Origin of the sequence: Halomonas rhizosphaerae (assembly GCF_030012485.1) — a bacterium.
GTDB classification, from domain to species: domain Bacteria; phylum Pseudomonadota; class Gammaproteobacteria; order Pseudomonadales; family Halomonadaceae; genus Halomonas; species Halomonas rhizosphaerae.
In genome coordinates this window covers 113,935-168,466 of sequence record NZ_JASCQQ010000007.1, presented here as the reverse complement: position 1 = coordinate 168,466, position 54,532 = coordinate 113,935, and the positions used below count along the sequence as shown (strand labels likewise).

55 protein-coding genes (2 of these 55 running past the window's edge) are annotated in these 54,532 nt (G+C 69.2%); 30 read left to right on the top strand and 25 right to left on the bottom strand.

The features are described from left to right. The 7 genes in view from hypF to QLQ86_RS03160 are tightly spaced (at most 49 nt apart) and all read left to right on the top strand, a layout consistent with a single transcriptional unit that may run on beyond the window. A protein-coding gene (gene hypF / locus QLQ86_RS03190; RefSeq protein ID WP_282815886.1) for a carbamoyltransferase HypF crosses the window boundary here: on the top strand, positions 1-794 show its final stretch. 2,719 nt of this gene lie to the left of the window's left edge; the window shows 794 of its 3,513 coding nt (coding positions 2,720-3,513); its start codon lies off the left edge, out of view; the stop codon is at positions 792-794. Further along, the gene (gene hypE / locus QLQ86_RS03185) at positions 795-1,823 is read left to right on the top strand and encodes a hydrogenase expression/formation protein HypE (RefSeq protein WP_282815885.1); all 1,029 of its coding nucleotides are present in this window, start codon (positions 795-797) and stop codon (positions 1,821-1,823) included. 49 nt (positions 1,824-1,872) lie between these two features. Beyond that, on the top strand, positions 1,873-3,063 hold the full coding sequence (locus QLQ86_RS03180) for a 4Fe-4S dicluster domain-containing protein (protein WP_282815884.1): 1,191 nt from the start codon (positions 1,873-1,875) through the stop codon (positions 3,061-3,063). Then, positions 3,060-3,893 (top strand): FAD/NAD(P)-binding protein, encoded by an 834-nt coding sequence (locus tag QLQ86_RS03175; RefSeq protein WP_282815883.1) that lies wholly within the window; start codon positions 3,060-3,062, stop codon positions 3,891-3,893. Before QLQ86_RS03180 ends, QLQ86_RS03175 begins: the two co-directional genes overlap by 4 nt. Positions 3,894-3,895: 2 nt before the next feature. Then, a complete protein-coding gene (locus QLQ86_RS03170; protein WP_282815882.1) occupies positions 3,896-4,717 on the top strand; it encodes an NADH-quinone oxidoreductase subunit B family protein in 822 nt (273 codons plus the stop codon). Continuing rightward, a complete protein-coding gene (locus QLQ86_RS03165; protein WP_282815881.1) occupies positions 4,714-6,030 on the top strand; it encodes a Ni/Fe hydrogenase subunit alpha in 1,317 nt (438 codons plus the stop codon). The genes QLQ86_RS03170 and QLQ86_RS03165 overlap by 4 nt, the downstream gene beginning before the upstream one ends. 22 nt (positions 6,031-6,052) lie before the next feature. Beyond that, positions 6,053-6,556 (top strand): hydrogenase maturation protease, encoded by a 504-nt coding sequence (locus QLQ86_RS03160; protein ID WP_282815880.1) that lies wholly within the window; start codon positions 6,053-6,055, stop codon positions 6,554-6,556. Here the strand turns inward: QLQ86_RS03160 and QLQ86_RS03155 are convergent, their stop codons facing one another. Beyond that, positions 6,557-7,072: an Lrp/AsnC family transcriptional regulator gene (locus QLQ86_RS03155; RefSeq protein ID WP_282815879.1), complete on the bottom strand. Its 516-nt coding sequence runs from the start codon at positions 7,070-7,072 to the stop codon at positions 6,557-6,559. Positions 7,073-7,217: 145 nt separating this feature from the next. Between QLQ86_RS03155 and QLQ86_RS03150 the strand changes: the two genes are divergently transcribed. The 5 genes from QLQ86_RS03150 to QLQ86_RS03130 all read left to right on the top strand — a co-directional run bounded on the left by QLQ86_RS03150 (position 7,218) and on the right by QLQ86_RS03130 (position 12,124). Further along, the gene (locus tag QLQ86_RS03150) at positions 7,218-7,835 is read left to right on the top strand and encodes a LysE family translocator (protein ID WP_282815878.1); all 618 of its coding nucleotides are present in this window, start codon (positions 7,218-7,220) and stop codon (positions 7,833-7,835) included. Between the two features lie 117 nt (positions 7,836-7,952). Continuing rightward, positions 7,953-9,419, top strand: coding sequence for a dihydrolipoyl dehydrogenase (locus tag QLQ86_RS03145; RefSeq protein WP_282815877.1), 1,467 nt, complete (start codon positions 7,953-7,955; stop codon positions 9,417-9,419). A gap of 2 nt (positions 9,420-9,421) precedes the next feature. Continuing rightward, the gene (locus QLQ86_RS03140) at positions 9,422-10,363 is read left to right on the top strand and encodes a patatin-like phospholipase family protein (protein ID WP_282815876.1); all 942 of its coding nucleotides are present in this window, start codon (positions 9,422-9,424) and stop codon (positions 10,361-10,363) included. Between the two features lie 138 nt (positions 10,364-10,501). Continuing rightward, positions 10,502-11,437: an aldo/keto reductase gene (locus QLQ86_RS03135; RefSeq protein WP_282815875.1), complete on the top strand. Its 936-nt coding sequence runs from the start codon at positions 10,502-10,504 to the stop codon at positions 11,435-11,437. Between the two features lie 3 nt (positions 11,438-11,440). Next, positions 11,441-12,124: a DUF6064 family protein gene (locus QLQ86_RS03130; protein ID WP_282815874.1), complete on the top strand. Its 684-nt coding sequence runs from the start codon at positions 11,441-11,443 to the stop codon at positions 12,122-12,124. A gap of 20 nt (positions 12,125-12,144) precedes the next feature. Here the strand turns inward: QLQ86_RS03130 and QLQ86_RS03125 are convergent, their stop codons facing one another. Further along, entirely contained in the window at positions 12,145-13,722 is a 1,578-nt protein-coding gene (locus QLQ86_RS03125) for an NAD(P)H-dependent oxidoreductase (RefSeq protein ID WP_282815873.1), read from the bottom strand. 44 nt (positions 13,723-13,766) lie between these two features. Here QLQ86_RS03125 and QLQ86_RS03120 point away from each other — a divergent pair, with 44 nt between their 5' ends. Together QLQ86_RS03120 and mltF are read left to right on the top strand one after the other, a co-directional pair. After that, entirely contained in the window at positions 13,767-14,210 is a 444-nt protein-coding gene (locus QLQ86_RS03120) for an SRPBCC family protein (RefSeq protein WP_282735420.1), read from the top strand. 132 nt (positions 14,211-14,342) lie between these two features. Next, complete coding sequence (gene mltF / locus QLQ86_RS03115) at positions 14,343-15,719, top strand: membrane-bound lytic murein transglycosylase MltF (protein ID WP_282735419.1); 1,377 nt, start codon at positions 14,343-14,345, stop codon at positions 15,717-15,719. Between the two features lie 60 nt (positions 15,720-15,779). Here mltF and QLQ86_RS03110 read toward each other — a convergent pair whose 3' ends face one another. Continuing rightward, entirely contained in the window at positions 15,780-16,394 is a 615-nt protein-coding gene (locus QLQ86_RS03110) for a LysE/ArgO family amino acid transporter (RefSeq protein WP_282735418.1), read from the bottom strand. Positions 16,395-16,530: 136 nt separating this feature from the next. Between QLQ86_RS03110 and QLQ86_RS03105 the strand changes: the two genes are divergently transcribed. Both QLQ86_RS03105 and QLQ86_RS03100 read left to right on the top strand, forming a co-directional pair. Then, positions 16,531-17,400 (top strand): LysR family transcriptional regulator ArgP, encoded by an 870-nt coding sequence (locus QLQ86_RS03105; RefSeq protein ID WP_282815872.1) that lies wholly within the window; start codon positions 16,531-16,533, stop codon positions 17,398-17,400. Positions 17,401-17,876: 476 nt separating this feature from the next. Continuing rightward, complete coding sequence (locus tag QLQ86_RS03100; RefSeq protein ID WP_282735416.1) at positions 17,877-18,188, top strand: hypothetical protein; 312 nt, start codon at positions 17,877-17,879, stop codon at positions 18,186-18,188. 70 nt (positions 18,189-18,258) lie between these two features. Here QLQ86_RS03100 and QLQ86_RS03095 read toward each other — a convergent pair whose 3' ends face one another. Both QLQ86_RS03095 and QLQ86_RS03090 read right to left on the bottom strand, forming a co-directional pair. Beyond that, positions 18,259-18,948: a transglycosylase SLT domain-containing protein gene (locus QLQ86_RS03095; protein ID WP_282735415.1), complete on the bottom strand. Its 690-nt coding sequence runs from the start codon at positions 18,946-18,948 to the stop codon at positions 18,259-18,261. Between the two features lie 80 nt (positions 18,949-19,028). Next, positions 19,029-19,886, bottom strand: a complete 858-nt coding sequence (locus tag QLQ86_RS03090; protein WP_282815871.1) for an alpha/beta hydrolase — start codon at positions 19,884-19,886, stop codon at positions 19,029-19,031. Between the two features lie 181 nt (positions 19,887-20,067). On the opposite strand from QLQ86_RS03090, the gene QLQ86_RS03085 reads away from it, so the two are divergent. Then, entirely contained in the window at positions 20,068-20,355 is a 288-nt protein-coding gene (locus QLQ86_RS03085) for a hypothetical protein (protein ID WP_282815870.1), read from the top strand. 436 nt (positions 20,356-20,791) lie between these two features. Here QLQ86_RS03085 and QLQ86_RS03080 read toward each other — a convergent pair whose 3' ends face one another. Then, the gene (locus tag QLQ86_RS03080) at positions 20,792-21,631 is read right to left on the bottom strand and encodes a CPBP family intramembrane glutamic endopeptidase (protein WP_282815869.1); all 840 of its coding nucleotides are present in this window, start codon (positions 21,629-21,631) and stop codon (positions 20,792-20,794) included. Positions 21,632-21,770: 139 nt separating this feature from the next. Between QLQ86_RS03080 and QLQ86_RS03075 the strand changes: the two genes are divergently transcribed. Together QLQ86_RS03075 and QLQ86_RS03070 are read left to right on the top strand one after the other, a co-directional pair. Continuing rightward, the gene (locus QLQ86_RS03075) at positions 21,771-22,769 is read left to right on the top strand and encodes an NADP-dependent oxidoreductase (RefSeq protein ID WP_282815868.1); all 999 of its coding nucleotides are present in this window, start codon (positions 21,771-21,773) and stop codon (positions 22,767-22,769) included. A 117-nt stretch (positions 22,770-22,886) separates the two neighbouring features. Then, positions 22,887-23,102: a TIGR02450 family Trp-rich protein gene (locus QLQ86_RS03070; RefSeq protein WP_282815867.1), complete on the top strand. Its 216-nt coding sequence runs from the start codon at positions 22,887-22,889 to the stop codon at positions 23,100-23,102. A gap of 4 nt (positions 23,103-23,106) precedes the next feature. Here QLQ86_RS03070 and QLQ86_RS03065 read toward each other — a convergent pair whose 3' ends face one another. The 5 genes from QLQ86_RS03065 to QLQ86_RS03045 all read right to left on the bottom strand — a co-directional run bounded on the left by QLQ86_RS03065 (position 23,107) and on the right by QLQ86_RS03045 (position 27,912). Then, positions 23,107-23,667 (bottom strand): hypothetical protein, encoded by a 561-nt coding sequence (locus QLQ86_RS03065; RefSeq protein WP_282815866.1) that lies wholly within the window; start codon positions 23,665-23,667, stop codon positions 23,107-23,109. Positions 23,668-23,868: 201 nt separating this feature from the next. Beyond that, on the bottom strand, positions 23,869-25,419 hold the full coding sequence (locus QLQ86_RS03060; RefSeq protein ID WP_282815865.1) for a glutamate synthase-related protein: 1,551 nt from the start codon (positions 25,417-25,419) through the stop codon (positions 23,869-23,871). A 172-nt stretch (positions 25,420-25,591) separates the two neighbouring features. After that, positions 25,592-26,425 (bottom strand): PhzF family phenazine biosynthesis protein, encoded by an 834-nt coding sequence (locus tag QLQ86_RS03055; RefSeq protein WP_282815864.1) that lies wholly within the window; start codon positions 26,423-26,425, stop codon positions 25,592-25,594. Positions 26,426-26,559: 134 nt separating this feature from the next. Beyond that, the gene (locus QLQ86_RS03050; RefSeq protein WP_282735406.1) at positions 26,560-27,030 is read right to left on the bottom strand and encodes a phosphate-starvation-inducible PsiE family protein; all 471 of its coding nucleotides are present in this window, start codon (positions 27,028-27,030) and stop codon (positions 26,560-26,562) included. Positions 27,031-27,156: 126 nt separating this feature from the next. Beyond that, positions 27,157-27,912, bottom strand: coding sequence for a TIGR01458 family HAD-type hydrolase (locus tag QLQ86_RS03045; protein ID WP_282735405.1), 756 nt, complete (start codon positions 27,910-27,912; stop codon positions 27,157-27,159). A 249-nt stretch (positions 27,913-28,161) separates the two neighbouring features. Between QLQ86_RS03045 and QLQ86_RS03040 the strand changes: the two genes are divergently transcribed. Next, entirely contained in the window at positions 28,162-29,778 is a 1,617-nt protein-coding gene (locus QLQ86_RS03040) for a sensor domain-containing diguanylate cyclase (RefSeq protein WP_282815863.1), read from the top strand. Positions 29,779-29,842: 64 nt separating this feature from the next. Here QLQ86_RS03040 and QLQ86_RS03035 read toward each other — a convergent pair whose 3' ends face one another. Beyond that, positions 29,843-30,289, bottom strand: coding sequence for a DUF6789 family protein (locus tag QLQ86_RS03035; RefSeq protein WP_282815862.1), 447 nt, complete (start codon positions 30,287-30,289; stop codon positions 29,843-29,845). A gap of 329 nt (positions 30,290-30,618) precedes the next feature. Here QLQ86_RS03035 and QLQ86_RS03030 point away from each other — a divergent pair, with 329 nt between their 5' ends. Further along, the gene (locus QLQ86_RS03030; RefSeq protein WP_282815861.1) at positions 30,619-31,830 is read left to right on the top strand and encodes an NAD(P)/FAD-dependent oxidoreductase; all 1,212 of its coding nucleotides are present in this window, start codon (positions 30,619-30,621) and stop codon (positions 31,828-31,830) included. A gap of 182 nt (positions 31,831-32,012) precedes the next feature. On the opposite strand, the gene QLQ86_RS03025 is transcribed toward QLQ86_RS03030, so the two are convergent. Beyond that, positions 32,013-32,423, bottom strand: a complete 411-nt coding sequence (locus tag QLQ86_RS03025) for a VOC family protein (protein WP_282815860.1) — start codon at positions 32,421-32,423, stop codon at positions 32,013-32,015. Between the two features lie 409 nt (positions 32,424-32,832). Here QLQ86_RS03025 and QLQ86_RS03020 point away from each other — a divergent pair, with 409 nt between their 5' ends. After that, positions 32,833-33,264, top strand: coding sequence for a c-type cytochrome (locus QLQ86_RS03020; RefSeq protein WP_282815859.1), 432 nt, complete (start codon positions 32,833-32,835; stop codon positions 33,262-33,264). 235 nt (positions 33,265-33,499) lie between these two features. Here the strand turns inward: QLQ86_RS03020 and guaA are convergent, their stop codons facing one another. Further along, complete coding sequence (gene guaA / locus QLQ86_RS03015) at positions 33,500-35,077, bottom strand: glutamine-hydrolyzing GMP synthase (RefSeq protein WP_282815858.1); 1,578 nt, start codon at positions 35,075-35,077, stop codon at positions 33,500-33,502. 95 nt (positions 35,078-35,172) lie between these two features. Then, the gene (guaB, locus tag QLQ86_RS03010) at positions 35,173-36,642 is read right to left on the bottom strand and encodes an IMP dehydrogenase (RefSeq protein WP_282815857.1); all 1,470 of its coding nucleotides are present in this window, start codon (positions 36,640-36,642) and stop codon (positions 35,173-35,175) included. Positions 36,643-36,887: 245 nt separating this feature from the next. Here guaB and QLQ86_RS03005 point away from each other — a divergent pair, with 245 nt between their 5' ends. The 3 genes from QLQ86_RS03005 (at position 36,888) to QLQ86_RS02995 (ending at position 39,434) form a co-directional block, all read left to right on the top strand. Further along, on the top strand, positions 36,888-37,085 hold the full coding sequence (locus tag QLQ86_RS03005) for a CsbD family protein (protein ID WP_282734259.1): 198 nt from the start codon (positions 36,888-36,890) through the stop codon (positions 37,083-37,085). A 119-nt stretch (positions 37,086-37,204) separates the two neighbouring features. Further along, a complete protein-coding gene (gene xseA, locus QLQ86_RS03000; protein ID WP_282815856.1) occupies positions 37,205-38,614 on the top strand; it encodes an exodeoxyribonuclease VII large subunit in 1,410 nt (469 codons plus the stop codon). A 166-nt stretch (positions 38,615-38,780) separates the two neighbouring features. Further along, the gene (locus QLQ86_RS02995; protein ID WP_282734257.1) at positions 38,781-39,434 is read left to right on the top strand and encodes a peroxiredoxin; all 654 of its coding nucleotides are present in this window, start codon (positions 38,781-38,783) and stop codon (positions 39,432-39,434) included. Positions 39,435-39,505: 71 nt separating this feature from the next. On the opposite strand, the gene glrR is transcribed toward QLQ86_RS02995, so the two are convergent. From glrR to QLQ86_RS02980, 3 genes are read right to left on the bottom strand one after another with little or no spacing between them, the layout of a single operon-like run. Continuing rightward, a complete protein-coding gene (glrR, locus tag QLQ86_RS02990) occupies positions 39,506-40,900 on the bottom strand; it encodes a two-component system response regulator GlrR (protein ID WP_282815855.1) in 1,395 nt (464 codons plus the stop codon). A gap of 15 nt (positions 40,901-40,915) precedes the next feature. Then, the gene (locus QLQ86_RS02985) at positions 40,916-41,488 is read right to left on the bottom strand and encodes a hypothetical protein (protein WP_282734255.1); all 573 of its coding nucleotides are present in this window, start codon (positions 41,486-41,488) and stop codon (positions 40,916-40,918) included. Beyond that, entirely contained in the window at positions 41,485-42,990 is a 1,506-nt protein-coding gene (locus QLQ86_RS02980; protein ID WP_282815854.1) for an ATP-binding protein, read from the bottom strand. The genes QLQ86_RS02985 and QLQ86_RS02980 overlap by 4 nt, the downstream gene beginning before the upstream one ends. Positions 42,991-43,565: 575 nt before the next feature. Between QLQ86_RS02980 and QLQ86_RS02975 the strand changes: the two genes are divergently transcribed. Further along, positions 43,566-43,763 carry a hypothetical protein gene (locus QLQ86_RS02975; protein WP_282815853.1) on the top strand — a complete coding sequence of 66 codons (198 nt, stop codon included), beginning with the start codon at positions 43,566-43,568 and terminating at the stop codon, positions 43,761-43,763. A gap of 82 nt (positions 43,764-43,845) precedes the next feature. On the opposite strand, the gene argA is transcribed toward QLQ86_RS02975, so the two are convergent. The 3 genes from argA to QLQ86_RS02960 form a co-directional block, all read right to left on the bottom strand. After that, the gene (gene argA / locus QLQ86_RS02970) at positions 43,846-45,159 is read right to left on the bottom strand and encodes an amino-acid N-acetyltransferase (RefSeq protein ID WP_282734253.1); all 1,314 of its coding nucleotides are present in this window, start codon (positions 45,157-45,159) and stop codon (positions 43,846-43,848) included. Between the two features lie 239 nt (positions 45,160-45,398). Continuing rightward, entirely contained in the window at positions 45,399-46,664 is a 1,266-nt protein-coding gene (locus tag QLQ86_RS02965; protein WP_282734252.1) for an inorganic phosphate transporter, read from the bottom strand. A 73-nt stretch (positions 46,665-46,737) separates the two neighbouring features. Further along, the gene (locus tag QLQ86_RS02960; protein ID WP_282815852.1) at positions 46,738-47,418 is read right to left on the bottom strand and encodes a TIGR00153 family protein; all 681 of its coding nucleotides are present in this window, start codon (positions 47,416-47,418) and stop codon (positions 46,738-46,740) included. 104 nt (positions 47,419-47,522) lie between these two features. Here QLQ86_RS02960 and QLQ86_RS02955 point away from each other — a divergent pair, with 104 nt between their 5' ends. Both QLQ86_RS02955 and QLQ86_RS02950 read left to right on the top strand, forming a co-directional pair. After that, the gene (locus QLQ86_RS02955) at positions 47,523-48,407 is read left to right on the top strand and encodes a CYTH domain-containing protein (RefSeq protein WP_282815851.1); all 885 of its coding nucleotides are present in this window, start codon (positions 47,523-47,525) and stop codon (positions 48,405-48,407) included. 30 nt (positions 48,408-48,437) lie between these two features. After that, positions 48,438-49,370: an ion transporter gene (locus QLQ86_RS02950; protein WP_282815850.1), complete on the top strand. Its 933-nt coding sequence runs from the start codon at positions 48,438-48,440 to the stop codon at positions 49,368-49,370. Positions 49,371-49,388: 18 nt separating this feature from the next. Here the strand turns inward: QLQ86_RS02950 and QLQ86_RS02945 are convergent, their stop codons facing one another. Together QLQ86_RS02945 and QLQ86_RS02940 are read right to left on the bottom strand one after the other, a co-directional pair. Then, on the bottom strand, positions 49,389-50,012 hold the full coding sequence (locus tag QLQ86_RS02945; protein WP_282815849.1) for an L-threonylcarbamoyladenylate synthase: 624 nt from the start codon (positions 50,010-50,012) through the stop codon (positions 49,389-49,391). 64 nt (positions 50,013-50,076) lie between these two features. Beyond that, a complete protein-coding gene (locus QLQ86_RS02940; protein WP_282815848.1) occupies positions 50,077-50,979 on the bottom strand; it encodes a PHP domain-containing protein in 903 nt (300 codons plus the stop codon). A gap of 121 nt (positions 50,980-51,100) precedes the next feature. Between QLQ86_RS02940 and QLQ86_RS02935 the strand changes: the two genes are divergently transcribed. Both QLQ86_RS02935 and mnmC read left to right on the top strand, forming a co-directional pair. Then, a complete protein-coding gene (locus QLQ86_RS02935; protein WP_282734246.1) occupies positions 51,101-51,400 on the top strand; it encodes a YciI family protein in 300 nt (99 codons plus the stop codon). A gap of 164 nt (positions 51,401-51,564) precedes the next feature. Next, positions 51,565-53,580, top strand: coding sequence for a bifunctional tRNA (5-methylaminomethyl-2-thiouridine)(34)-methyltransferase MnmD/FAD-dependent 5-carboxymethylaminomethyl-2-thiouridine(34) oxidoreductase MnmC (gene mnmC, locus QLQ86_RS02930; protein ID WP_282815847.1), 2,016 nt, complete (start codon positions 51,565-51,567; stop codon positions 53,578-53,580). Positions 53,581-53,591: 11 nt separating this feature from the next. Here mnmC and QLQ86_RS02925 read toward each other — a convergent pair whose 3' ends face one another. Then, positions 53,592-53,864 (bottom strand): YheU family protein, encoded by a 273-nt coding sequence (locus QLQ86_RS02925; RefSeq protein WP_282734244.1) that lies wholly within the window; start codon positions 53,862-53,864, stop codon positions 53,592-53,594. Next, positions 53,861-54,532: the 3' portion of an NAD-dependent DNA ligase LigA gene (ligA, locus tag QLQ86_RS02920; RefSeq protein WP_282815846.1), read on the bottom strand. It continues 1,374 nt past the right edge of the window; only the last 672 of its 2,046 coding nucleotides appear in the window; the start codon falls outside the window, past its right edge — the gene reads right to left on this strand; it ends in the stop codon at positions 53,861-53,863. The genes QLQ86_RS02925 and ligA overlap by 4 nt, the downstream gene beginning before the upstream one ends.

Below are 54,532 nucleotides of genomic sequence, written 5' to 3'. Positions count from 1 at the left end.
CCCTGTGCGGGGAACACGGCCGCTTCCGGGAGCCGACCCTGGTGTTCACCTGGGACGGTACCGGGCTGGGCCCGGATGGCACCCTGTGGGGCGGCGAGGCCCTGCTCGGCCGACCGGGGCGCTGGCGGCGCCATGCCTCGTTCGCGCCCTTTGCCCTGCCCGGCGGGGAGGCGGCCATCCGGGAGCCCTGGCGCCTGGCCGCCACCCTGGGCTGGCAGAGCGGCCTCGAGGGGCCGGTCGCCGAGGGCACCGATGAGGAGCTAGCCCTGCTGCGAGCGGCCTGGGAGCGGCGCCTCAACGCCCCCGCCTGTTCCGCCGTGGGCCGGCTCTTCGATGCCGCCGCAGCCCTGCTGGTCCCGATGCCCCGGATCAGCCACGAGGCCCAGGCCGCCATGTGGCTCGAGACGCTGGCCGAGGGCGACGGCCAGCCGCTCGAGCTCCCCCACCGACGCGACCCGGCCGGGGTGCTACGCTGTGACTGGCGCCCGCTGATCCGTCACCTCCATGACGCGCGCCTCGCCCCGTCCCGGCGCGCCGCGGACTTCCATGCCACCCTGGTCCGGGTGCTGCGCCGACAGGCCGGGGCGGCCCGGGACACCAGCGGGGTGGAGACCCTCGGCCTGACCGGCGGCGTGTTCCAGAACCGCCGGCTGACCGAGGCGGCCGTGGCAGCCCTGGAGGAGGACGGCTTCACGGTGCTGCTGCACGAGCGACTGCCCTGCAACGACGCCGCCATCAGCGTCGGCCAGGTCATGGAGTGCCTGGCCCGACGGTCACGGCACGAGGAGGAGTGAGTGACCCAGCCCGGCCCCGACACGGCCACCGTCACCCTGGCCCACGGCAACGGCGGGCGCCTCATGCGCCAGCTGATCGATGCGGTGTTCGTCCGCCAGCTGGGCAACCCCTGGCTGTCACCGCTGGCCGATGCCGCCGTCCTGCCCCCCTTCCCGGACGGCGACCATGAGCTGGTCTTCACCAGCGACGGAGTCACCGTGCAGCCGCTGTTCTTCGCCGGGGGCGACATCGGCAGCCTGGCGGTGCACGGCACCGTCAACGACCTCGCCGTCTGCGGGGCGACCCCGCGTTACCTGAGCCTCAACGCCTTCCTGGAGGAGGGGCTGCCGCTCGTGGAACTCGAGCGGATCGTCGCCAGCCTGGCCGAGGCCGCCCGGGCCTGCGACGTCCAGGTGGTGGCCGGCGACACCAAGGTACTGCCACGTGGGCTCTGCGGCGGGCTCTACTTCGGCGTGTCCGGGATCGGCACGCGGCCCGCCGGGCTGGCCCTCGGCACCCGCGGCATTCGTGCGGGGGATGCGGTGCTGGTCAGCGGGCCGCTGGGCGACCACGGCATTGCCGTGATGCTGGCCCGCGAGGAATTCGGCCTGAGCGGCGACCTGGCCTCCGACAGCGCCAGCGTGCTGCCCCTCACCCGCACGCTGCTGACGATGCCCGGCCTGCGTTTCATGCGCGACCCGACCCGCGGCGGCCTGGCGACGGTGCTGCTCGAGGTGATCCAGGCCACGGGGCTCGGCGTGACGCTCGAGGAGCCCCGGCTGCCGATCCGCGGCAGCGTGCGCAGCGTCTGCGACATGCTGGGCTACGACCCCCTCTATCTGGCCTGCGAGGGGCGGGTGGTGGCCATCGTGGCCGAGGACGAGGCCGACGAGGCCCTGCGCCGCTGGCAGGCGCTGCCGCAGGGACGAGGGGCGCGGCGGGTCGGCGCGCTCGACCCGCACCACGACCGGCTGCTGCTGGTCAACGAGTGGGGCGGCGAGCGCCTCCTGCAGGAACTCGAGGACGACCCGCTGCCGCGCATCTGCTGAACCCCGGCGGCACCGGCCACCTGACGATCGTTGAACGGGACACGGCACCATGAAGGTACGGCACTTTCTCGCCCGCGAGCACCTCCAGTCACTCCTCGACCGGCTGGTGGAGGCGGGCTATGAGGTCATCGGGCCCCGGGTGCGCGATCATGCCATCCTCTTCGAGCCCCTCACGACGGTGGCGCAGCTGCCTGTCGGGATCATCGACGACCAGGCCCCCGGCCACTACCGGCTCGAGCGCACCGATTCCGGACGCGTCTTCGACTGGGCCACGGGCCCCCAGGCGATCAAGCCGCTGACCTTCGCCCCTCGCGAGACCCTGTGGCGAAGCGAGCGCCAGCCCGACGGGCGCCTGGTGTTCCGCGAGCAGCCCCCCGAGGCCCAGCCGACGGCGGTCATCGGCGTGCGGGCCTGCGACCTGGCGGCCCTGGCGGTCCATGACCGCCACTTCCTGCATGACGCCCACCCGGACCCGCTCTACCGCGAGCGACGCCAGAACCTCTTCCTGGTCGCCGTCAACTGCATGCGCTCCGCGGCCACCTGCTTCTGTACCGCCACCGGGGACGGTCCGCGGGCACAGCACGGCTTCGACCTGGCGCTCTCGGAACTCGACGACGGCTTCGTGGTGGAGGCTCACACCCAGGAGGGCCAGGCCATCCTCGACACCCTGGAGACGACCCTGGCAAGCCATGACCAGCTCGAGCAGGTGGAGGCCGGGGTCGAGCGTGCCACCCGCCAGCAGACACGCAGGCTGCCCGACGGCTCGCTGCCGGAGATGCTGCAGGCGGCCGTTGCCCACCCCCACTGGCAGAGCCTCAACGACCGCTGCCTGACCTGCGGCAACTGCACCGCGGTCTGCCCCACCTGCTTCTGCCAGACCCACGTCGACGAGCTCTCCCTGGACGGCCAGACGGCCAGCCACGGCCGGCAGTGGGGCAGCTGCTTCGACCCCGACCACAGCTACATCCACGGCACCGTCATCCGGGCCGAACGGCCCCAGCGCTATCGCCAGTGGCTGACCCACAAGTTCGGCACCTGGGTGGAACAGTACGGCCGCAGCGGCTGCGTGGGCTGCGGCCGCTGCATCGCCTGGTGCCCGGTGGGCATCGACGTGACGGAGGAGCTGGCCGCGCTCTCCAGAGCGCCCGATGACGCGCTGTCTATAGCGCCCGACGACGCGCTGTCCAAGGCGCCCGGGGACGCCCCTCCCAAGGCACCCGACGGGGAGGACCCGCCATGACCAGCCCGCTGGTACCCCACGAGGCCGAGGTCGTCGGCCGCAGGGACGAGACCACGGACATGTTCAGCCTGCAGCTGCGCTTCACCGACCCCGAGGTGCAGGCCGCCTACCGCTTCACCATGGGCCAGTTCAACATGCTCTGCCTGCCGGGCATGGGCGAGGTGCCGATCTCCATCGTCTCCGACCCCGACGAGCGGGCGATGATCGACCACACCATCCGCAAGGTCGGCTCGGTCACCCGCAACCTGGGGCGGCTCGAGGTCGGCGACCGGCTCGGCCTGCGCGGCCCCTACGGTCGCGGCTGGCCCACGGAGGAGGCCGAGGGTACCGACCTGGTGATCGTCACCGGCGGCCTGGGCTGCGCCCCGTCGGTCTCGCTGATCGAGTACGTCCTGCACCGGCGCGGACGCTACGGCCGGATGCATATCATCCAGGGAGTGAAGCACTCCAACGACCTGATCTGGCGCGATCGCTACGCCGCCTGGCGCCGTCACCCGGACGTCGAGGTCTACCTGACCGCCGACACCGGCGATACCTTCTGGCCCTGGCAGACCGGCCCGGTGACCCAGTTCTTCGAGCGCATCGACTTCGACTCGGCGCGCTGCTCGGTCTTCATCTGCGGCCCCGAGGGCATGATGCGGGCGGTGATCAAGGCGATGCGCGAGCGCGAGGTGCCGGAAGAGCGGATCTGGCTCAGCATGGAGCGCAACATGCACTGCGCCATCGGCTCCTGCGGCCGCTGCCAGCTGGGGCCCAAGTTCGTGTGCCGTGACGGCCCGGTCTTCACCTGCCGGGAACTGGCGCCCTACCTGTCGCACAGGGGAGTCTGACCATGACCACCGGGACCCGCCGTCCACGCATCGCCGTGCACAAGTTCAGCTCCTGCGACGGCTGCCAGCTGGCCTTCCTCAACCTGGGCGAGCCCCTGCTGGCCCTGGCCGAGGCCGTCGATATCCTGCACTTCGCCGAGGCCGGGCCGGTCGACGAGGAGGCCGAGGTCGACATCGCCTTCGTCGAGGGCAGCGTGGCCACCTCACAGGACGCCGCGCGCCTGCACGGCATCCGCCAGCGCAGTCGCTACCTGGTCACCATCGGCGCCTGCGCCACCGCCGGCGGCATCCAGGCGCTGCGCAATCTCCACGACGCCGACGCCTGGGTGTCCGGGGTCTATGCCCAGCCCGAGCATATCGACCTGCTCGCCGACTCGACGCCCATCGCCGAGAGCGTCAGGGTCGACCTGGAGCTCTGGGGCTGCCCGGTCAGCGGCGAACAGGTGCTCGGCGCCACCAAGGCGCTGCTGGCCGGCCACTTGCCCCGGGTCGACCATAGTGCGGTCTGCATGGAGTGCAAGCGCCAGCAGGCGGTGTGCGTGATGGTCGCCCAGGGCCGGCCCTGCATGGGGCCGGTCACCAGCACCGGCTGCGGCGCGATCTGCCCCCGCTGGCAGCGCGACTGCTACGCCTGCTACGGGCCCGCCGTGCAGGCCAACGTCTCGGCACTGGCCACCCACCTGGCCGATACCGGCATGCCGGCCGACGAGGTTGCCCGGCGCCTGCTGTTCATCAACGGCCATGCCGAGCCCTTCCGGAGTGAGGGCCTGGACTGGCAGGCACGGGTCATCACGCGTCAGGGACGCGAGGAGGAGCAGGGATGAGCCACGACACGCGAACCGGCGAGATCCATGTGCCCATCCTGGCGCGGGTCGAGGGCGAGGGCGCCCTGGACATCCGCATCGAGGCCGGCCGGATCGAGGCGCTGACGCTGCGCATCTTCGAGCCACCCCGGCTGTTCGAGAAGCTGCTCGAGGGGCGCAGCACCCAGGACGTGATCGACAGCGTGGCCCGGATCTGCGGCATCTGCCCCGTGGCCTACCAGATGAGTGCGGTGGCGGCGATCGAGTCGATCCTCGGCGTCACGCCGAGCCCCTGGGTGGAGGCGATGCGCCGGGTGATGTACTGCGGCGAGTGGCTGCAGAGCCACAGCCTGCACATCCACCTGCTGGCCGCCCCCGACTTCCTCGGGTACGACAGCGCCCCGGCGATGGCCCGGGACTACCCGGACGAGGTGCGCCGCGGCCTGCGGCTCCAGGGGCTCGGCAACGAGATCATCCGCACCTTCGGCGGCCGCTCGGTGCACCCGGTCGGCATCCGTCCGGGCGGCTTCTTCCATGCCCCCGACACGGCGGCCATGCAGACCCTTCGACAGCGCCTGGCGGAGGGCCTCGAGGAGGCCCGCGCGCTGATCGCCTGGGTCGCCGGCCTGCCGCTGCCCGAGGACGACCAGGACTTCGTCTCGGTCTCGCTGCGCCATGACCACGACTACCCCATCACCGCCGGCCGCATCGTCTCCGACCAGGGGCTCGACATCGCCCCGGCCGACTTCGAGCAGCACTTCCGCGAGTTCCAGGTCCCCCACTCCACCGCCCTGCACGCCCAGCTCGACGGCCACCCCTACCTGGTCGGGCCACTGGCCCGGCTCAACAACAACCTCGACCGGCTGCCCGAGGAGCTGCGACAGCGGCTCGACGACCTCGGCCTCCCCTTCCCCAGCCGCAACATGTTCCACAGCATCGTCGCCCGGGCGGTGGAGATGCATGTCGCCCTGGGCGAGGCACTGCGCCTCACCGAGGACTATGTCCCCGCCGCCGAGCCCCATGCCGAGACGCCCGCCCGGGCCGGGGTCGGCATCGGCTGCACCGAGGCCCCCCGCGGCATCCTCTGGCACCGCTATGCGCTTGACGAGAGCGCCCGGGTCGTCGAGGCCCGGATCGTCCCCCCGACCAGCCAGAACCAGGCGCGGATGGAGGAGGACCTCGCGGCGAGCCTGACGCGCTTCGGCCTCGCGCGCGACGACGACGCCCTGCGGCTGCATGGCGAGATGGTCATCCGCAACTACGACCCCTGTATCTCCTGCGCCACCCATTTCCTGGACTTCAATGTCTTGCGAAAAAATGTCTTGCGAAAATAAGCCACGAGGGAATGAGCCGGGCGTGACCGGGCCGGGCATTGCCCGGCAGGACGGGGCCGCTGGCCGGCCCGGCGGCCATGCCTACCTCTTCGGGCTCGGCTCGCCCCATGGCGGGGACCGCCTGGGCTGGCTCGCCGCCGAGTGGCTGGGCGATGCGCTGCGCGAGCGCAATGACATCACGGTCGCGCGACTCGACCAGCCCGTCGACCTCTTCCTCCACGCGGTGACGCCACGCGACCGCCTGCTGCTGGTCGATGCCATGCGGGGCCAGGGGCCGCCCGGCACCCTAAGGAGCTTCGCTCCCGAGGAACTCCCCCAGGCCGCCGCGCGGCTGTCATCACACGGCCTCGACCTGGCGAGCACCCTGGCGCTGGTCGAGGCCCTGGGGCTCTTCCGGGCGGGCATCCGGATCATCGGCATCGAGATGCCGGCAGACGCAGGCCCCGAGATGACGGCACCAGGGCTCGACACGGCGCAGGCCCGGCGACTGCACGCGGCGGTCCTGAGCTGGCTCGATGCCGGCTAGCTAGGGTCCCCGGCCAGGGCAGGCCTCAGGGGCGTCATCCTCGCGCCGCGCCAGGGGCAGCGGCCCGTGTTCCTTGACGGTCTGGATGGCGAAGTTGCTGCGGATGTCACTGACGCCGGGCAGGCGCAGCAGAGTCCCGGTCAGGAAGCGCTCGTAGGCCGCCAGGTCCACCACCACCACCTGCAGCAGGAAGTCCGACTCCCCCGACACCAGGTGGGCGGAGACCACCTCCGGCAGCGCCGCGACCGCCTCGCGGAAGGCGTTGGCCTGGGCCTCGTGGTGGCGCTCCACCTTGATGCCGACGAAGACGGTGAGGCCGAGGCCCACCCCGCCGCGGTCCAGCTCGGCGTGGTAGCCGCGGATCAGCCCCGCCGCCTCCAGCTGGCGCACCCGTCGCAAGCAGGGCGAGGGCGAGAGGTTCACCTCCTCGGCCAGCTGAACGTTGGTCAGCCGGGCGTCGCGCTGCAGCGCCGCCAGGATGCGGCGGTCGATGGCATCCAGCCGAGTGGTTGGCACAAACTTTCACCTCACTCATCTTCATTGGCATTTTCTGGCAATTATAGCCATTTTCGTGGCCGATTTCGCAAGGACCTGCCGGCGCCCCCGGGGCTAGACTGGCAGCGTTCCAGCAGGAAGTTTCACGACGGCAGGAGGCGAGTCCATGGAACTGTGGCTGTTCATCGGTGCCCTGGCGGCGGTCTACCTGCTGCCCGGCCCCGACATGATCCTGGTGCTGCAGACCGGCAGCCAGCAGGGGCACACCCGAGCGCTGGCCACCGCGGCGGGACTGGCCGTGGCGCGCGGCCTGCACCTGGCCCTGGCGGCCCTGGGACTCGCCACGCTGTTCACCACCGCGCCCTGGACCTTCGATGCGGTGCGCTATGCGGGGGGCGCCTACTTGGCCTGGATCGGCCTGCAGCTGTTCCGTTCGCCCGGCGCCACGACGAACACCGATGCGGTCAGCGTGGGGATGCTCGCCGACGGTCACCGCCGCGCCTGGCGCCGTGGCCTGCTGACCAACCTGCTCAACCCCAAGTCGCTGCTGTTCTGCTCGGTGCTGCTGCCCCAGTTCGTGTCTCCCGGCGAGGGGCCCGTGCTGCTGCAGTTCGCCCTGCTGGGCGGACTGCTGGTGGGCATCGGCCTACTGTTCGATGCCGGCTACGCCACCCTGGGGGGCTCGCTGCAGCGCTGGTTCGCCGGCAGCCCCCTGAGGGCGCGCCTCCAGCGCTGGACCTTCGGCTCGCTGATGATCGGCTTCGCCCTTCGCCTGGCCGCCTGAGGGGCACCGCCTTGTCCTGCGTCAAGACGCCACCATTGTGGCTCGGCGGCCCATCCCCACCCTGTGCCATAGTGGAGCCATGCACACCGACGCGCCCACCAATGAGAGGAGAGCCCGATGCAGGAACGTGAGGTCGATATCGCCATCATCGGCGCCGGCAGCGCCGGCCTGAGCGCCTGGCACGGCGCCAGCAAGCACAGCGACAGCGTGCTGCTGATCGAGGGCGGGGCCTATGGCACCACCTGTGCCCGGGTCGGCTGCATGCCCTCGAAGCTGCTGATCGCCGCCGCCGACTCCGCCCACCACGCCCGTGATGCCGGCGGCTTCGGCGTACGCACCGGCCCCGTGGAGGTGGACGGGCGCGCCGTCATGGAACGCGTCCAGCGCGAACGGGATGGCTTCGTGGGAAGCGTGATGAAGACGGTGGAGCGCCTGGGCGAGGCCAACCGCCTCGAGGGCCATGCGCGCTTCGACGATCCGCACACCCTGATCGTCGGTGACCATACCCGCGTGACGGCGCGCACCATCGTCATCGCCACCGGCTCGCGCGGCACCTGGCCGGACTTCTTCGAGGCAGCCGGCGACCGGCTGGTGGTCAACGACGCTGTCTTCGAGTGGGACGACCTGCCCGAGTCGGTCGCCGTGTTCGGCCCCGGCGTGATCGGCCTGGAGCTCGGCCAGGCGCTGCACCGGCTGGGCGTGCGCCTGCGGGTCTTCGGCGTGGGCGGCGCCCTGGGCCCCTTCCAGGACGAGGCCGTGAGGGACTACGCCGACCGCACCTTCAACGAGGAGTTCTACGTCGACCCCGACGCCAAGGTGGAGAGCATCGAGCGCGACGGCGACGCCGTGGTGATCACCTTCCTCGAGCGCGATACCGGCAAGCGTCTCACCGAGCGTTTCGACTACCTGCTCGCGGCCACCGGCCGGCAGCCCAACGTCGACCGGCTCGACCTCGAGAAGGCCGGCCTGGCCGTCGACGACAAGGGCGTGCCGCACTACAACCGCTTCACCCTGCAGTGCCGCAATGCCGATGACAGCCCCAGCCACATCTTCATCGCCGGCGATGCCAACCAGGAGTTGCCGCTGCTGCACGTGGCCAATACCGAGGGGCGGATCGCCGGCGACAATGCCGGGCGCTACCCGGAACTGCGTACCGGCATCCGCAACGTGCCCCTCGTCGTGGTCTTCACCGACCCGCAGATCGCTACCATCGGCGCCAGCCGCGCCGAGTTGGAAACCCAATACGGCGGCTGCGACTGCATCGCCACCGGCGAGGCCTCCTTCGAGGACCAGGGGCGCGCCGTGGTGATACGCCAGAACCGCGGCCTGATGCGCCTCTACGCCGAGCACGGCTCGGGCCAGTTCCTGGGCGCCGAGCTGTTCGGTCCGCGGGTGGAGCACATGGCGCACCTGCTGGCCTGGATGCTGGAGCAGAAGCCCAACGTGAGCCGCCTCCTCGAGATGCCCTTCTACCACCCGGTACTCGAGGAGGGGCTGCGCAGCGCCCTGCGCGACCTCAATGCCAACCTGCAGCAGGGCCCGGCCATCACCGAGCGCTGCATGGAGTGCGGGCCCGGAGACTGAGCATGAGGCCAAGCCGCATCGCTGCCCTTCTCGCTTCGGCCCTGCTCATCCCTGCCCTGCTGGCGGCCCCTATCGCGGCGGAACCCACCGACACCCCGGCGCCCCGTCCGACCATCGGCCTGGTGCTGGGCTCGGGCGGGGCCAACGGCCTGGCGCACATCGCTATCCTGCAGGTCTTCGACGACCTCGAGATCGTGCCCGACCGCATCGTCGGGAGCAGCATCGGCGCGGTGATCGGCGGGCTCTATGCCGCCGGACTCCCGGCCGAGGCGATCCGCGACATCTTCGACGACGTGGCCGGCTCGCCGCTGGATGCCCTCTCGGGCCTGGCCGAATCGGAGGTGGAGCTGTCGGCGCTCATGCCGTTCGGGAGCGACGATGCCGGGCTGCTCGACTCGGCCGGCTTTCTCCACTTCCTGGCCGGCCATACCGAGGTTCGCACCTTCGACGCGCTGCGCATCCCGCTCGAGGTGGTGGCCACCGACTACTGGACGGGGGAGAGCGTGACCCTCGGCGAGGGCCCGCTGTTCCCGGCCATCGAGGCCAGCATGGCGGTGCCGGGGCTCTTCCTGCCCATCCACCATGGCAAGCAGCTGCTGATCGATGGCGGCATCTCCAAGCCCCTGCCCTTCGACCTGCTCCACGGCGAGGTCGACCTGGTCATCGCGGTGGACGTCTCGGGCAGCCGACAGCTGGAGGATGGCGAGGAACTCGGCCTGAGCGACATGCTGTTCAACAGCTTCAAGATCATGCAGCAGGCGATCATCCGACAGGCCCTCCACCACCAGCCACCCGACATCTACCTGCGCCCGGAGACCCGGGGCGTGCGCCTGCTGCACTTCAACCGCATCGACGAGATCCTGCGCCAGACCGAGCCCACCGCCGCGGAGTTCCGTGACCTGCTCGAGGGCTGGCTGGCCCTGCAGGCCGAAGAGCGGAGATGAAGCCCAGGCTCAAGGGCGTAAGCGACCACACCTCCGGGCCGACCGGACGATCCTTCCAGACCGATGGCCACTGAAGGTCCCCGGCCAGCCCTCCTCACCCGGCAGCTACACTGTGCTCAGCACGACCAGGAGCGCATCATGGCCCAGCCTCTTCCTCCCCTTTCCCGCCGCCGGCTGCTGCGCGGCCTGCTCGCCGCGGCGGCCGTCACGGCGCTGCCCTCCCCCGGTGGCCTGGCGCGGGCGGCCGAGCCGCTGACCCGCGAGCTGCCCGGCACCGGCGAGGCGCTGCCACGGGTCGGCCTGGGCAGCTGGATCACCTTCAACGTCGGCGATGATCCGGTACTGCGCGAGGAGTGCACCGCGGTCATGGCGGCCTTCTTCGCCGCAGGCGGACGCCTGATCGACTCCTCGCCGATGTATGGATCGTCGCAAGCGACGATCGGTCATGCCCTGGAGCGCCTCGAGGCCGTCGATTGCGTCTATGCCGCCGACAAGGTCTGGACCTCCAGCCCCGCCGAGGGCCCGGCGCAGATCGAGGCGTCCCGCCAGGCCTGGGGCGTGCCGCGCTTCGACCTGCTGCAGGTCCACAACCTGCTGGGTTGGGAAGGCCATCTCGAGACCCTGCAGGCGATGAAGGCGGCCGGCGAGGTGCGCCACCTGGGCATCACCACCTCCCACGGACGACGCCATGAGGAGGTCGAGAGAATCATGCGCCGCGTGCCGCTGGACTGCGTCCAGCTCACCTACAACATCGTCGACCGCGAGGCAGAGAGTCGCCTGTTGCCCCTCGCCCGGGAGCGCGGCATCGGCGTGATCGCCAACCGTCCCTTCCAGCGCAAGCGCCTGATCCGGCGCCTGGCGGGCAAGCCGCTGCCGCCCTGGGCCGCCGAGATCAACGCCACCACCTGGGCGCAGTTCATCCTCAAGTTCATCATCTCCCACCCGGCGATCACCTGTGCCATCCCTGCCACCACCCGCGTGGACCATGTCCGCGAGAACCTCGCCGCCGCCCGCGAGCCACTGCCCGACGACGCCATGCGCCGCCGCATGGCCGACCACGTGCGGGGGCTGTAGGGCATGGGTGGCGGCGCCTGGTGGAGCTATCGCCCCGAGGACCTGCTGATGTTCTCGCCACGGGTCTATGCGCGACTGTTCGAGCTGCATAACCAGGCGCTGTGGCCCGCCCAGTTGCTCGCCCTTACGCTGGGTGGCATGGCACTGGTCGTCCTGCTGCGCCCCGGCCCGCGCGGCACTCGCCTGGTTGCCATGCTGCTGGCCGTGGCCTGGGCCTTCGTGGCCTGGGCCTTCCTGTGGCAGCGCTACGCCCCCATCCACTGGGGCATCGCCTATGTCATCCCGCTGTTCGGCCTCGAGGCGCTGCTGCTGGTGGCCCTGGGCAGCCTGGGCGGCGGGCTGCGCTTTCCGGGTCACTGGAGCGTGCGGCGCGGCCTCGCCCTCGGGCTGTTCGCCTATGCCCTGGCCCTGCACCCGCTTACCGCCCTGGCGACGGGGCGGGGCCTGTCGGGCGCCGAGGTCATCGGACTCACGCCCGACCCGCTCGCCATGGCGACCCTGGGCCTGGCGGCCGCGGCCGAACCGGCCCGCCGCGCCTGGCTGCTGCTGCTCATTCCCGTGCTCTGGTGCCTGCTGAGCTGGCTCACCCTCGACACCCTCGGCGACCGTAGGGCCTGGCTGCCCCTGCTGGCCGTCATCGTAGCCCTGGCGGCGAGGCTGTGGCCACGAGCACCCTCCCCGGGATAGGGCCGGTGGGCCGGGCGCGTTCATGCCAAGCGGAACAGCGGCCACAGCCCGAACCACAGTACATAGCCCAGCGAGGCCCCCATCAGGCCGTCGATGCGCCCGGCCGGGCGGTCGTCCCGGAGGTGCCGGGCCAGCCGCCAGGTCAGCCAGGCGCCATGGGGAACGACCACCCAGGCGATCCCGGCGAAGGCCCCCGCCGCCAGCCCCAGCGCCTGCCAGGCCAGGGCACAGGCGGCGGCGAGCAGCGTGCCGGCGAGGGCCACCCATAGCGCGCCCCGGCGTCCCAGGCGGACCGCCAGGGTGCGCTTGCCGGCACCGGCATCGGCCTCGAGGTCCGGAATGCCCGACAGCGTGATGGAGGGCAATATGCCCAGCAGCAACGGCAGGCTGAGCAGCCAGGGCAGCGGATCGGCCCAGTCCCCGCCGAGAAACACGACACCGCAGAGCATCACCCCGATGCTGTGGGTGACCGCGACATCCAGCTCGCCCAGGCCACGATAGCTGAGCATCAGGGGCGGCGCCGTATAGCCGATGGCCAGGAGCCCCAGCACCCCAAGCGCGACGATCACCGCGGCCGGAGCCGCCGGCGTCACCGCCAGCAACCACGCCGTGCCGCCCGCCAGGCCCAGCAGCGCGACGAGGACCCCGCTCTTGACCTCGCCCAGGCTCAACGAGCCGTCGACCAGGACGCGAGAGCCCCCCGTGAAGGTGCTGTAGAAGCGGTTGGCGCGGTCGGTGCCCAAGTCAACCACCTCGTTGATCAGCACGGTGGCCACCTCCAGCAGGAACAGGCAGAGGTAGCCGAGCCAGAACACCGGGTTGCCGAACACGCCCCCGGCCGGTGCGGCGGCCAGCGCCCCGACCGCATAGGCCACCCAGGTCATGGGATAGAACTGCAGACGCAGCCCGCGCAACCAGGCGCCGGCCTTGTGCCTCACTCGCTCCGCGGGGGTGATCCGGCCCTGCGCCAGCTGCCGGCCCTGGTGGTGCGCGCGAGCCAGCCAGGCCTGGCGCCGTGCCGGGGAGGCAGCCTTGACCGAGCCGAACACCAGCGAGCGCACCGGGCGAATGCCGCAGAAGCCCAGGGTCGCCCGCGCCAGGGCATTCCTGCCCGGCTCGCGGTAAAGCAGCCGATGGATCAGCGGCGGGGTGTCCATGGTAGTGATGAGCTGTGCCGAACGACCGGTCAGCAGCCCTTGATAGCCGATGCCACCCTCGCAGGTCCGGAACGCGAACCCCGGGGCCATGAGTCGGTCGAGAAACCCCTTGAGCAGAGCGGGCGCCCCGCCCCACCAGGTGGGATAGACGAACACCAGATGATCTGCCCAGGCGACGAATTCCCGCGCCTGGCTCAGGTCGTCCTCGAGGGGCTGGTCGTTGGGCGACGGGGTACGCACATGGGGGTCGAATTCCAGCGTCGCAAGGTCCAGGCGGCGCAGCTGCGTACCCGCCACGCGGGCCCCTTGGCAGAAGGCATCCGCCAATGCACCGCACAAGCTGTCGCTGCGCGGATGCCCGAGGATGACCAGCACCTTGATCGGCGACCGAAGCTGGGCTCGGCCATCGACCGGCGTGTCGTTCGTCCTGAACGTTGTCATACCTTACTGTGTCATCGCATTGTCTGGCGGAGGTGGAGAAGGCCATGCCCATCATCGAGCACGATGCCGAGATCGCGGCCAGTCCACGGGAGGTGTTCGCCCTCGTCGGCCGAGTGGAAACCTTTGCCGACTACAGCGACGCCATTGACACCATAGTTCGCCTGGGGGAGCGTCGCTACCGCTGGCGGGTGCGTATCGCCGGCATACCGCTGGAGTTCGATGTGGAGATCACCGAGTTCGCGCCCCCCGAGCGATTCGCCTGGCGCTCGGTGTCCGGCGTGCCCAACCATGGCGAGTACCGCCTGACGCCCAGCGAGGGAGGCACCCGCATCCACCTGACGCTGGCCTACAGCGTGCCGCCCCCGCTCGAGAAGGTCGTCAATGCCGCGGCCAGGCCCCTGCTCCACAAGCTCGGCCGCGACATCATCGACCGGGTGGAGGCGCAGCTGAACGCCCGGCAGCGCCCCCGGGATGGTGCCCCACCGTGAACGTGACGAGAGACCCTCGCCGCCACCCGCGACCCCCGCCCTGCGTTGACTCGCCCCGCGGAGGGCACGGCGAGAGCCTGGTAGGCTGGTCCCATCAGCGCTCGTCCCCCCTCCGGTCAGGATACCCGTTCCATGTCCCGATCCCGCCTGTTCACCGCCACCCTGCTGCTGTCGCTGGCCCTGCTCCAGGGTTGCGAGCCCGGTGAGCCCCCGGTCGTGCTGCTCGACCCGCCCGAGCCGGGCGAGACGCTGAGGGTCGCCAGCCGCAACGCCGCCACTACCTACTACCTGGACCGCCACGAGACCCCGGCGGGGCCGGAACATGACCTTGTCCAGCGCTTCGCCGAGGCCCATGGCTGGGAGGTCGAGTGGATGCTGCAGGACTCCACCGCCGAAGTACTGCAGGCCCTGGAGGACGGCGAGGTCCACCTGGCCGCCGCGGGGCTGACCCACCTGCCTTCCCGCGACGCGCGCTTCCGGCGCGGTCCCGGCCATACCGACATCGTCGAGCAGCTGGTCTGCCACCGCGACATGCGGCCCCTGCCGCGCCGGGTGGAGGCGCTGGCCGGCGTCGAACTGCGCGTCACGGCGGACTCCAGCTATGCGGAAAAGCTCGAGAGCCTGGTCAACCGCCACACCGGCATCACCTTCGAGGAGGACCCGCGCACCACCGAGGTACTGCTGGCCGAAGTGGCCGAGCGACGCATCGACTGCACCCTGGCCGACTCCAACATCGTGCGCGTGGTGCGCCGCCACTTTCCGCACCTGGAGGTCGCCATGAACCTGACCAGCGGCGACCGGCTGGGCTGGTACCTGCCCGAAGGCCACCAGGCGCTCGCGGAGATGGCCGGGCAGTGGATGGGGAGCGCCGAGGGACAGCAGAGCGTCGCGGCGATGGAGGAGCGCTACTACGCCTATATCGGCGAGTTCGACTTCGTCGACCTGCGCACGCTGAACCGGCGCATCGACGAGCGGCTGCCCTCCTTCCTCGAGCTCTTCGTGGCGGCCGAGGAGGCCACCGGGATGCCGGCCGACCTGCTCGCGGCCCTGGCCTACCAGGAGTCGCACTGGGACCCACAGGCCGTCTCGCCCACCGGGGTGCGCGGTATCATGATGCTCACCCAGAACACCGCCCAGTCCCTCGGCGTCGACAACCGCCTGGACCCGGCCGCGGCGATCGACGGCGGCGCGCGCTATCTCGCCGACCGCCACCAGCGCCTCCCCGAGTCCATTCCCGAGCCGGACCGCACCTACCTGGCCCTGGCGAGCTACAACATCGGCCGTGGCCACCTGCTGGACGCCCGGGAACTGGCGCGCGAGCTCGGCAGGAACCCGGACTCCTGGGAGGACATGAGGGAGGTGCTGCCGCTCAAGGCCGACAAGCGCTACTACCCGCAGACCCGCTACGGCTACGCGCGGGGCTACGAGCCGGTGCACTACGTCCAGCGCATCCGCAACTACCAGGACGTGATCGGCGCCGCGGTGGCAACGTCGATTGACGAAGAGTGATCACCCTGGCCTCGCTTCCAGACCAGGAAGCGCTGCGCCTCACAGAGCCAGCAGGCGGCATCATGCCGCGAGGCCGGTCCCCCCGGCCAGGTGCACGGCGATGGCCGCCATCATCACGCCGATGGCGCCATCGATCGCCCGCCAGGCCAGGGGCCGGGAGAGCCAGGGCGAGAGCGCCGAGCCGCCCCAGGCCAGCAGGCTGAACCAGAGGATCGAGGCGGTGACGGCACCCGCCACGAAGGTGGCGGTGCTCTGCTGCTGGACACCGATGGCCGGGATCAGCAGCAGGGTGTCGAGGTACACCTGGGGATTGAGCAGCGTGACCGCGAGGGTGGCGAGCAGCACGCCCCGGCGGCTGCGCCCGCCCGAGGCGCCACCGGCCAGCCCCTGCCGGCCGGTGGCGGCGCGAAGGAAGGCCTGGGCCGCCAGCCAGGCGAGGAACACCACCCCCAGCCAGCGCAGCGTTTCCATGGCGCTCGGCATGCTCAGCAGCACCGCACTGACCCCGAACATACCAGCGGCCAGCAGCAGCACATCGGTACTCATGCACAGCCCGGCCGACCACCAGTGGTGCTCCCGCCGCACGGCCACCCCCAGCACATAGGCGTTCTGCGCGCCGATGGCGACGATGATTCCGCCGCACACAACAAGCCCGGTCAGATAGCTCTCCAGCATGGCGTTTCCCATGTCCTGATACCCGTCGAGAGCGGCCAGCATAGCCACACCCGGACATGCCGAAAAATCATCCTGCTAATATCGCATCAGTTTTGCTTATAGTTGGATGCCTATCTCCTTCAGGTACGGAGGTCCCATGCTGGATTACAAGCTACTCCAGGCGCTGGACATGGTGGTCGAGTGCGGCGGCTTCGAGCGCGCCGGCGAGCAGCTGGGCCTCTCGCAGTCGGCGGTCTCCCAGCGTATCAAGGCGCTGGAGGTCCGCCTGGGGCAGCCGGTGCTGATCCGCCACCCGGCGTTGCGGCCCACGCCCGCGGGCCAGCGGCTGCTCAACCATGTCCAGCGGGTCCAGCTGCTCGAGCGCGACCTGCGCACGGCCCTGCCCACCCTGGAGGAGGCCTCCCCCCGGCTGCGCATCGCCCTCAATGCCGACAGACTGGCCACCTGGTGGGCCGCGGCCGTCGGCGACTTCTGCCGGGCGGAGGGCCTGCTGCTGGACATGGTGGTCGAGGACCAGGACGTGGGCCTCAAGCGGCTGCGCGACGGTGAGGTGGCGGCCTGCCTGTGCGCCAGCGACCAGCCCATCGCCGGGGCCCGCTGCGTGCCCCTGGGCACCATGGTCTACCACCCCTACGCCACCCCGGCCTACATCGCCCGCCACTTCCCGGACGGGCCGACGCCCGAGGCCTTCCGCCGCGCCCCGGCCATCGTCTACGGCCCCCATGACCAGCTGCAGCACCGCTTCCTCGCCAGCTGCGGCTACCACGGCCGCTTTCCCTACCACCTCTGCCCCTCGTCGGAAGGCTTCGTGCGCCTGGCCATCGCCGGCATGGGCTACGGCATGCTGCCGCGGATGCAGGTGGCGTCGCTGGTGGCCGAGGGTCGGCTGGCCAGCATCGCCCCCGAGCGTTCGCTTGCCGTACCGCTCTACTGGCACTTCTGGCGGCACAGCGGCGAGGTGCTGGAGCGGCTGACCGGCGTGCTGGGCGAGGTCAGGCTGAAGTAGCCAGACGATCGGCGGTGATCAGCACCGGCCGGGAAAGGTGGCCCGGGCATGCCACGAACAAGATTATGCTGCACTGCAACAAGAAAGCGCCTATGGTGGTATTGCAATCCCCCTGAGGAGGGCAACCGCAATGACTACCCCACACGCGCAATTCCGTCCGTTCGATTCCTACGTGCTCAAGTGCTGGGCACACCAGGCCCAGTTGCAGCGGACCGCCTTCGAGGCCTTTGCCGACTACCTTGGCTGACGACCCTCACCGACGCGCCCCGACCCGGCACCATCGACCGGGTCAGGGTCACCCCCATCCGTGTGACGACTCGATGGTCACGTCATCCAGGAGGGTCCTGGCGTTGCCGGCCCCGGTCCGTGGATACTGGCCCGACGGCGGAAAGCCTGTATGATGATTGGGCAACATCTTCAGATACGGAGCAGAAAACACGATCGATCATTCTTTCAAGCCAGCACGGGAGGTTCTCATGAAGGTCTACAAACCGGAGTGGCAGTGCACGTTTAGCGTAAACGAAGGCGTGGAAGAATCAGCCAGCTGGAAGCAGCGAGTCGCCTGGCGCTTTCGGGAATTCGCCGACAGGCTGGACGGTGGTGGAAGAACGATCAAGATTGACTGCAACGTCACCCCCGAAGTGAGCCGTGAGGAAGTCGACACCTGCCTGGAGAAGGGCTTCGCCCTGAGCCAGAGCCTGCTCACCCAGCTCGCCCATCAGGCCGCCTGCGAAGACGTCATGCGAGATGCCAAGGCGGAGCTGTTCGAGGAAGAGCCTCAACGTTGAGGCCGTGACCGTACCTGCCAGTGCAGTCACCGCACCCCATCCGGCCCCGGGCCGGATGGGGTGTTTTCGTTCAGGCGCGACAGAACGGCCAGACCTGATAGAAGCGCCGACAGCGAAACTCGGCCTCGCAGGCGCCGAGCTGTGCCTGATAGCGGCTGGCCCGGGCAGCCACCTGGCTTGCGGCCCGCCTCACCCGGGGCTTGGCCCGATAGGTGCCCCGCCGATAGCCACTGGGGCCCTCGTGGTAGGCCAGGTAGAGCCGTTCGGGGTCGTGCAGGGAGAGACCCAGCTGGCGGCGCGACCGCGCGTTGTACCAGCCGATGAAGTCGGTGGCGTGTTTCATGTGGGTACGGCGCGCGAAGAGGCTGCCGGCATCGTCCCGATACTCGCCCCACACCGGATCCTGGGCCTGGGCGTAGCCCTTGGCCGAGGACGGCCGCCGCCAGGGAATCACCCCCAGCAGGCGGGTGCGTGGCGGCCGCACATGACTGCGAAAGCTCGACTCCTGCTGGATGAACGCCAGTTGCGTGGCAATGGGCGTCCCCCATTGCGCTTCGGCATCCCGGGCGTGGTCATACCAGGAGGGCTGCTCACGGAAGATCTCGCAGATGTTGCGCTGATCCTCCGGCGGCGAGGGCGCCAGCATGGCGCAGCCGCTGGCCACCAGGAGATATCCGCCGACCAGCAGGCCCCCCGCTGTCCGCCGCAGGCAGGAATGCCCTCCCTCCCTGGTCCCGTGCCAACCGATCGCCGATGCCATATCGCCCTCCTGTGGTCCTGACGCTGATGCCCTGCCTGATACTACACCGGCCACCACCCCCTGAGGGCGCGCCTCTGTCTTCAGGGGGCGGGAAACCCCGCCACCTCGACCAGGAATCCCTCGATGCCCGCCAGGTAGACCCTCTCGCTCTCCAGGAAACCGGTATTGTGGCTGCCGCCGATCACCAGCATCCGCTTGGGCTCGGGCGCCGCCGCATGGACCGCCTCGCCCTCGGCGAACGGGATGATGTCGTCCTCCCGGCTGTGGATGACCAGCACCGGCGCCTCACTCTGTGCCACGTAGGCCGCGGTATCGTAGTTGAAGCGTGACAGCCAGCGGGCCGGCAGGATGGGGTAGAGCCGCTGGGCCAGCTCGGGAACCGAGCGGAACGGCGACTCCAGGATCAACGCAGCCGGGCGCGCCTCGCCCTTGAGCTCTCGCGCCAGGTTCGCCGCCACGGCGGCTCCCAGCGAACGGCCGAACAGCACGATCTCACCGGGCGGCAAGCCAGCCGTCTCGCGCAACCAGCGCCAGCCGGCTCGGGCATCGTGTGCCGTGCCCGCCTCCGAGGGGCCGCCCTCGCTCCGGCCGTAGCCTCGGTAATCGAGGATCAGCACCGAGAGCCCCAGGCGGTGGAACTGTTCGATCGAGTCCAGGCGGTGGGAAATGTTGCCGGCATTGCCATGCAGGAACAGCAGGCCACCCCGTGACGCCCGCGCCGGCACCCACCAGGCATCGAGCCCCAGGCCGTCGCCGGTACGCAGGGTGACCGGCTCATATTCCAGACCGAGATCCTGCGGGGTGGCCAGGTACTCGCGCCCACCCACGTGCGGCAGGTAGAGCAGCCGGCCCTGGAAGGCACAGGCGACCATCACCAGCATGGCGTAGGCCAGCAGCAGCCAGAGGAACAGACGAAACAGGGGATGGAAATCACTCATCGGCATCCTCGAGACCCGAGGCTCACCCACCAGCCTAGTCCAGCCACGCCAGCGCCAGATTCTCCCCTTGACTTACAAAAAAACACACTATAGTCATAGAGAGGGGCCTGTCCCGCTGCAGGTGGACCCCGAACTGCCTGACGTCACATCCTGGCCATCCCTAGGCCGAGTAGGTCGCACAATGAACATCCCGACACTAGCGTGCGAGCTGCCTGATGCAGCCCCCGAGGAACTGGTGGAGCAGCCGTTCCCGATACCGAACCTGCCCCTGGCCTGCATCGGCCTGGAGGCGTCACTGGCCCGGCGACTGGCCGAGGCCAAGGCGCGCCTCGACCGCCTGGAGCATGAGGTCGACTCCCGCGACCTGAGCGCTCTGGCCATGGCACGGGTGGAGTTCGCCCTGGCCGCCCGGGCGATGGCCGACGAGCTGATTGCCAGGGGCCTTCACGCCCTGGGGAATGGCGACTGATCACGGATCGTTGTCATGCGGTCATCTTCCCGCCAGAGACGCAGAGAGCCCGATACCCGCCATGGACTCCCGTGGCCGCCCGCCTTCCTGTCGCCTATAAGCGACAGAAGGCGCCCCCACAGGAGCCCGGCTGCCCGCCTTTCGCGCCGCTTCCTGTCTGCAAATGGCGACAGCCTCGTCGCTCTGGACGTATCGGGGAACGTCGAGCAGAGCATCGACAAGATCCAACCACCTGATGTAGATGCGATATCTTTGATCCTGGCATGCCTTTGGCTTCAACAGGGCAGGAGGAAGACTCGTCGCGATGAGCGGTTCAAGGAAGAACCACCCCTCAGGCGCAAGACTCGTCGCGACGAGGGCTCAAGGAAGAGCCACCCCTGACACCCGCCAGCCCGATCCGTCGGGGTGGTACGCCAAGCAGGGCCACTCGGCCACCTCAGGCGCCAGCCAGCATGGGATAGCTGAACAGCAGCAGGTGACTGAGATTGAGCCCCCAGTGCACCAGCACCGCCCACACCAGCCGGCCCGTCCACAGGTAGACCAGGCCATAGAGCAGCCCGGCCGCGGTGGCGACCAGCACGAAGGCGCCGCCCCCTGCGAGGTGCGCCACACCGAAGAGCCCGCTGCTCACCGCCACGGCGACGAGCGCCCCTGTCCGCCTCATCAGCCAACGCTGCAGCATGCCCCGGAACAGCAACTCCTCGGCGACACAGGTATTGAGCAGGTTGGCCACGGCGAACACCCAGAACACCTCGGGCAGGCCCGGCTGCCACGCCACCAGCCCCAGTGCCACCGCAAGCCCCATGAGCGCCACGATCCCCCCGGCCCCCACCCATGGGACTGCCCGGGCCGGCACCCCGCCGACCGGCGGCATGCTGCGCCCGAACAACGGCAGCCAGCCGAGCAGCGACCAGGCCACCAGCACCTTGTCGTGGCTGACGTAGAGGCTCACCGGCAGGCTCCCCTCCTTCAGCGCCCGTTGCTCGACCACTACCAGCCCCTCGTAACCCGGCCAACCATGGAGCACGAGCCCCGCACTGGCGACGACCCACGCCGCGATACGCGCCCAGGCCAGCCAGGGCGGCACCCGACGGACCTGCATCCAGCCGCTCAGCGCCACATAGCCCAGCGCCAGCATGACGAAGAGCCAGGTCACAAGGCCGACGAGCACCGCCACCAGCAGCACCGCCACGGCCCCGCCGACGCGCCACCGCGCATCGGCACAGAGGCCGAGCACGATCAGCGAGAGGGAGTAGAGCATGCCGAAGGCGAGCATGGGCGTCCTTGCCGTGGGGCCGAAGCGCCCATCATGACGGCTGACCGGCGAATCCGCACCCTCCGACCGACCAGGTTGGCCAGTCGGCCACCCCTGCATTAGACTGGTCGTCTACCTACCGAAGCGAAGGAGCTGCACGATGCAATCCCGCTACTTCACCATCAATGACCATCCGCAGGGTACCCCGGCACGCGAGCTGTTCGAGCTGCATGAGCAGGAACTGCCCTCGCTCGCCGAGGGCGACGTGCGCATCCGCAACACCTGGCTGTCGGTGGACCCCTACATGCGCGGCCGCATGAGCGGCGTGACGACCTACATCGCCCCCTTCGAGCTGAACGCGCCCCTGGAAGGGGCGGCCATCGGCGAGGTGATCGAGTCCCGCGCTGCGGCCTTCCCGGTGGGCACCAGGGTGCGGCACATGGGCGGCTGGCGGGATATCGCCCAGCTGCCGGGCGAGCAGGTGGAGTCCCTGCCCACCTTCGAGGTGCCGGAACAGGCCTACCTGGGCGTGCTCGGCATGCCGGGCATGACCGCCTGGACCGGCCTCAACCGCATCGCCGAGATGAAGGAAGGCGACAACGTGCTGGTCAGCGGCGCCGCCGGCGCAGTGGGTTCGCTGGCCGTGCAGCTGGCCAAGGCCAGGGGCGGCACCGTGGTCGGCATCGCCGGGGCGCCCGAGAAGCTCGAGTGGCTGGAGTCCCACGGCATCAAGGCGGTGAGCTACCGGGACAAGGACGCCGCCCAGCTCACCGAAGCGTTGCGCGACGCCTGTCCCGAGGGCTTCGACGTCTACTACGAGAACGTCGGCGGGACCTGCCTGGAGGCGGCGCTGAATACCCTCAAGGTCGGCGCGCGCATCGCCGTCTGCGGCATGATCGCCCGCTACAACGAGGACACGCCGAGCGCCGGCCCGGGCAACCTGGCGATGATCCTGATTCGCCGCGCCCGCATGGAAGGCTTCATCGTCTTCGACCACTGGGCGCACTATCCGCAGTTCCTCGAAGAGGTCGGCCCGCAGGTCGAGAGCGGCCAGCTCGACTACGAGGAAACCATCGAGGAGGGCCTCGAGCGCACCCCGGATGCCTTCCTCAAGCTGTTCGAGGGCGCCAACCGCGGCAAGATGCTGGTCAGGCTCTGATCCGGGCCGGTGGATGTCGCGTCACGCAGGGTGCGCCGGCCCGCCGGCGCGCCCTGCTCCACGCCTGACGGCGCTGCCCGGCGCTGGAGCGCTATCCCGCCAGTCGAGGAGACGGCCATGAACGCCATCAACCCCGAGAAGCTGTACCACAGCAAGTGGACCGCGGTGCGGCCCCGGAACAAGGAGAAGCACTTCCTGGTGACGGCGCTGGAACGCGACGCGGAGGAGACGGTGGTCGCGGTGGTCCTCGAGGCCGTCTACACCCGCCGCGAGACCACCCTGCCCTGGCGGGCCCTCAAGGATGAGGCCACCTGGCAGATGGGCTGGCGCTGAGCGCTCAGCGCTCCTGCGTGTCATCCCGCTCGTCGCGCTGATCTCGCTCGGCGGCCTCGGACACCGATGAGGTGACCGAGCTGATCAGCTGCGGCACGAAGCGCTCCGAGAAGCCCGCCACGAACGACCAGAAAAGCAACTTGGCCAGGTCCGGCCCGGAGCTCGGGTAGGTCTCCTGAAAGATGTGCAGCATGAAGTCCTCGCCCTCCTCGATCTCGTCCCGGGACGGGAACGAGAAGACGGGGAAGAGATCGCCCGAGACGATGCCGGAGAGGAACACCAGGTAGAGCACCAGGGCGAACACCCCGCCGAAGATGGGCACCAGCAGGATCTGGAACCAGGAGGCGTTCAGCAGCGCGAGCTCCTCGTCCGTGACCTTGTTCAGGCGTTGCTGGATGCTGACGAACCCCCCGATGATGCCGCACAGGGGCACCGCCCAGGTCACCAGGAAGCGCTGGTTGTAGAAGAAGGTCAGCGCGAAGATCGCGCCCAGCACGGCGACCGCCACCGTGGTCATGACGATCAGGCGCCTGGTGATGGCATGGATATGCCGGATGCGCTGCATGGTGCGGCCTCCGAACCCCGGGGCCTCCCTGCCCCTGGAGCGTCCTCCCCCTGCCTTGACGATAGTCGACCTGCCCGGGCCCCACCACGCGAGGGCCGACAGAGGGCCGCCGGCCGGCTACCCGCTGCCCCAACGGGTGGCGTCGGCCCGCGGCCCCCGGACCAGCCGATGCCGTCAGGAAGACAGCAAAGCGCTGGGCCCTCAGCCGCGCGGGTCCAGCACGCCGGCGTAGCGCACCCCGCTCAGCAGGGCCATCTCGCGGTGCCAGGTGGCCAGGTCCTCGCGGTTGAACTGGTCCAGGCGGTCGTGGCCGCAGGCCCGGGCCATGACCTGCATCAGCGAGACGGAGGCCTCGAGGAAGTTCTGCAGCTGGCGGGCGGACTTCTCGACATCCAGCCGCTGGCGAAGGTCCTTGCGCTGGGTGGCAACGCCGGCCGGGCAGTTGTTGGTGTTGCAGATCCGGGCGGCCACGCAGCCGATCGACTGGATGGCGCTGTTGGCGATGGCGATGCCGTCCGCCCCGAGGGCCAGGGCCTTCACGAAATCGCTCGGCACCCGCAGCCCGCCGGTGACGATCAGGGTGACCCGTCCGCTGGCGCCCTGGTCGTCCAGGTGGCGCCGGGCGCGGGCCAGGGCCGGGATGGTGGGCACGCTGATGTGGTCGCGGAAGAGCTCCGGAGCCGCCCCGGTGGCCCCGCCGCGGCCGTCGAGGATGAGGTAATCGGCACCGGCATCGAGCGCGAACTGGATATCCCGCTCGATGTGATTGGCACTGAGCTTGAAGCCGACCGGAATGCCGCCGGTCACCTCCCGCACCCGGTCGGCGAAGCGCCGGAAGTCCTGCACCGAGTGCAGGTCCTGGAAGGTGGGCGGCGAGACCGCGGGTTCGCCCTCCGGGATGCCGCGCACCTGGGAGATCTTGCCGGTGTTCTTGTTGCCTGGCAGGTGACCGCCGGTGCCGGTCTTGGCGCCCTGCCCGCCCTTGAAGTGGAAGGCCTGGACCTTCTCTAGCAGTTCCTCCCGGTAGCCGAAGCGGGCGCTGGCCAGCTCGTAGAAGTAGCGGGAATTCTCCTGCTGCTCCTCCGGCAGCATGCCCCCTTCCCCGGAGCAGATCCCGGTCCCGGCCCGCTCGGCGCCGCGCGCCAGGGCGATCTTGGCCTCCTCGGAGAGGGCGCCGAAGCTCATGTCCGAGACGAACAGCGGCATGCTCAGGGTCAGCGGCTTCTCGGCCTCGGGGCCGATCACCAGCTCGGTGGCGACCTCGGCCTCCTCCATCAGGGGCTGGGTCGCCAGCTGGGCGGCCATGATCTGCAGGTCGTCCCAGTGCGGCAGGGTGTGGCGCGGCACCCCCATGGCGGTGGTCGGGCCGTGAGCGCCCATCTGCTCGAGCCCCTCCCGGGCCAGCCGGTGGATGAACGCCACCGTGGGCTCTTCGCGGGTGGCCTTGGCCTCGGGGGCCTTGTCGGCGGCGTCTTGCGCCTCGCCGGGGCCGGGCTTGCCCACCTGGTCATCGGAAAACTGCTGGTGGGTACCGTCGCAGAAGGGCGCATCGTCGGTGTGCTTGCACTGGCAGAGCACGGCCTCGCCATCCTGCTCGGCCACGAAGCTCTTGGGCGTGAAGCCGGTGCCGGCGTGGGAGCCATCGCAGAACGGCTGACTGGCGGAGCGCCCGCAGCGGCAGAAGGCGTACTCCTTGCCCTTGGTCAGGGTCACCTTGGCGGGCTTGTTGTCGGCGATGACGGGCTTGCTCATGGTGAGGGGCTCCTGATCGGGTTGATGGCCGGGAGGGGGGCGGATGAGGTGGCTGCACATGGGACGTCGTTGAAGCGTGGTGCACCCGGGCGGCGGGCGCCACCTGCCACGATACCCGGCCCACCCTGGCCGACAACCGCGGGCCGTCAACGCGGGGAGGCGGGGGAACGGCTCACAGTACCACCGCGGTGCCGGCCACCCGGATGCCGCCGGAGGCGGGGATCTCCACGTCCAGCTGGCTGGGCCGCCCCATGGCCTCGCCCTGGCGGATCGTCAAGCGCGCGGGGGCCTGGAGCAGCCCGGCATCCCGCAGGTAACCGCCCAGGGCGGCGGCCGCTGCCCCGGTGGCGGGGTCCTCCACCACCCCGCCCACCGGGAAGGGGTCGCGGGCATGAAAGAGCGTCGCGGACTCGCGCCAGACGAGCTGCAGGGTGGTAAGGCCCTCACGCGCCATCAGCGCCCTCAGGGCCTCGAAATCGTAGTCCAGCCGCGCGAGTCGCTCGCGGTCCGCCACCGCCAGCACCAGGTGCCAGGCCCCGGCATAGGCCAGCGCCGGGGGCAGGTCGGCCGCCAGCTCTTCGGCCCGCCAGCCCAGCAGGGCGAGGGCCTCGTTCACCAGATCGGGCCCGGCCGGCCGGTGGACGGGCGCGACCGATTCCAGAGAGGCTCGCCACTCGTCGCCCGCCTGGCTGACCGTCACCGGCACCTCGCCGATGGCCGTCTCCAGCCGATAGGTGCCGCCCCCTTCCTGGCGTCCCAGCAGCACACCGGCGGCCACGGTGGCATGGCCGCAGAAGCTCACCTCGGCCTCGGGGCTGTAGTAGCGCACCCGGCGATGGTCGCCCTGCGCCGGGGCGAGGAAGGCCGTCTCGGAATAGCCGACCTCGGCCGCGATGCGCTGCATGGTGGCAACATCTGGGAGCGCCTCCCCCAGCCACACCCCGGCGGGGTTGCCGCCGGCGGGGTCACGGGTGAAGGCCGAGAGTCGATAGAGGGTGCCGGACATGGGAAAGCGCCTCCTGTGGTGGGGTCATCATTCACTATGGCGCACCCGGCCGGGGTGACAAGCCGGTCCCCGGAGCAATCGGCGCCCGTGCATGCCGCTGCCGGGCTCGCCCTCCAGGCTCGTGGCCACGGCGACTACTTGCCGACCAGCCAGTGCGTCACGCCCAGCGCCAGCACCACCGCCGCGATGGCCAGCATCTCCTCCGCGGTGACGAGTTCGGTGTCGAGGATGATCACCTTTCGCGCAATCGCCATCAGCGCCGTGGCGATCACCAGCCGGATGGGCAGGATATTGGTGCCGAGGTAGAGCCGGATGTTGATGAAGATCTCCACGGCGATCAGCACCACCATGAAGGCGCCGAAGATGACGAAGATATCGCTGACCTCGAACAGCATCACCGGCGGGGCCATGAAGCGCGAGTAGAGCACGTAGATCACGTCCAGCACGCCCCAGATGATCACCAGCACCATCAGCACCGCCAGCACCTTGATGGCGAAGCGGATGACCAGATGCAGCCGGCGGATCAGCGGGTCGTCATGCTCCTTGGGGAGTTCGTCGTGCATCAGCCGCGGCGAACGGCGCTCCGTGCTCTCCTCATGCTCCATGGCGTGCCTCCTGACAGGCTGACCGGCAGGCCAATGCCGGCCTGATCGCGATGCAGGGTTCCAGCATATGGCGCCGCGCAGGAGGACACCAGACGGCATGGAGGGAACCGTTTATCGCGCCCGCGACTATCGAGTTGCCAGCAGTGCCTCGACCAGGTCGGCCAGGCTGGCCTCGCAGCGAGCCTCGGGTGCCTGGGCCTCGTCGCCCGGGCGATACTTGCCGGAGCGCACCAGGCACGCCTGCAGGCCGACCGCCATGGCGGCGGCCACGTCGCACTCCACGTCATCGCCCACCATCAGCGCCTCGCCGGGCGCCACCCCGGCCTCCTCGAGCACGGCACGGAAGAAGTCGCCCGCGGGCTTGCCCAGCACCCGCGCCTCGACGCCGGCGGCGTACTCCAGGGCACGCACGAAGGGCCCCGCATCCAGGTGCAGGGTCCCCGCCTGACGGAAGTAGCGATTGGTCCCCACGGCGAGCAGCGGCGCCCCCTCCAGCAGCAGCCGGAATGCCTCGTCGAGGTGGGCATAGTCCAGACGCTGCTCGGCATCGCCGAGCACCACGGCGTTGGGTTCCCCCCGGGGCAGGTCGGCAAATTCCGGCTCGAGTTTCTCGTGGATCAGCAGGTAGGGGAAGAGACGATGGCGCTCCAGATAGCGCCGGATCGCCCCCGGGGCGGTGAACACCTGCGCCGGTTCCACGGGAAAGCCCAACCGCTGCAGTTCCTCGCCGACCGCCGCCGAGGTCCTGCGCGAGGTGTTGGTGAGAAAGCGCAGCGCCATCCCGCTCGCCTGCAGCCGCGCCACCGCCTCCACGGCGCCGGGCAGGGCCTCGCCATCCTCTGCCAGCACGCCACTGATATCGAGCAATACCGCCTTGAACATGGTCGCGTCCTACATGACTCATTCCTCTCGCAAGCCTAGACGCTGGAGGCTAGATCAGCCCGGCATCGCGCGGTTAGCCGCACGGGGCGGCGCCCATCGCACCAGTGGCGGGTCATCGCCGTCAGCGACAGGGGATGGCTGATATCCGCCATTCGGTGATAGGGTCACCGTCAGTTAACGACGAGGATCCGCGATGATCGACCGGAATTGGCGGATACCCGCGGCAACGTCCAGGGCGCTTGTGCTCTCATGACCTCCTTCCATCACGCCCCCCAGTCGGCCATCCACGACCAGGCCGCCCTTCTCGATCGGCTCCAGACCCCGCTCTGGGTCTTCGATATCGAACAGGAACGGATGCACTATGCCAATGCCGCGGCCGTGCGACTCTGGGGAGCCGAAACGCCGCAGGCGCTCTATGCCCGCGACTTCTCCGCGACGATGAGCGAGGCGACGCGGCGACGCCTGGCGGACTACCTCCCGCGCCTGGCGAGGGGGGAAGTCATCGATGAACACTGGAGCTTCTACCCCGGCGGCCAGGCCATCTCGCTGCACTGCCGCTGCAGCCGTTACGTCACGGAAGAGGGACGAACCGGCATGCTGGTGGAGGGGCTGGAAAGCGACATCTCCCTGGATGCCTCCAGCCTGCGTGCCCTGGAGGCGGTGAGGCACACGCCCATGATGGTCTCTGTGTTCGACGGCCAGGGGCGCCTGCTGGTGCGCAATCCGGCCGCCCTCGCGGCCCGCCAGGGGCTTTCCTCCTTCGCGGCCTGCTTCTCGGATTATGACGTTGCCGGGCGGCTCCTCCAGCAACTGGAAGGCGAGCCGAGGACCTCCCTGGAGGCGATGATGCGGGTCGACGACAGCGACCGCTGGCATCATGTCGACCTGTGCCGCGCCACCGACCCCAAGACGGGCCTGCCGATGATCGTGATGGGCGAGTTCGACATCACGCCACGCAAGGCGCTGGAGACCGCGCAGCTCGTTTCCAATCGCCAGCTGGAAGTGGTCATCGAGGGCCTGGACGTGGGCCTGCTGCTCGAGGACGAGAGTCGCCGGGTCATCGTGGCCAACCAGGCCTTCTGCGACCTCTTCGACATCGATGCGCCTCCCGAGCACCTCGTGGGCATGGACTGCCGAGAGGCCGCCGAGTCCACCAAGGGGTACTTCACGGAGCCGGAAGGCTTCGTGGCGCGCATCGAGGAACTCCTCGTGACAAGGCGCAAGCAGGCCCGCGATCTGCTGGCGATGGCGGATGGCCGCTTCCTCGAGCGCACCTATACGCCCCTGTTCGTCGCCGACCAGTACCACGGTCACCTCTGGGTGTATCGGGACATCACCCGGCAGAGGCACCAGGAGGCCGACTGGGCCCGCAAGGCCAGTACCGACCCCTTGACCGGGCTGGCCAACCGCCGCTCCTTCGACGATGCCGCCAGGAGAGTCGCCAGAACGGTCAAGGGCGGCGAGATCCAGGCGGCCCTGTTGATGATCGACATCGACCGCTTCAAGGCCATCAACGATACCCTGGGCCACGCCGAGGGCGACAAGGGCCTGCGGTTGCTGGCAGACACCCTGCGACACCACCTGCGCCAGAGCGATCTGCCCTGCCGCACCGGTGGGGAGGAGTTCATGGTGATCCTGCCCGGCATGTCCCCCGAGGAAGCCCGAGCCGTCGCCTGGCGCCTGCTGCGGCAGATCGCCGAGGCCACGATCGAGGCAGAGGCGCTGCCTTTCCACTTCACGGTGAGCATCGGGGTCACCTGCTTCACGCCCACCGATGCCAGCATCGAGGCCGTCACGCAGCGCGCCGACGCCGCCATGTACCAGGCCAAGCGCGAGGGCAGAAACCGCGTGGCGGTTCGCTGGTGACCGTGCCAAGACCAGACAGCGATCTCGGCGTTGCCACCCCCTTGTCGTGCCGGCTTTCCCGGGGCTAGAGCACGCCTTTCCCCCAGCCGTAGACGGCCCCCATCACCGCACCGAAGATGAGATGGGCGATCAGCATGGAGAGCGGTGCCACCAGCCCGAAGCCCAGGCCGAACAGGCCGGAGCCCGCCAGGGGAAAGACCGTGACCATTACCACCAGCCAGCTGGCCACGCCGAACTCCAGGCCCCGCCGGGTAGGGGTACGGCCCGGGAGATAGGGGACCAGCAGCGCGAACAGCAGCCCCCAGATCAGCGTGCCCACGACGAAATGGATGCCCCAGGCCAGCATCCGGCTGTCGGGCGCGCCGAGCAGGTCCTGAGCGGCCAGGTTCATGACCTCGATGGGGTTGTACCAGGGGATGATGCCCGCCGCCAGGCGCAGAATCAGGATCAACGAGATGACCAGGGTGGCCGCGAACCCGGCCATCAACCCTCGTAACAGGCGAGTGCTCATGGCGTCCTCCCTGCGGTGGCTGTGACTATCAGTGTAGCCAGTCCACTGGAGCCGGTGCGCCGTGGCCAGGTGCCCGGAAAGCCTCATCCCTGCGGTAACATCGGGATGCCGCGATCGGCCAAGCCGCGTATTGCCCTGGGCATCGAAGGGGAAACCCGGGTTGTGGGCCTCTTCCCAGAGATGGCCGCCGGGGTCGGCAAAATAGCCGGAGTACCCGCCCCTCGCCGCCCGGCTGGCTAGCTTCACGACCCGCCCGCCGGCGCGCTGCGCCTGCAGCGCCTACACTAGGCCAGTCAGGCATCATCCATCGCCTGCAGGCAGAGGTGTCCATGGACCTCAAGAGCGGTTACCCATTCTGGGCCGTCAAGAATGGCCTGATGCAGGCCTTCCCCAGACTTAGCCAGGACACCCACTGCGATGTGGCGGTGATTGGCGGCGGCATCACCGGTGCCCTGATCGCGAATGAGTTCGCCCGGCACGGGCACGATGTCGTGGTGATCGAGCGGCGGGATATCGGCTGGGGAAGCTCGGCGGCCAGCACCGCCCTGCTGCAGTACGAGATCGACACCCACATGACCGATCTTGCCGAGATCGTGGGCGAAACCGGGGCCGTGCGGGCCTATCAAGGCTGTGCTCAGGCCATCCGTGACATCGAGCTGCTGGCGGGGGAGGTGGGTGATGTGGATTTCGGCTGGCAGCAGAGCCTCTACTACGCCAGCGAGCAAGCCGATGCCGACAGCCTGCGACGGGAGTTCGAACTGCGACGACACCACGGTTTCGCCGCCGATTGGCTGGAGTGTGACGATATCCGGAGGTGCTTCGGCTTCGAGGCACCCTGCGCCATCCTGACCCATCTGGCAGCGCGAGTGGACCCGTATCGCCTGGCATACAAGCTGTTCGGCCGCCTCGTGGCGAATGGCAGCCGAGTGTTCGATCGCACCGAGATCGCCGCTATCGATTCCGGCACGACCCAGGTGACCCTGACTACCTCCAACTCGGTGTCCCTGAGCTGCAAGCATCTGATCATGGCGGGCGGGTACGAGTCCCAGAGCTGGCTCGACCAGAAGGTGGCCAGGAACCTCAGCAGCTACGCCTTCGTCACCGACCCCATCGCTCACGAGGATCTGGGGCCGCTGGCCTCGACCATGATCTGGGAGTCGGCGCGCCCCTACCTCTACATGCGCACGACCGGAGACGGCCGCCTGATCGTCGGCGGCGAGGACGACGATGTCGACATCCCGGCACGGCGTGACGAGCGGGTGGGCAAGAAGGCCAACACCCTGGTCAAGCAGGTGGAAACCCTCTTCCCCGAGCTCTCGATCAATCCAACCTTTTCCTGGGGCGGCACGTTCGCCGAGACCGAGGACGGCCTGCCCTTCTTCGGTCCACACGACCAGTACGGCCCCCGAGTCCACTTCGCCATGGCCTACGGCGGCAACGGCATCAGCTACAGCATGCTGGGCGCCGGGCTGCTGCGGGCCTTGATCGAGGGGCGCGAGCATCCCCTCGCCGGGCTGTTCTCGTTCGACCGCGAGACCTGATGTCTACTGTGGGGCACCCTGCCCCCATCCCGACAGCGAGCGCGCCTGAACGTCAAGGAAGGTAGGGGAAGCGGTCACCGGACGATCGCGAGGTGCTACTGGTGGCGGTCGACCGGGAGGGACTTGCCGTCGACGGAAGCCCCAGCCAGAACCAGCCCCACAGCCATCCGACAGCGCCGAGATCAAGCAAGCCGGGTATTGCCCTGGGTATCGATGGGGAAACCCGGGTTGTGGGCCACCTCCCAGAGGTGGCCGTCTGGGTCGGCGAAATAGCCGGAGTAACCGCCCCACTCTGCCCGGCTGGCCGGCTTGACGATCCGCCCGCCGGCGCGCTCGGCCTCGCTCAGCACGGCGTCGACCTCGGGCGCCGAGCGCACGTTATGGGCCAGGGTGATGCCGGCGAAGCCGCCGCCCGCATCCACCACGCCGGCATCCTGTGCCAGGGCGGCGCGAGAATAGAGCGACAGGATCAGCCCGTTGAGCTGGAAGAAGACCACCTCGTCATCCACCGCCAGGCCCGCCTGCCAGCCCAGCCCCTCATAGAAGCGCCGCGCCCGCGACAGGTCGCCGACGCCCAGAGTGATCAGACTCACGCGCTGTTCCACCGCGTTTACCTCCCGGCCTGTGCCCTATCAATCACCATAGCGGGCAGACGAGATTCAGTGCCATGGATTCAGCACTTTCAGCCTATGCGACAGTGGCTTCTTCTTCGAGCCAAGGATGAGGGTCTGCCCCCAGATTTCTGGCCCGATTTACAACCACCCCCATCACAAGAAAACCTCTTCAAAAGGACAGGAAAACCATTAAAAAGCATGACAGTATATCGAATATAAATTAAATATGTTTTAATAAAAAAGACACAGAGTCTTGCTTCTCAGCCTTCTCTTGCACGTTCAGCTAATGCCGACTATAAATATAACGAACAGGCAGAGACTCAACATTATTACCTGCTATATCGCGCCATAAATCTCGATAAATAATCACAAAACAGAGGGAGCAGCCATGTCCACCAAGAAAATCGGCATCAGCTCGATAGCCATCATGATGAGCCTGTTCGGGATAACCGGCCACGCTCAGGAAGGAAAGGTGGATGTCGGTAAAAACGAATACCTGAATAGCTGCGCCGTATGCCACGGCGAGGAAGGCAAAGGCAACGGACCACTCGCCGGGATAATCGAAACACGAGTTCCTGACCTCACCACGCTTGCGCAGGAGAACGACAACGTCTTCCCCATGGCTCGTGTCTACGAAGTCATCGAGGGAACGGCCGATGTCCAGGCGCACGGCTCACGAGAAATGCCCGTGTGGGGGCAGCGATACGGCATTGAAGCAGCCGCGGACTACTATGACTTCGAGTACGATTCGGAGTCCGTGATTCGTGCCAGGATACTGGCTGTCGCCGAGTATATCTATCGACTTCAGGCGGAGGAGTAATACGCTTCAACGACCCACAGCACTGTGAATGACTACCCCTTCCGAGAGCCATCGCGCCTCTGAAAAGGATCATGTCACCGAGGCCATCAAGTCCTGAACCTAGCCAGGCGTTGTCATGTTCATCAAGAATGCCAACATGGCTATCTAGCAGACGAGATTCAGGACTTGATGTCCTGAAAAGCGAAGGGCCCATCGAGAGATAGGCCCTTCATGGCTTACGACATCGTCGCAGGCATCACTCCCACTCGATCGTCGCCGGCGGCTTGCTCGAGACATCGTAGGTCACGCGGGAGACGCCCGTAATCTCGTTGATGATGCGGTTGGAGACCTTCTCCAGCAGCTCGTAGGGCAGGTGCGCCCAGCGGGCGGTCATGAAGTCGATGGTCTCCACGGCGCGCAGGGCGATGACCCACTCGTAGCGGCGGGCGTCGCCCACCACGCCGACGGAGCGCACCGGCAGGAAGACGGCGAAGGCCTGGCTGGTCTTGTGGTACCAGTCGGCGCGGTGCAGCTCTTCGATGAAGATGGCGTCGGCCTCGCGCAGGATGTCGGCGTACTCCTTCTTCACCTCGCCGAGGATGCGCACGCCCAGGCCCGGCCCCGGGAAGGGGTGGCGGTAGACCATGTCGTAGGGCAGGCCGAGCTCAACGCCGAGCTTGCGCACCTCGTCCTTGAAGAGCTCGCGCAGCGGCTCGACGAGCGTGAGCTTCATGGTCTCGGGCAGGCCGCCCACGTTGTGGTGCGACTTGATCACATGCGCCTTGCCGGTCTTGGCCGCGGCGGACTCGATCACGTCCGGGTAGATGGTGCCCTGGGCCAGGAAGTCCACGCCTTCAATCTTGGCGGCCTCGCTGTCGAAGACGTCGATGAAGGTGTTGCCGATGATCTTGCGCTTGGCCTCGGGGTCGGCCTCGCCCTTCAGCTTGTCGAGGAAGAGGTCCTCGGCGTCCACGCGGATCACCTTCACGCCCATGTGGCGGGCGAAGGTCTCCATCACCTGGTCGCCCTCGGCCTTGCGCAGCAGGCCGTTGTCGACGAACACGCAGGTCAGCTGGTCGCCGATGGCCTTGTGCAGGAGTGCCGCCACCACCGAGGAGTCCACGCCGCCGGAGAGGCCGAGCAGCACGTGGCGGTCACCCACCTGCTCGCGCACGCGGGCAATCTGGTCCTCGATGATCTGGGCCGGGGTCCAGAGGCGCTCGGCGCCGCAGATCTCCAGCACGAAGTGCTCGAGGATGCGCAGGCCCTGGAGGGTGTGGGTCACCTCGGGGTGGAACTGCACGCCAAAGAAGCGCTTCTCCTCCCAGGCCATGGCAGCGATGGGACAGCTCGGGGTGGAGGCGGTGACGGTGAAGGTGTCGGGCACCCGGGAAACCTTGTCGCCGTGGCTCATCCAGACGTCGAGCAGGTTGCGGCCGGTCTCGTGGTCGATATGGTCCGAGATGTCGCGGAACAGCGCCGTCTCGGCGTCGAGGCGGATCTGGGCATAGCCGAACTCGTGGACGTGGGAGCCCTCCACGGCGCCGCCGAGCTGCTCGGCCATGGTCTGCATGCCGTAGCAGATGCCCAGCACCGGCAGGCCCATCTCGAACACGCACTGGGGGGCGCGGGGCGAGTCCAGCTCGGTGACGGATTCCGGGCCACCGGCGAGGATGATGCCGTTGGGGGCGTACTCGCGGATCTCGGCCTCGGTGATGTCGAAGGCGCGAACCTCGGAGTAGACGCCGATCTCGCGCACCCGGCGGGCGATCAGCTGGGTGTACTGGGAGCCGAAGTCAAGGATCAGGATCTTGTGGGCGTGAATGTCGGTCATCAGGCCTTTCCTTTGAGAGGCGAACGGCCCGGAAACACGAAAGCTGGAAGCGGCGCGGCCACTTCCAGCTTCAAGCTTCCGGCTTCAAGCGTGTATCAGCCCGCGCGGTAGTTCGGGGCTTCCTTGGTGATCTGCACGTCGTGCACGTGGGACTCGTTGAAGCCGGCCCCGGTGATCTGCACGAACTGCGGCTTGGTGCGCATCTCCTGGATGTCGCGGCAGCCGGTGTAGCCCATGGAGGCGCGCAGGCCGCCCATCAGCTGGTGGACGATGGCGCTCATCATGCCCTTGTAGGGCACCCGGCCCTCGATGCCTTCCGGCACCAGCTTCTCGGCGCCCTCGCTCTTGTCCTGGAAGTAGCGGTCGGCGCTGCCCTGGGTCTGGGACATGGCGCCCATGGAGCCCATGCCGCGGTAGGCCTTGTAGGTGCGGCCCTGGAAGAGCTCGATCTCGCCCGGGGATTCCTCGGTGCCGGCCAGCAGGCCACCGGCCATCACGGTGCTGGCGCCGGCGGCCACGGCCTTGGCCAGGTCGCCGGAGTAGCGCACGCCGCCGTCGGCGATCAGCGGGATGTCGTAGGGCTCCAGCGCCGCGGCCACGTTGGAGACGGCGGTGATCTGCGGCACGCCCACGCCGGCCACCACGCGGGTGGTGCAGATGGACCCGGGGCCGATGCCCACCTTGACGGCATCGGCTCCCGCCTCGGCGAGCGCCTTCGCGGCGTCGGCGGTGGCGATGTTGCCGCCGATCACCTGGATCTGCGGGAAGTGCTCCTTCACCCAGCGCACGCGCTCGATCACGCCCTTGGAGTGGCCATGGGCAGTGTCGACCACCACCACGTCGACCCCGGCCTCGGCCAGGGCGGCCACGCGGTCCGGCGTCTCGGGGCCGGTGCCCACGGCGGCGCCGACCAGCAGGCGGCCGTCGGCGTCCTTGGCCGCCAGGGGGAAGGTGCGGGCCTTCTCGATGTCCTGGAAGGTGACCAGGCCGCGCAGGCGGAAGGCGTCATCCACCACCAGCATCTTCTCGATGCGGTGCTCCTGCATCTTGCCCTTGATGATGTCGAGGCTGGTGCCCACCGGCACGGTGACGAGCTTCTCACCGGGGGTCATGATGTCGGCCACGCTGTCGCCGTGGTTGGGCTGGAAGCGCATGTCGCGCTGAGTCACCAGGCCCACCAGGGTCTCGCCCTCCACCACCGGGAAGCCGGAGAAGCCGTGCTCCTCGGCCATCGCCAGCAGGTCCGCCAGCTTGGCCTTGGGCCCCACGGTGACGGGGTCCTTGACGATCACGCTCTCGTGCTTCTTGACCTTGCGCACCTCGGCCGCCTGGTGGGCGATGGTCATGCTCTTGTGGATGATGCCGATGCCGCCTTCCTGGGCCATGGCGATGGCCAGGCGGGCTTCGGTGACGGTGTCCATGGCGGCGGAGACGAGCGGGATGTTCAGGAAGAGGTCGCGGGTCAGGCGGGTCCGGAGGCTGACGTCGTTGGGCAGGACATCGGAATACCCGGGCACGAGTAATACGTCATCGAACGTAAGAGCTTCTTGGGCCATACGTAGCATATGCGGCAACACCCAGTGAACTGGTGGGAGGGATGAAGTTAATCCCCCATTATAACGGCCAGTGGGGGCTTGCGTCACGGGGTTGACCACGAGCTCACCCGCCGCCCGCCGGCCATTCACGCAATGGGCACATTCGCTGACCAAGACTTACCTCACAGTCCGGTGCCCTGGTCTAATCTAAGAACTGGCTCGCAGGGTGCTCAGGAACCCCCTCAGCCAGGCCGCTCAAGGAAAGGAGAGTCGACATGAACTGGGACCAGATCGAAGGCAAATGGAAGGAAATGAAGGGCAAGGCCCGCTCCAGCTGGGGTGAACTCACCGACGATGAAGTGGACGAGATCGCCGGCAACCGGGAACAGCTGATCGGCAAGCTGCAACAGAAATATGGCATGGCCCGCGAACAGGCCGAGAAGGAGGCCGATGACTGGGCCAGCCGGCAATGACGGGTCAGGCCCCTTAGGGCCGCCCTGCCCCCTTGCGCCGAGCCAACAGGCTCGGCGCTTTCGTTGCCTGCCACCTCGCCGCGAACCTTGCCGGTGACATGCTAGAGTGAGGGCGTCACATGCCACAGGACGCCTCCACGATGCCCAGCGCCGATGCCAACGGACCCTCCCCGGCCCTCTCCGTCAGCGAGCTCAACCGCCGCGCCCGCCAGGCGCTGGAGCAGGATGTCGGCGAGGTGTGGGTGGAGGGCGAGCTCTCCGGGGTGTCGCGGCCGGGCTCGGGGCACATCTACTTCACCCTCAAGGACGACCGGGCCCAGCTGCGCTGCGCGCTGTTCCGCACCCGGGCGCGCTTCGTCGCCGCCCCCATGCGCGACGGCGACCGGGTCAAGGTGCGCGGCCAGGTGTCGCTGTTCGAGCCACGCGGCGACTACCAGCTGATCGTCGAGGCGGTGCAGGCGGCCGGCGTTGGCGAGCTGCTGGCGGCCTTCGAGCGGCTCAAGGCCCGGCTCGCCGCCGAGGGGGTGTTCGCCAACGCGCGCCCCCTGCCCTATCCGCCACGGCACCTGCTGGTGCTCACCTCGCCCACCGGCGCGGCGATCCGCGACGTGCTGGCGGTACTCGCGGCGCGCTGGCCGCTTACGCAGGTGACGCTGATCCCGGTGCCGGTGCAGGGGCGCGAGGCCGCCCCGGCGCTGATCTCGGCGCTGGGCCTGCTCAACCGCCAGCAGGCGCTGGACCCGGCCCGCGACGCCATCCTGATCACCCGCGGCGGCGGCAGCCTGGAGGACCTCTGGGCCTTCAACGACGAGCACCTGGCCCGGGCGATCTTCCACTCGCGGCTGCCGGTGATGTCGGCGGTGGGCCACGAGGTGGACGTCACCCTGGCCGACTTCGCCGCCGATGCGCGTGCTCCCACCCCTTCGGCTGCCGCCGAGCAGCTGGTGCCCGACCGCCGCGAGCGTCTCCACCGCCTCGAGCGGCTGGCCGAACGGCTCACCCGCGCCCAGCACGCGCGCCTGGAGACCGAGGCCCAGCGCCTGGACCACCTGCGGGCCCGGCTGCGCCACCCCGGCGAGGTGCTGGCCGCGCGCCGCCGGCAGCTGGACCAGCTGGAGGGCCGGCTGCGGCGCGTCATGCAGGCGCGGCTCGCCACCGAGCGACGCCGCGAGCACCACCTGCGCCAGCGCCTCGCGCTGCGCTCGCCGGACCGGCTGGTGGAGCAGGCCGGTCAGCGGCTGACGCGGGCCCGCTGGCGGCTCCACCAGGCCATGCCGCGGGCGCTGGACCGCCACCGCGAGCGGCTGGGCGGTCTCGCTCGCGAGCTGCAGGCCGTCAGCCCACTGGCGGTGCTGGGGCGCGGCTACGCGATCCTCGAGGACGCGCAGGGCCGCGTCGTCCGCCGGGCCGCTGACACCGCCCCCGGCCAGGCGCTCGAGGCACGGCTGGGCGAGGGGCGGCTCGCCGTCACGGTGACCCGCACCGAGGCCTGCGACACCACGCCCCATGGCGACAGGGCATCAGGGTGATAAGTTTTGGAATATGGATATTCAAAAAAATACTATCTAAGCTTGTTCCGAAGAACGCCTTGACGTCGAAAGGCCAGTGCCTATACGTCAAGGTACCAGAGTCATCCCCGTGCCCGACTGCGGGTCGCTCGGGGACGCATCCCCCCATCAACCAGGGAGTAACACCATGTCACTGCGCATCAATGACGTTGTACCCGACTTCGAGGCCGATACCAGCCAGGGCCCGATCCGCTTCCACGAGTGGATCGGCGACAGCTGGGCGATCCTGTTCTCCCATCCCAAGGACTTCACCCCGGTCTGCACCACCGAGTTCGGCGCCGTGGCCAAGCTCAACGAGGAGTGGAAGAAGCGCGACACCAAGGTGATCGGCATCTCGGTGGATGGCGTGGAGGATCACAAGAAGTGGATCAATGACATTTCCAGCTTCGCCAGCTGCGATGTCGGCTTCCCGATCATCGCCGACGAGGACCTCAAGGTCGCCAAGCTGTTCGACATGCTGCCGGCCGATGCCTACCTGCCCGATGGCCGCACCCCGGCCGACAGCGCCACCGTGCGCTCGGTGTTCATCATCGGCCCGGACAAGCAGCTCAAGCTCTCCATGACCTATCCGATGAACGTCGGCCGCAACTTCGCCGAGGTGCTGCGCGCCCTGGACGCGCTGCAGACCGCCAACGGCAAGGGCGTGGCCACGCCGGCCGACTGGACCGTCGGCGAGGACGTGATCATTCCGCCGACGGTCTCCGACGAGGATGCCAAGGCGAAGTTCGGCGAATACGAGACCATCTTCCCCTACCTGCGCCGGACCAAGCTGCCCAAGTAAGGCGCGCGATTCGGCTCGCACCACGACGACCCCCTGCCTCGGCAGGGGGTCTTGCATTGTGCCCGGGGCCGCTAGTGGTGCTCTGGCTGGCGGGCGGCCGGCTTGAAGGCGCCGGGTTCGAGCTCGTGGCGGGCCAGCAGCTTGTAGAAGTCGGTGCGGTTGCGCCCGGCGATGCGCGCCGCCTGGGTGACGTTGCCCTCGGTGATCTTGAGCACCTTGACCAGGTAGCTGCGCTCGAAGCCGGCGCGGGCGTCGTTGAAGGTCGGCAGGGCGTTGTCCTCGGCGGCCAGCGCCTGGGCCACCAGCCCCTCGGGGATCATCGGCGAGGTGGTCAGGGCCACGCACTGCTCCACCACGTTGACCAGCTGGCGCACGTTGCCGGGCCAGGCCGAGGCGGCCAGCAGGTTGAGCGCCTCCGGGGAGAAGCCCTTGACGAAGGGCTTGTGCCGGGCGGCGGCCTGGGCGACCAGGTGCTTGGCCAGCAGCGGGACGTCCTCGGCGCGCTCCTTGAGCGGCGGCAGCCGCAGGTTCACCACGTTGAGACGGTAATAGAGGTCCTCGCGGAACTCCCCCTCGTGCATGGCGCGGTCCAGGTCGCGGTGGGTGGCCGAGATGATGCGCACGTCGATGGGGATCGAGGTGGTGGAACCGAGCGGGCGGATATGGCGCTCCTGCAGGGCGCGCAGCAGCTTGACCTGCAGCGTCAGCGGCATGTCGCCGATCTCGTCGAGGAACAGGGTGCCGCCGTCGGCCGCCTGGAAGAGGCCGCGGTGCTCGCTCACTGCGCCGGTGAAGGCACCCCGGGCGTGGCCGAACAGTTCGCTCTCCAGCAGCTGCTCGGGCAGCGCGCCGCAGTTGATCGCCACGAAGGGCTTGTCGGCCCGCGGGCTGGCCTTGTGGATGGCGCCGGCCAGCAGTTCCTTGCCCGACCCCGAGGCGCCGGTGATCAGCACGCTGACGTCGGAGGCGGCCACCATGCGGGCCTGCTCGAGGATGCGCTCCATCTCGGGGCTGCGGGTGATGATCGCCTCGCGCCAGTGGTCGTCACCCTCGGTGCCCGAGGTGGAGGTCTGGGCCAGGGCATCGTCGAGGGCGGAGAAGAGCTCGTCGCGATCCACCGGCTTGGTCAGGAAGCCGAACACCCCCTGCCGGGTAGCGCTCACGGCATCGGGAATCGAGCCATGGGCGGTGAGGATGATCACCGGCAGGCCCGGCACCCGGCGCTGGAGCTCCTGGAACAGGGCCAGGCCGTCCATCTCGTCCATGCGCAGGTCCGACAGCACCAGGTCGGGGCGTGCGACTTCCAGCCGCTTGAGGGCCTCGCGGCCGCTCTCCGCGGTGGTGACACGATAGCCGCGGCTCTCGAGCCGCATGCCCAGCAGCTTCAACAGGCTGACATCGTCATCCACCAGCAGGATGTGTGCGCCTTGGTCACCGGCGTTGGGCAGGCGTCCGGTCTGTTTCATGTCGTCTCTCCCGATTCATTCATTCTGCTGTCGCAGATTGATGCTCTGTTCGATGGCGGTGAGCTGCTCGAGCTTCTCGGCCATGGCCTCGAGCTCCTCGGTGAGGGCCTCGTTCTCCTCCACGATGGCCTCGTGCTCGCCCCGGCTCTCTGCCAGCTGGCCGGCCAGGCGGCGGCGCCCCTCCAGCTCGTTGAGCCAGTAGCGCAGCAGCGGCTGCAGCTCGGGCGGCGCACCATGCAGGTCGGCCTTGTAGAGCTCCGAGGCGCGGTCCCACTGCTGCTCGTCGCCCCAGGAGAGCAGCACGGCGCGCGCCAGGCGACGTTCGGTACGCTCGCCCCCGAGGCGCGTCAGGGTGGCTTCCCGCCACTCCCGATCGCCGCGCTGGGAGGCCAGGCCGAAGGCCACCCAGTCGTCGAGCAGGCAGGGCAGGTTGTCGAAGTCCGGCAACTCGGCATGGCAGAACGTCGACCCGGTCGAAGGGCTCTGGAGGGGCGAGGGGCCGGAGGGCGACTGCAGCTGCTCGGGCAGGTACTGGCAGCCGGCCAGCCAGGCGGTGGCCAGGCACAGGAGCCAGGGGCGCGCGGTCATGGGGTGTCATTCCTCGAGTGGGCGCCCGCCAGAGCGAGCGTCGGGTGATCGTGATCCTGTTCGGCAGCCCGGGCCATCCGCGGCAGGGTCAGGCGAAAGCACACGGCCAGCCGGGTATCGTCCACGAGCTCCAGGCTGCCGTGCTGGAGTCGCGCACAGTCGGCGGCCACCGAGAGACCGATGCCGGAGCCCTTCAGCGGCCCCTTGCGGCGCCCGCGGCCCTGGAAGAAGGCCTCGAAGAGCCGGTCGCGATCCTCCTCGGCGATCGGCTCGCCGCTGTTGGCCACCTCGATCACCAGCCGGTCGCGCAGCGGACGGGCACGGATCTCCAGTTCACCGCCGTCCTCGCCGTAGGCGACGGCATTGGAGATCAGGTTGTCGAGGACCCTGGCCGTGGCAGTGCGGTCGAGCTCCCAGGCCAGGGGGCCATCGAAGCAGCTGACGCGCATCTCCTTGTTGTCGAGGGCCAGGCGGTGCTTGGCCAGCACCTCCTTGGCCACGGTGGCGACATCCAGCCGCTCGATATCGAGCTGGCGATTGTGCTGGAGCAGGTTGTAATCGAGCAGCTGCTCGATCAGCTGCTGCAGCTCGCGCCCGCTGGCATCGATCAGGTCGAGGATCTCGCGCTGGCGGGGCGTGACTTCGCCGGCCACGCCGTCGGCGAGCAGCGACGAGCCCTCGCGCACGCTGGCCAGCGGGGTCTTGAGCTCGTGGGACATGTGGCGCAGGAACTGCTGCTTCTGGGCCTCCAGCTCGTCGAGCCGCGAGGCCAGCCAGTCCAGCCGCTCGTCCAGGGTGACCAGTTCCGCGGGGCCGTTGAAGGGCGGCGGCTTCTGCCCCGTGTCGCCGCCCACGCTGCCGATCCCCAGGATGCGCCGTTCGAGCTGGCGGATCGGGTGGATGATCAGCCGGGTGAACAGCAGCATCAGCACCAGACTCGCCGAGACCAGGGCCGCAGTCTGCCACCAGAGGCGCACCTGCACCGCCTCGGCTCGGGCCCGGATGCTCTCGATGCGCTCGTCGATGCGCCGGTTGGTGGCGCGACGCATCGCCTCGGTATGCTGGGCGAAGGGCAGGAAGTCGGAGAGCCGGGCGGTGAACTCCTCGAGCGGCAGGTCGGGCAGTTCGGCGAGGTCGTCGAGTTCTTCTTCCAGTGCCGCCACATCGGGATCATCGGGCAGCAGCCGGCGCTGCTGGGCCAGCAGCTCACGGAACTCCTCGAGGCGCTCGTCGAAGATCTCCAGCAGGCTCTCCTCCTCGACCACGGCATACTGGCGGGCACCGCGCTCCATCTCCAGCGCCAGCGCACCCAACGAGCGGGCACGCCGTGTCTCCTCCACCGCCTGGCGGGCACTGACATCGGCCAGGCGCGACAGCTCGGAGAGGGCCTGACCGGCCTGGATCATCAACACGGCCAGCGGCAGCATCACTACCAGAAAGGCCAGCAGCACCAGCTGCAACAGCGAGCGCGGCCTCCAGCGGCGCGTAACGGCTGAGGTCATGGACAGCGTTCTTTGCAGGAGGGTAACGGGAACCACCATCGTCCATCCCCAAGGATACCAGAGTTCAGCCGAACGCCCCGCGGCCAATCGGCACCACCCCGCCGGACAGGTCCCGCAAGGGGAAAAAAAAGGGCCGGCAGAGCCGGCCCAATACGCAGGGAACTGAAGGGTCCGGAGATCCGATCAATCGACGACCTGGTTCGTCCATTGCCCGGATGTCCATGGGCCGGGGAGGCCCCGAAGCCATGAGGCACCATCTGCCACCAGGGGCTGGTCATCCTCATGCGGGTGGCATGCCATCGCGTGGCGAACCGCCCTGCTCCGTTCCTGGCACCACCGCCTCGACCGGAGGCCGACGGCGATGCTGCGCGATTCGATCCCCCGGAGGGGGGAGAGGCGTCCATGCCAGGGCGTCCTTGCCCTCTCGATACCGATCCTTGCCTGGCGGCGGTACCGTCTCATCGCAACCTAAAGTCACACATCGCTTGGAGCAGACACTGGTCGCGTCGGGGAGCGGGAGCACAGGGCAGTGATGGCCCGCCTCCCTTCGGCGACCGGGAAACGGTTCGAGCCGAATGAACCGTTTTCCCTTGCTCGTCCTGACTGTTGCCAATGGCATGCCAGGAACTGCATTAACCTTTACATATCAACTGGTTGAACAGGACAAAAAAAAGGGAGCAGGTGGGAAACAGCCTGCGCAACGGCCGATGGGCGGGGGATGGCAGGATTTTCGTCGCCAGGTGGCGACGCCTTTCGCAGGATTTCCTGGATGATCTTTGTTTTCAACGGGTTGGCGCGTCTCCGGATGGCGACGCCGCAAGACCCGGCGACGTCGCATGGCGACAGCGCGCGCCCTCAGGCGAGGGTCTTGACCAGGATCTTGGACTTGCGCGCATGGTTGTAGGTGTCACGGCGCAGTGGTGGCAGCGCCTGGATGTCGGCCAGGCGGAAGCCGTGCTCGAAGAACCAGTGGGTGGAGTGGGTGGTCAGGGCGAAGAGCGCCGAGAGCCCCAGGCGCCGAGCCCGGCGCTCGATCTCGGCGAGCAGGAGCTCCCCGCGTGCGCCGCCCCGGTAGTCGTCGTGGACCGCCACGCAGGCCAGTTCCCCCATCGTCGCCTCGCCGAAGGTATGCAGGGCGGCGCAGCCGATGATCATGCCGTCGCGCTCGATCACCAGATAGTCGTCGATCTCGTACTCCAGCCGCTCCCGGGAGCGCGGGACCAGCATCCCCCGCCGCTCGAGCGGCTCGAGCAGCTCGAGCAGGCCGCCGATGTCGCCGAGTTCTGCCGCGCGCAGCTGCTCGTAGCGGTGCTCGGTGATCATGGTGCCCACGCCGTCGCGGGTGAACAGTTCGCCGAGCAGGGCGTCATGGTCGTGCCAGGAGAGCAGGTGGGTGCGGGCCACGCCATGCCGCGCGGCGGCACAGGCCGCCCCGAGGTGCCGGGCCAGCTCGCCGGACGGGTCGGCCTGCAGGAGCAGCGGCTCGGCTTCACGCGGGGTCAGCTGGCGCTGCAGCTGGCCGCTGCGGTCGAACAGCCCGCTGGCTTCCCCGAGCAGGATCAGCTTGTCGGCGCCGAGCGCCGTGGCGGCATGGCGGGCCACTTCGGCGGCGTCCAGGTCGAAGACCTCGCCGGTGCTGGAGAAGCCCAGCGGCGGCAGCACCACCAGCGACCCGCGCTCGAGCAGTCCCTCGATGGCCTGCGCCCGCACCCGACGCACCTCGCCGCTGTGGTCGAAGTCGATTCCCTCGCGCACGCCCAGCGGCTTGGCCATCACCAGGTTGCCGGAGACCACGGTCATCTCGATGCCGTGCAGTGGCGTGTTGGGCAGCCCCGGGGAGAGCCGCGCCTCCAGCCACAGCCGCTGCTCGGCGGCGATGCGCTCGACCCGCGCCATGATCGCCTCGTCGGCCACCCAGCGCCCCTGGTGGCGACGGGGGACGATGCCCGCCTCGTCCAGGGCCTGTTGGACCTGGGGACGGATACCGAACACCACCACCAGCCGCACGCCCAGGGTGTGCAGCAGCGCCAGGTCCTGGACCAGCTGCTCCCCTCGCCCGCTGGCCATGGCCTCGCCCTCGATCAGGATGACGAAGGTGCGCCCGCGGTGGGCATTGATGTAGGGGGAGGAATTGCGGAACCAGTCGACGAAGGGGAAACGAGTATCCAAGGCCGCACTCCGGCAGCAGGTGAACGAAGGGGGAGTCGAGAACCACTATATCAGAGCGACGAAAACGGCGGCACCTGCAAGCTGCAGCATGGAATCAGCCGCCGCAAAAGCAAACCCGAAGGCCTCGACCTTCGGGTTTGCTTGTAGCTCGGCGCTTGTAGCTCGGCGCTTGTAGCTCGGCGCTTGTAGCTCGGCGCTTGTAGCTCGGCGCTTGTAGCTCGGCGCTTGTAGCTCGGCGCTTAGCCGAACATGCCCTTGAAGGTGAAGAAGAAGAGGATCGCGAGGCCGGCGCCGGCAGGCAGGGTGATCAGCCACGACATGGCGATGGTGCCGATGACCCGCAGGTTGAGCGCCGCCATGCCGCGGGCCAGGCCCACGCCCAGCACCGCCCCGACTAGGGTATGGGTGGTGGAGATCGGCAGCCCGGTGCCCGAGGCCAGCACCACGGTCACCGCGGCCGCCAGGGTGGCGGCGAAGCCGCGGCTCGGGGTGAGCTCGGTGATGCCGGTGCCCACGGTGGCGATCACCTTGTGGCCGTAGGTGACCAGGCCGACGACGATGCCGCCGCCGCCCAGCACCAGCACCCACCAGGGCACCAGGGCCGCGCCCTCGATCTCGCCACCGGTCTGCACCACGCTGATCACCGCCGCCAGCGGCCCCACGGCGTTGGCCACGTCGTTGGAGCCGTGGGCGAAGGCCATGGCGCAGGCGGTGAAGATCATCAGCACGCCGAAGACGCGCTCCACGCCGGAGAAGCCGAACTGGTCGGACTGGCGGCTCGACGCCTTGACGCGACGCTCCATGGCCACGCCGAGCCCCGCGACCACCAGGCCGGCGAGGATCGAGAACAGCAGGCTGGCACCGAAGCCGAGATCCAGGCCGACATGCTTGAGGCCCTTGGTGAGGGTCACCATAGTCACCGCGAAGCCGACCAGGAAGACGTACATGGGCACGTAGCGCTTGGCGGCGCTGAAGGGGTCGCGTGCCTCGAAGATCAGGTGCTGCACCGACTTGAAGAGGGTGAAGGCGATGGTACCGGCCAGCAGTGGCGAGACCACCCAGCTGGCGGCGATCTTGCCCACCGAGCCCCAGTCCACGGCACCCGCCCCCAGGCCCGCCACCGCGAAGCCGACGATGGCGCCGACGATGGAGTGGGTGGTGGAGACCGGCCAGCCCTTCATGGAGGCGACCAGTAGCCAGGTCGCCGCCGCCAGCAGCGCCGCCAGCATGCCGTAGACCAGCAGCTGGGGGTCGTCCTGCAACAGCTCGGGGTCGATGATGCCCTTGCGGATGGTGTTGGTCACCTCGCCGCCGGCCAGCCAGGCGCCGAGGAACTCGAAGATCACGGCGATGATGATCGCCTGCTTGATGGTGATGGCCCGCGAGCCCACCGAGGTACCCATGGCGTTGGCCACGTCGTTGGCCCCCACGCCCCAGGCCATGAAGAAGCCGAAGAGACAGGCGAGGATGATGAAGATCTCACCGTGCTGCGCAATGATCGACATAGGGAGGGTTCCCTTGTTGCGGTCTGAAGGAGGTCGACACGACGCGGCCCCGGGAATGCCGGGGCCGCTACGTTCAATTGGCCGTCATGATCTGCAGGCGGCTGCCGACGCGCTCGGCGCGGTCGGAGAGCTCGCCCACCCAGTCGATGATCTTGTAGAGGAACATCACGTCCACCGGCGGCAGGCGGTCTTCCAGTTCGAAGAGCCGGCGGCGGATGGCCACCTGCTGGCCATCGGCCTGCTGCTCGAGCACATGCAACTCGCGGATCATCTTCTGCATCACGTCGGAGACGTTGCGGCCGAAGCCGGACTCGAGCAGATCCTTGAGCTCCTCCAGGGCGTGGCGCGCCTGGGCCACGCAGGCCACCGAGGTGCGCATGTAGTCACGCATCGGCTGGGCAAGCTCCTCGGGCACCTGCATCCGGCGACCCAGCATGATGCCGGTGATGTCGCGAACCTTGTTGGCGATCTTGTCCTGGACGCTGATCAGGTCGAGCAGGTCGGAGCGCGACACCGGCAGGAACATGGTATTGGGAAGGTTGAGACGCAGGTCGGTCTTGAGCTCGTCGGCCTCGTGCTCGAGGCGCGTGATGGTCTCGCGATGCTGGGCGGCGGTGTCCCAGTCGCCCACGAGGGAGGCCTCGAAGAAGGGCAGCAGCTCGTCGGCACATTCGTTGGCCTTGACGATATGGGCCAGCAGCGGATGGAATGGCGAGCGACCGAACATCGCGGAGAAGGGATTGGATGTCACCATGGGGCATCTGTGAACCTGGAAAATGGCGGCGTCAGTATAGTGACTGACACCGCCACCGTCATGAAAAAATCATCCATTATTCATCCAACCGAGGTGGCGCCCAGATGGCAGACGAGATCGAGCTCAAGCTGGCCCTGGGGGCCGAGGCACCCGAGGCCCTGCGCCGCCACCCCCGCCTGACCGGCCTGGTTCCCGCACTCACGCGCCTAGGCAATACCTACTACGACACCCCCGAGGGCGAGCTGGAGCGGGCGCGCATGGCGCTGCGCCTGCGCCGTGCCGGCGACCGCCTGCTGCAGACCTTGAAGACCCGTGGCCAGGGGGGTGGCGGCCTCTCGACCCGCGGCGAGTGGGAGTGGGAGGTGCCGGGCCCGGGGCTCGACCTCCCCGGGCTGGCCGCCCTGCCCCCCCTGGCCGAGCGCGACCCGGGCCTGCTCGGGCGCCTGGTGCCTCGCTTTGCCACCGACTTCATGCGCGAGACCTGGTGGCTGGAGGAGGACGGCCTGAGCGTGGAACTCGCCCTGGACCTGGGCGAGATCCGCGCGGGGGAGCAGGCGGTGGCGATCCGCGAACTGGAGTTGGAGCTCAAGGCGGGCGAGCCGGCGGCGCTATGGTCGCTGGCCGAGGCGCTGGCCGACGAGGTGGCCCTGCGCCCCTCGGACACCAGCAAGGCGGCCCGCGGCGGGGCGCTGCTCGGTGGCGGCTGGACCCTGCCCAAGGGCATCACCCCCGCGGCCTGGCTGCACCGCGCCACCGTGGCGCTGGATGCGCTGGCCGATACCGGCCGGCCGGCCTGGCGCGACGAGGCGCGCCAGGCCTTCCAGCGCCTGTCGGAACCGGGCGATGATGCCGTAGACGACGAGACGCTGCGCGACGAGGCCCGCGCCCTCGCGGAGGCGCTGGACGCCGAGGCCTGGCTGACCCCGGCCTTCGGCCGCCGCATGCTGCGGCTGGCCCGCCGCCTGCCCGGCGACGTCGACCTGGCCTGACCGGCCTCGACCATTACAAGGACGAACTTCGTGAATCATCTTCCCAAGCCCGCCGCCGAAGGCCTGCGCACCCGGGTCTTCCAGATCATCTTCGAGTCCGACACCCCGCTGGCCAAGGGCTTCGACATCGCCCTGATCGTGGCGATACTCGCCAGCGTGCTGGTGGTGATGCTGGAGAGCATCGCGAGCCTGCGCGCAGACTACGGCGCCCTGTTCTTCTGGCTGGAGTGGGGCTTCACCCTCGCCTTCACCCTGGAGCTGGCGGTACGCCTCTATTGCCTCGAGCGCCCCTGGATGTACCTCAGGAGCTTCTACGGGATCATCGACCTGATCGCCATCCTGCCCACCTGGCTGACGCTGATCCTGCCCGGCGCCCAGACCCTGGTCGTGGTACGGGTACTGCGCACCCTGCGCATCTTCCGCGTGCTGCGCCTGATGCAGTTCGTCGGCGAGGGACGGCTGCTGGTGGATGCCCTCAAGCGCAGCCTGCGGCAGATCTTCCTGTTCTTCTTCAGCATCTTCATGCTGGTGACCATCTTCGCGGCCGTGATGTACCTGATCGAGCCCCGGGAGGCCGGCTTCACCAGCATTCCCATGGCGATCTACTGGGGAATCGTCAGCCTGACCACGGTGGGCTATGGCGACATCGTGCCGGTAACCCCGATCGGCCAGGCCATCACGGTGGTACTGATGCTGACGGGCTACTCGATCATCGCCGTGCCCACCGGGGTCTTCTCCGCCCAGGTGATCCGCGCGATCCGCGAGGATCGCTACTCCGACGAGGCCTGCCCGGGCTGCGGCCACGAACGCCACGAGCAACGCGCCAGGTACTGCCTGAAGTGCGGCACCTGGCTGGACGAGACCACCCCCGACCCACGCCTCTCGGAGGAGGAACGCAAGGTCTGGCGGCACAAGCACGGCGGCGAGGAGGAAGACGATGGAGGGGCGCCGCCGGCCCAGTGAGCCGGCGGCGGGTGGGAATCAGGGCTGGAAGGGGGTGATGTCGCCGCGGCCCTCGCGGACGATCTTCGGCGGCAGGTCACGCAGGTCGATCACGCTGGTGGCTTCCAGGTGGCAGGCGCCGCCATCGATGATCAGGTCGAGGTGCACGCCGAAGCGCTCGCGAATCTCCTCGGCGTCGGTCATCGGCAACTCCTCCCCGACCGGAATCAGGGTGACACTCATCAGCGGCTCGCCCAGGGCGGCGAGCAGCGACCGGGTAATGGCATGGTCCGGCACGCGCACGCCGATGGAGCGGCGCTTGGGGTGCAGCAGCAGCCGCGGCACCTCGCTGGTGGCATCCAAGATGAAGGTATAGGCCCCCGGGGTGTGGGCCTTGAGCAGGCGGAAGACGTCGTTGTCCACCTTGGCGTAGGTGCCGATCTCGGAGAGGTCGGAGCAGACCAGGGTGAAGTTGTGCTTGTCGTCCAGCGAGCGCAGCCACTTGATCTTCTCGATGGCCTTCTTGTCGCCCAGGTGGCAGCCCAGGGCATAGCCGGAATCCGTCGGGTAGGCGACCACGCCGCCGTCGCGGATGATCTGGGTCGCCTGGTCGATCAGGCGCTTCTGGGGGTTATCGGGATGGATCTGGAAGAACTGGCTCATGCGAGCTCCCTGTTCGGTGGCCGATAGAAAATCTCTGTCACTATAGCGTGTCGCGATCCCGGCCTCAGGCGGCCGCCGGGGCGGCGAGGCCGGCCAGGCGGGGGTGGGTCCACACCGGCGGCGTGGCGGTACGCGGCACCGGGCTCATGCTGCCCGGCGCCAGGTGGCCACCGGGAAAGTGGAAGTCGCTGCCTACCGAGCCGTAGAGGTCGCGCTCCTGGAGCTGGCGCGCCAGGTCGCGGGTCAGGTCGGCATTCTGGAAGCCGCTGACCAGCTCGGCGGCCTGGCCCCCGGCGGCGGCGAAGTCGTCCAGCAGCAGGCCACGCTTGCGCCGGGTCAGGCCGTGGCGCAGCGGATGGGCCAGCACCGCGACTCCGCCGGCATCGAGGATCCAGGCCACCGCCGTGGAGAGGAAGGGCCAGTGGGCCTTGATGTCACCGGCCTTGCCGTTGCCCAGGTGCTTCTTGAAGGCAGCGCCGATATCGGGCACCAGCCCCGCCGCGACCAGCGCCCGGGCGAAGTCCGGCCGGCCCAGCGGGCGCGGTGATCCGGCCTGCTCGCGGGCCCGCGCCAGGGCATCGGTGAGCCCGACCTTCTCGAGTCGCTCGGCGATCTTCAGCGAGCGGCGCTCCCGGGCCTGTGCCTGGGCGGCGAGCCCGGCCACCAGGTCGCCCTGGGGGCCATCAGGCAGCAACCCCACCACGTGGATGTTGATGCCGCGCCACTGGGTGGAGAGCTCGGTGCCGGGAATCAGCCGGATCCCCTCGCGGCTCGCGGCCGCCTGCGCCTGCGCGATGCCGTCCATGGTGTCATGGTCGGTGAGCGCCATGTGGGTGAGCCCCCGGGCACGACACAGTGCCACCACCTCGGCCGGCGGCAGGGCGCCGTCGGAGGCCGTGGAGTGCATGTGCAGGTCGATGGTGAGGGGCTCGCCCTCGAAGCGCACGGGAAGTGCTGGCATGGGCATGACGCCGGCAGGTGACTTTGTCAGAATATCCTTCCATGTTGCGTGCCCGACCGGTGACGGTCAATGCCGGGCGCCGGTCGCACCCGCGGCGCGAGCCGCCCACCACCGAGGAAGACCCGAGATGCTCTACGCCATCATCAGTGAAGATGTGAACAACAGCCTGGAGCGGCGACTGGCCGCCCGTCCCGACCACGTGGCCCGCCTCGAGGCGCTGCGCGACGAGGGCCGTCTGGTGCTGGCCGGCCCCCACCCCGCCATCGACAGCAGTGATCCGGGCGAAGCCGGTTTCTCCGGCAGCCTGGTGGTCGCCGAGTTCGAGGACCTGGAGAGTGCCCAGGCCTGGGCCGATGCCGACCCCTACATGATCGCCGGCGTCTATGCCCGGGCCAGCGTGAAGCCCTTCAAGAAGGTCCTGCCCTGAGCCCTGCCCTTCCGGGTTGTCCACAGCGAGTTTCCCACAGCTGCTGTGGACAAGCCTGTTGAAACGCCGCGGACGCCTTTCGCCAGCCCGGTCGGCAGGCCGCCGTGGCGAGATCGATCAAATCCTGACCAGCCCCTCATCGACCCTATCCCCGGAGCCCCGCCGTGACCGCTGCCGCCGATGCCCTGCCCCCGCTGTCCGGCCTGGAGAGCGCCCGCCTGGAATGGCACCGGGAGGAGGGCGGCGAGGAGGCGCCCCACTCCACGACCTTCGAGGATGTCTACTTCTCGCGCCATGACGGCCGCGCCGAGACCGAGCATGTCTTTATCGCCGCCAACCGGCTGCCCGAGCGATTTTCCGGCTGGCAGGAGGCGCGCCCCTTCGTGATTGGCGAGACGGGATTCGGCACCGGGCTCAACATGCTCTGTGCCTGGGCCTGCTTCGATGCCCATGCCCCGCCGGCCGCCCGTCTCCACCTGGTCTCCACCGAGAAGTTCACGCTGCGTCGCGACGACCTGGCCCGGGCGCTGTCCGCCTGGCCGGACCTGGCCGACCGGGCCGCGCGCCTGGTCGCCCAGTGGCCCGAGGCGGTGGCCGGCGTGCACCGGCTGTGGCTCGACGCACGCGTCACCCTCGACCTGCACCTTGGCGACACTCTCGAGCGGCTGGCGCTGCTCGACGGGCGGGTGGACGCCTGGTTCCTCGATGGCTTCGCCCCCGCGAAGAACCCCGAGATGTGGCGACCCGAGCTGTTCGCCGCCATGGCGGCCCGCTCGCGCCCCGGGGCGACCCTGGCCACCTTCACCTGCGCCGGGGTGGTCAAGCGGGGCCTGGCCGCCGCCGGCTTCCGCTGGCGCAAGGTGCCGGGCTTCGGGCGCAAGCGCGAGATGCTGGCCGGCGAGATCGCCGAGCCTGCCGTGGATCGCCGCCGCGAGCGCACGCCCTGGTTCTTGCCCCCGGCCCCGCGCCGCGCCCGCCACGTCGCGGTGATCGGCGCCGGCATCGCCGGTGCAAGCACCGCCGCCGCCCTGGCGCGGCGCGGCGTCACGGTCACCCTGATCGACCGCGAGGGGCCCGGCAGCGGCGGGTCCGGCAACGCCCAGGGGGCGCTCTACGTCAAGCTCGCCGCCGACACCAACCCCCAGAGCCGGGTCTATCTGGCCGGCCTGCTGCACAGCCGACGCTGGCTCGAGGTCCTCGATCCCGACCGGGAACTCTGGGCGCCCTGCGGCGTGCTGCAGCTGGCCACGAGCGAGAAGGAGCAGGCCCGCCAGGCACGCTTCCTGGCCCACCACCCCCTGCCGGAGGGCGTGGTGCGGGGCGTGGCCGCAGACGAGGCCTCGCGGCTGGCCGGCACGCCGATCGCCCACGGCGGACTGGAGTACCCCCAGGCGGGCTGGGTGCGGCCGGCCGCGCTCTGCGCCCGGCTCGCCGCCATGCCGGGCATCCACCTTCGCCGCGCGGAGGTGGTCGGCATGGCCACGGATGAGGAGGGCTGGTCGCTGGCGCTGGCCGACGGCGAGCGCCTGGCGGCCGACCAGGTGGTGGTCGCCACCGCGGCGCTGGCCAACCGCTTCGCCCAGACCGCGCGGCTCCCGCTGCAGTCGGTGCGCGGCCAGGTCAGCCGGCTCGCTCTGCCCCGGGGAGCGCCCGAGCTCGAGCGGGTCATCTGCGCGGGCGGCTATGTGTCGCCGGCGCTGGACGGCGGGCTCACCTTCGGCGCCACCTTCGCGCCCCGCGAGACGGACACCGACATTCGTGAGGCCGACCATGCGGCCAACCTGGCGGAGCTTACGGCCACCCTGCCCGCCTTCGTGGCCGCCCTGCGCAAGGCGGGGGCCCGAATGGACGCGTGTGACCTGGAAGGGCGGGCCGCGGTGCGCGCCGCCAGTCCCGACAAGTCCCCCTATGCCGGCCCGGTGCCCGACGCCGAGGCCTGGCAGGCCGACTACGCAGCACTGGCCAGGGATGCCACCCGCGTGCCCGAGACGCCCGGCCGGCACCATGCGGGCCTGTGGATCAGCGCCGCCCACGGCTCACGGGGCCTGGCCAGCGCGCCGCTGTGCGCGGAGCTTCTCGCATCACAGATCTGCAACGAGCCGCTGCCGCTGGAACAGCCGCTGGTGGACCACCTGCACCCTGGGCGACGGCTGATCCGCGACCTGATCCGGGGTAAGTGAATAATGCGGCGCTACCCCTCTTCCTCGTCATCGGCCAGGTCGCGACCGAAGGCGCGCCACTGGGCCAGCGTCATCACCTCGGTGGTCTCGGTCTGCAGATCATGGGCGATCAGCAGCTCGCCGCGCTCGAGCTGGGCCTTGAGCTGGGCCACCCAGCCGCGCATGCCCTCGCCGGTGTCGGTGGTGTCGTAGCCCTGGCGGGTGACGAAGGCCTCCAGCAGGGCGTCGAGGGTCTCGCCCGGCAGCATGCGATAGGGCACCTCGATAAAGCGATCGCCGCTCATGCCTCGGTCTCTCCCTGTTCCCACGCTGCCAGCCGCTCGAGGAAGGCGGCCTCATCGATGACCTCGACCCCCATCTGCTCGGCCTTCTCCAGCTTGCTGCCGGCGGCCTCGCCAGCCACCACGCAGGCGGTCTTGCGGGAGACGCTGCCGGCCACCTTGGCCCCCAGGGCCTGGAGCCGCGCCTTGCCCTCGTCGCGGGTCATGCTCTCCAGGGAGCCGGTGAGCACCCAACTCTGGCCGGCCAGCGGCTGGGGTCGCTCACCGACCTCCTCCTCGTCCCAGCTCAGCCCGCAGGCGATCAGGTCGTCGATGGTCTCGCGGTTGTGGGGCTGGCGAAAGAAGGTATGCACATGGGAAGCGACGACAGGGCCCACGTCCTCCACGGCCTCCAGCGCCTCGATGTCGGCCGCCATCAGCGCCTTCAGGGTGCCGAAGTGGCGCGCCAGGTTGGCGGCCGTGGCCTCCCCCACCTCGCGAATGCCGAGGGCGTAGACGAAGCGGGCCAGGGTGGTGTGCTTCGCCTTCTCGAGGGACGCCACCAGGTTCTCGGAAGACTTCCTGCCCATGCGCGGCAGTTCGGCGAGGCGCTCGGCCTCGAGCCGGAAGAGGTCCGCCGGGGTGGCGACCCAGTCACGCTCGACAAGCTGGTCGATCAGCTTCTCGCCCAG

Bases quoted from the DNA above. Each gene is read 5' to 3' on its own strand.
- QLQ86_RS03180 (WP_282815884.1), top strand. From the start codon at position 1,873: ATGAAGGTACGGCACTTTCTCGCCCGCGAGCACCTCCAGTCACTCCTC.
- QLQ86_RS03175 (WP_282815883.1), top strand. From the start codon at position 3,060: ATGACCAGCCCGCTGGTACCCCACGAGGCCGAGGTCGTCGGCCGCAGG.
- QLQ86_RS03170 (WP_282815882.1), top strand. From the start codon at position 3,896: ATGACCACCGGGACCCGCCGTCCACGCATCGCCGTGCACAAGTTCAGC.
- QLQ86_RS03165 (WP_282815881.1), top strand. From the start codon at position 4,714: ATGAGCCACGACACGCGAACCGGCGAGATCCATGTGCCCATCCTGGCG.
- QLQ86_RS03150 (WP_282815878.1), top strand. From the start codon at position 7,218: ATGGAACTGTGGCTGTTCATCGGTGCCCTGGCGGCGGTCTACCTGCTG.
- QLQ86_RS03145 (WP_282815877.1), top strand. From the start codon at position 7,953: ATGCAGGAACGTGAGGTCGATATCGCCATCATCGGCGCCGGCAGCGCC.
- QLQ86_RS03140 (WP_282815876.1), top strand. From the start codon at position 9,422: ATGAGGCCAAGCCGCATCGCTGCCCTTCTCGCTTCGGCCCTGCTCATC.
- QLQ86_RS03135 (WP_282815875.1), top strand. From the start codon at position 10,502: ATGGCCCAGCCTCTTCCTCCCCTTTCCCGCCGCCGGCTGCTGCGCGGC.
- QLQ86_RS03130 (WP_282815874.1), top strand. From the start codon at position 11,441: ATGGGTGGCGGCGCCTGGTGGAGCTATCGCCCCGAGGACCTGCTGATG.
- QLQ86_RS03125 (WP_282815873.1), bottom strand. From the start codon at position 13,722: ATGACAACGTTCAGGACGAACGACACGCCGGTCGATGGCCGAGCCCAG.
- QLQ86_RS03120 (WP_282735420.1), top strand. From the start codon at position 13,767: ATGCCCATCATCGAGCACGATGCCGAGATCGCGGCCAGTCCACGGGAG.
- mltF (WP_282735419.1), top strand. From the start codon at position 14,343: ATGTCCCGATCCCGCCTGTTCACCGCCACCCTGCTGCTGTCGCTGGCC.
- QLQ86_RS03110 (WP_282735418.1), bottom strand. From the start codon at position 16,394: ATGCTGGAGAGCTATCTGACCGGGCTTGTTGTGTGCGGCGGAATCATC.
- QLQ86_RS03105 (WP_282815872.1), top strand. From the start codon at position 16,531: ATGCTGGATTACAAGCTACTCCAGGCGCTGGACATGGTGGTCGAGTGC.
- QLQ86_RS03100 (WP_282735416.1), top strand. From the start codon at position 17,877: ATGAAGGTCTACAAACCGGAGTGGCAGTGCACGTTTAGCGTAAACGAA.
- QLQ86_RS03095 (WP_282735415.1), bottom strand. From the start codon at position 18,948: ATGGCATCGGCGATCGGTTGGCACGGGACCAGGGAGGGAGGGCATTCC.
- QLQ86_RS03090 (WP_282815871.1), bottom strand. From the start codon at position 19,886: ATGAGTGATTTCCATCCCCTGTTTCGTCTGTTCCTCTGGCTGCTGCTG.
- QLQ86_RS03085 (WP_282815870.1), top strand. From the start codon at position 20,068: ATGAACATCCCGACACTAGCGTGCGAGCTGCCTGATGCAGCCCCCGAG.
- QLQ86_RS03080 (WP_282815869.1), bottom strand. From the start codon at position 21,631: ATGCTCGCCTTCGGCATGCTCTACTCCCTCTCGCTGATCGTGCTCGGC.
- QLQ86_RS03075 (WP_282815868.1), top strand. From the start codon at position 21,771: ATGCAATCCCGCTACTTCACCATCAATGACCATCCGCAGGGTACCCCG.
- QLQ86_RS03070 (WP_282815867.1), top strand. From the start codon at position 22,887: ATGAACGCCATCAACCCCGAGAAGCTGTACCACAGCAAGTGGACCGCG.
- QLQ86_RS03065 (WP_282815866.1), bottom strand. From the start codon at position 23,667: ATGCAGCGCATCCGGCATATCCATGCCATCACCAGGCGCCTGATCGTC.
- QLQ86_RS03060 (WP_282815865.1), bottom strand. From the start codon at position 25,419: ATGAGCAAGCCCGTCATCGCCGACAACAAGCCCGCCAAGGTGACCCTG.
- QLQ86_RS03055 (WP_282815864.1), bottom strand. From the start codon at position 26,425: ATGTCCGGCACCCTCTATCGACTCTCGGCCTTCACCCGTGACCCCGCC.
- QLQ86_RS03050 (WP_282735406.1), bottom strand. From the start codon at position 27,030: ATGGAGCATGAGGAGAGCACGGAGCGCCGTTCGCCGCGGCTGATGCAC.
- QLQ86_RS03045 (WP_282735405.1), bottom strand. From the start codon at position 27,912: ATGTTCAAGGCGGTATTGCTCGATATCAGTGGCGTGCTGGCAGAGGAT.
- QLQ86_RS03040 (WP_282815863.1), top strand. From the start codon at position 28,162: ATGACCTCCTTCCATCACGCCCCCCAGTCGGCCATCCACGACCAGGCC.
- QLQ86_RS03035 (WP_282815862.1), bottom strand. From the start codon at position 30,289: ATGAGCACTCGCCTGTTACGAGGGTTGATGGCCGGGTTCGCGGCCACC.
- QLQ86_RS03030 (WP_282815861.1), top strand. From the start codon at position 30,619: ATGGACCTCAAGAGCGGTTACCCATTCTGGGCCGTCAAGAATGGCCTG.
- QLQ86_RS03020 (WP_282815859.1), top strand. From the start codon at position 32,833: ATGTCCACCAAGAAAATCGGCATCAGCTCGATAGCCATCATGATGAGC.
- guaA (WP_282815858.1), bottom strand. From the start codon at position 35,077: ATGACCGACATTCACGCCCACAAGATCCTGATCCTTGACTTCGGCTCC.
- guaB (WP_282815857.1), bottom strand. From the start codon at position 36,642: ATGCTACGTATGGCCCAAGAAGCTCTTACGTTCGATGACGTATTACTC.
- QLQ86_RS03005 (WP_282734259.1), top strand. From the start codon at position 36,888: ATGAACTGGGACCAGATCGAAGGCAAATGGAAGGAAATGAAGGGCAAG.
- xseA (WP_282815856.1), top strand. From the start codon at position 37,205: ATGCCACAGGACGCCTCCACGATGCCCAGCGCCGATGCCAACGGACCC.
- QLQ86_RS02995 (WP_282734257.1), top strand. From the start codon at position 38,781: ATGTCACTGCGCATCAATGACGTTGTACCCGACTTCGAGGCCGATACC.
- glrR (WP_282815855.1), bottom strand. From the start codon at position 40,900: ATGAAACAGACCGGACGCCTGCCCAACGCCGGTGACCAAGGCGCACAC.
- QLQ86_RS02985 (WP_282734255.1), bottom strand. From the start codon at position 41,488: ATGACCGCGCGCCCCTGGCTCCTGTGCCTGGCCACCGCCTGGCTGGCC.
- QLQ86_RS02980 (WP_282815854.1), bottom strand. From the start codon at position 42,990: ATGACCTCAGCCGTTACGCGCCGCTGGAGGCCGCGCTCGCTGTTGCAG.
- QLQ86_RS02975 (WP_282815853.1), top strand. From the start codon at position 43,566: ATGAACCGTTTTCCCTTGCTCGTCCTGACTGTTGCCAATGGCATGCCA.
- QLQ86_RS02965 (WP_282734252.1), bottom strand. From the start codon at position 46,664: ATGTCGATCATTGCGCAGCACGGTGAGATCTTCATCATCCTCGCCTGT.
- QLQ86_RS02960 (WP_282815852.1), bottom strand. From the start codon at position 47,418: ATGGTGACATCCAATCCCTTCTCCGCGATGTTCGGTCGCTCGCCATTC.
- QLQ86_RS02955 (WP_282815851.1), top strand. From the start codon at position 47,523: ATGGCAGACGAGATCGAGCTCAAGCTGGCCCTGGGGGCCGAGGCACCC.
- QLQ86_RS02945 (WP_282815849.1), bottom strand. From the start codon at position 50,012: ATGAGCCAGTTCTTCCAGATCCATCCCGATAACCCCCAGAAGCGCCTG.
- QLQ86_RS02940 (WP_282815848.1), bottom strand. From the start codon at position 50,979: ATGCCCATGCCAGCACTTCCCGTGCGCTTCGAGGGCGAGCCCCTCACC.
- QLQ86_RS02935 (WP_282734246.1), top strand. From the start codon at position 51,101: ATGCTCTACGCCATCATCAGTGAAGATGTGAACAACAGCCTGGAGCGG.
- QLQ86_RS02925 (WP_282734244.1), bottom strand. From the start codon at position 53,864: ATGAGCGGCGATCGCTTTATCGAGGTGCCCTATCGCATGCTGCCGGGC.